This window comes from Aeromonas sp. s3 (assembly GCF_040907805.1).
Taxonomy (GTDB): domain Bacteria; phylum Pseudomonadota; class Gammaproteobacteria; order Enterobacterales; family Aeromonadaceae; genus Aeromonas; species Aeromonas dhakensis.
The window spans coordinates 55,909-112,566 of sequence record NZ_JBFOCQ010000016.1 but is presented as its reverse complement, the minus strand read 5'-3'; the positions used below and the strand labels follow the sequence as shown (position 1 = coordinate 112,566).

The following is a 56,658-nucleotide window of genomic DNA, read 5'->3' as shown; positions in this document are numbered from 1 at the left end:
ATGTTGACACGATATTCACCATTGGCATAGTTAACAGGAATGAATATTTCTGCCATACCATCACTAGTTGTGAAGTAGTAAGGTTGTCCTTCTTTAACTATGTCAGAATCGATGTGACTTTTATTGTTGTAGCTGATGGCTAAGCCATTTAATTTTTTATCATCTTGACCAGAAATCTTTCCAAATATTGTCATTTTATAAGTGACATTTTTTTCTAGTGTTACTTTGTATTTATTATTGTTGCTCAGGTTGTATGAGGATGCGTCAATCGTGAATGTGCTGTTGAGGGGCTCGGAACTATAGCAGAATGAAAGTATACCATGCGCTACATACAACCATTCGATACTCTTAGTATCAGTAGAGCTTCCTAAGCCTACAGTAAATTGATCCTGCTTTAGCAAAGGATTATAGATGCGAGTATCCAAATTTATTTTTTGAAATTGAGTTCCGGGGGGGACCTGTGACGCAGTGACAATATTGTTGTTTTCAGTATTCACATAGACATAATGATTATTTTTCTGCTCTCCAGAGGAGATTCTCAATGTCAGGGAAATGTTGTTGATGTTATATTTTTCACCATTTGGTAGCTTGAAGTTAAGTTTGTGAATGGTGTTCCAGTCGTTTGTTTTCTCCAAACCTTCAACATAACCACTACTGAATCTTTGAGTGTCTTTGAACTCTTTGGTTCCTGGTTCGCATGCTGCAAATGCCATAAATGGAAGCAAGGAAATAACTGCTAAAGATTTCATTATAATCATCCTTTTTACTATGGGTAATCATAACCTAACACAATAGGATTCAATCGGGATAGACCCCATTTGGGGGCTGTGAGTATAAATAACGTCATCTTCATTACAAAATCGATGTGTCATGCGTGAGTGCATTGGAAGGTCTAAGCGAGATATGTGTTCAGGATAATTGATGTGAAGAATGGTGAGTAGTGAAGCTGTCAATAGTGTGATTGTTTATATGAGTGAAATAGGCTGTCTATGAGTATTAAATCTACCCCAGAAGGTTATCTGGTTGATATTCGCCCGCAAGGTCGTGGCGGCAGACGGATTCGCAAGCGCTTCAAGACTAAATAAGAGGTCCAGCAGTTCGAGCGTTGGGTGATCGCCACTGAACACAATAAAGAATGGCTTGAACGACCTGCGGATAACTGCCCATTGTCAGAGCTGATCGAACTTTGGTGGTGCTACCATGGCCAGACTTTGAAATCTGGACAAGGTGCGCGTAAGAAACTCCATAATATTGATGCAGGAATGGGGTATCCATTAGCGAAGCAGGTGACTAAGGCGCTGTTTTCTGAATACAGAGCAATGCGACTACAAGCAGGTCGTTCAGCAAATACAGTGAACCGAGAGCACGATATGCTAGGTGGGGTGTTTTCAGTACTGATTGAACTTGGTCATTACTATCATGAGCATCCTCTCAAAGAGATTAAAAAGATGAAGTTGGTCGAAAGATCAATGGGGTATCTTGTCCAGGAAGAAATTCGCTCAGTATTGAAGAGGCTATCTAAAGATAACCTCAAGGTGGTAAAGCTTTGTCTGGCCACGGGGGCTAGATGGAGCGAAGTAGCAAACCTGCGGCGTGAGGATGTGCTGGCTGGCCGGGTGACTTATATCAATACCAAGAATGGGAGGAATCGCACTGTACCGATCTCTGCTGAGCTATTTGAAGAAGTCACAGAAGGGGTCACGCGTGGTCCGCTCTTTCGTGAATTGGACTACTTGATAGTCCGGGAAGTGATTAAATCGGTGGCTCCAGACCTTCCAGTAGGGCAGGCAGTTCATGTTTTGCGGCACACTTTCGCATCACATTTTATGATGTCTGGTGGAAACATACTTGCTCTTCAAAAAAACCTAGGGCACTACAACATTCAGCAGACCATGACCTATGCCCACTTTGCTCCGGATTACTTGAGTGATGCAGTACGATTTAACCCTCTAGAAAACCCGTTATCACCGGCTTTATAATGTGTCCACATATTGCCCCAATTGTTGTCATTTCGCGTCTTAATGTGTCATAGCTTATGGCATGTAACCATCTGTTTTTAATCTAAATTATTGATTTTAATGGGTTAATAATGGGAGCCGAAGCTCCCTTTTTCAGGTCTATACGTCGGCACGAAAACCGGTACGACGGGCCGCTCAGGCCTCTTCCAGCAGGACGCGGCGGGCTCTTGGTTTGAACTGGGAGAGCATGACCCCGCTCAGGATGAGGCCGCCCCCCAGCAGGTGATAGCCGTGGATGGGCTCCCCCAGGCTGATGACGGCGATGAGGGCCGTGCACAGGGGCATCAGGTTCATGAAGACCGAGGTGCGCTCCGCCCCCAGACTGGCGAGGCCGCGCATCCAGCAGTAGGCGGCGAAGATGGAGGAGGCGAGCCCGGCGAACAGCACCATGCTCCAGCCCTGGGCGGGAATGGCCAGTGAGTCGGCGGAGAGGGCCAGCGGGATAAGCAGCAGCACCGCCAGCAGGATCTGCAGATAGAGGTTGAGCCAGGGGCCGAACGGCAGTTGCCAGCGGCGTATCAAGAGGCCATAGAGGGCATAGCTGGCCGCCCCCAGCAGCATCATGCCATCGCCTGGGTTGATCCCGCTGTGCAGCAGCGCCTGAGGGTTGCCCTGACCGAGCAGCCAGAGTACCCCGAACAGCGAGAGGCTCATGCCGAGCAGCGCCTGCTTGCCCGGCTTCTGGCCAAAGCAGCAGGCCCCGATCAGCAGGGTGAGCAGCGGCAGCAGGGAGCCGATGACCCCCATGTTGGTGGCCGAGGTGCTGTGGGCTGCGTAGTAGGCGAGGCACTGGTAGAGCACCATGCCAAGCAGGGAGAGCACCAGCAGCTTGCCGAGCCAGGGGCGGAGATCGCGCCGGCGGCGCCACAGCTGAGGCAGGCAGAAGGGGGTCAGCGCCAGGGCGGCGATCACCCAGCGGTAGAAGGAGATGGCGGCAGGATCCAGCACGCCGGCGGCGGCCTTGGAGACCACGGTATTGGCGGCCCAGATCAGGATGGCGAGCAGGGGGAAGAGAAAGGGCATAGGCACTCCTTGGTACGATGGGGAGAGTCTAACCTTGTCTTGAACGAGGTAAGTAGCGTAAATAAGACATGTCATAACCGCTTTGGGACAATCTGCATGGGCACCCTCACCCTGGCCGAGCAGGATCGCCTGCTGGCCGCCCCCAACCCCCTCTATTTTCGCTACAGCCAGATCCAGGGGGGCAACGCCTGTGCCGAGCATGCCCACCCCTGGGGCCAGCTCAGCCTCATCAGTCTCGGGGTCATGGTGGTGGAGGTCGGGGGGCAGCGGCTGGTGGCGCCGCCGGACTACCTCATCTGGGTGCCGGCGGATCAGCCCCACACCGCCTTCAACGAGCAGACCCTGGACTACACCTCCATCTACGTGAGCCACGCGCTGGCGCCGCGCCTGCCACGGGAACCCCAGCTGCTGGCGCTCACCCCCTTGCTGCGGGCCCTGCTGGAGGATTTCACCCAGCGCCGGGTCGGCCACATGGAGGACGAGTGGGATGCCCGTCAGGGTGAACTCTTCATCGAGAAGCTGGCTCGCACCCGTTGCCAGCCGAGCTACCTGCCCCAGAGCCGGGATCGCCTGCTCGCCCCCCTGCTGGCGGCGCTGCAGGCGGCGCCGGAGGACAACCGCACCCTGGCCCAGTGGGCCAAGGTGCTGCACACCACGGAGCGCACCCTGGCGCGGCGCTGCCAGAAGGAGCTTGGCATGAGCCTCGGCCAGTGGCGCACCCGGCTGCGGCTGGTGAAGGCGCTGGACTGGCTGCGCGGCGAGATGCCGGTGCAGGAGATCGCTTGGCGGCTCGGTTACACCTCCACCTCGGCCTTTATCGCCATGTTTCAGCGCGAACAGGGTTGTGCCCCCCAGCGATATCGTCAACAGCTGGGGATCGGCGCCGGGCAGGCACAGCTCTGACCGCGACCGCACCAGCAATGAAAAGGGCGCCCGCAGGCGCCCTTGTGGATCACGGGGTGGGCTTAGAAGAAGCCGAGCGGGTTGATGTCGTGGCTCACCAGCAGGTTCTTGGTGTTCTGGTAGTGGTCCAGCATCATCTTGTGGGTCTCGCGACCGATCCCTGACTTCTTGTAGCCACCGAAGGCCGCGTGCGCCGGGTAGGCGTGGTAGCAGTTGACCCAGACCCGGCCGGCCTGGATGCCGCGCCCCATGCGCCAGGCCAGGTTGCTGTCGCGGGTCCACAGGCCCGCCCCCAGCCCGTACTGGGTGTCGTTGGCAATGGCCAGCGCATCCGCCTCGTCCTTGAAGGTGGTGACCCCGAGCGCCGGGCCGAAGATCTCCTCCTGGAACACCCGCATCTTGTTCTGGCCGTGGAAGATGGTGGGCTGGATGTAGAAGCCCCCCTCCAGTCCGCTCACCCTGGCCGGGCCGCCGCCGATCAGCATTTTTGCCCCTTCGCCGCGGCCGATCTCCATGTAGCTCAGGATCTTGTCGAACTGCTCGCGGGACGCCTGGGCGCCGACCTGGGTGGTGGTGTCGAGGGGGTTGCCCTGCACTATGGTGCGAGCGCGGGCCAGCACTCTGTCCATGAAGTCGTCATAGATGCTCTCCTGCACCAGGGCGCGGGAGGGGCAGGTGCACACCTCGCCCTGGTTGAAGAAGGTCATCAGCATCCCTTCCACCGCCTTGTCGATGTAGCTGCTCTCGTGCTGCATCACGTCGGCGAAGTAGATGTTGGGGGACTTACCGCCCAGCTCGACTGTGGAGGGAATGAGCTTGTCGGCGGCGCAGCGCAGGATGTGGGCCCCCACCTCGGTGGAGCCGGTAAACGCGAGCTTCTGGATCCGGTCGCTGGTGGCGAGCGCCTGGCCCGCCTCGGCGCCGAAGCCGTTGACCACGTTGACCACGCCGGGAGGCAGTATGTCCTTGATGAGATCCATCATCAGCATGATGGTGACCGGGGTCTGCTCGGCGGGCTTGAGCACGCTGCAGCAGCCGGCCGCCAGCACCGGGGCCAGCTTCCAGGCGGCCATCAGCAGGGGGAAGTTCCACGGGATGATCTGGCCGACCACGCCGATGGGCTCCTTGAAGTGGTAGCTGACGGTGTTCTGATCCAGCTCGGCGGCGGAGCCCTCCTGGGCGCGGATGCAGCCGGCGAAGTAGCGGAAGTGATCCACCACCAGGGGCAGATCGGCGGCCAGGGTCTCGCGCACCGCCTTGCCGTTCTCCCAGGTCTCGGCGATGGCGAGCACCTCGATGTTCTGTTCGATGCGATCGGCGATGCGCAGCAGCAGGTTGCTGCGCTCGGTGACGCTGGTCTTGCTCCAGGCCGGGAAGGCCTTGTGGGCGGCGTCGAGCGCCAGCTCGATGTCGGCGGCGTCGGAGCGGGCCACCTCGCAGAACACGCGGCCATCCACCGGCGAGATGTTCTCGAAGTAGCGACCGGCGCGCGGCGCGACCCAGTCGCCACCGATGAAGTTGTCGTAACGGGACTTGAAGCTGACCAGGGCACCTGCCTGACCGGGAGCGGTATAAATCATCTCATCATCCTTATGTGTGTGGTCCTGACCGGCCGGAGAGGCCGGCTGCACTCCTGCTTTCGCAAGGGGCGTGCCAGAGGGTCTGACCAGCATCACAAAAGTTACAAAAACGTTATCAAACGGGGTGCGGCGGCGTATCTTGATTAACCAGTGACCCCGGCGACGACCACAGGAGTGTACCGTTTCTGGACAGGGGTCGTGACACTGTGCCCTTTGTGAACAGGAGGTGTGATGAGCGAGTTCCCTCAATCTGGTGCCAGCCCAATCCAGCGCTCCTGGCAGCGCTGCCTGCACCAGGGGTTGAGCCGTCAGCAGAGCGCCGAGCTGGACTTGCTGCCCCAGGGAGAGCTGTCGGCCCGCCAGGAGCAGCACAGGGGGCTGATCGCCAGCTTCCGGCGCTTCGTGCTGCCGCTGTTTGACCAGCTGCTGGCGGGGCGCCCCTGTCGGTTGCTGCTGTGCGATGGCGAGGGTGCCATCCTGGCCGCCAGCGGTGACGATGGCTTCGCCCGCCACGCCGAGCGGGTCTTTTTGCGCAGCGGCGCCCGCTGGGGGGAGGCGAGCAAGGGCACCAATGCCATCGGCACCGCGCTCGCCGAGCAGAGCGAGGTACAGGTACTCGGCAATCAGCACTTCTTCGCCCAGCACAGCTTTCTCAGCTGCAGCGCCTGCCCGCTGCTCGGGCCGGACGGGCAAGTGATCGGGGTGCTCGACATCTCCACCGATGCGGCCCACCACGGCGGCGACATGCTGGGCACGGTGCGGCTGCTGGCCATGACGCTGGAAAATGCGCTGCTGGCGTGCCAGCCGGGCTGGCTGGTGGATCTCGAGCCCCAGAGTCTCTGGTCCGCCCGCCTGCTGCTGGGGGAGGAGGGCGAACTGCTGGGGGCCAACCGGGCCGGCCGGCTCTGGCTCGGCCAGCACCCCTTCGACGGCAAGCAGCTGCTGCGGGATCGGCGCGGGCTGCGGCTGGTGCCGGAGGTTCATCCCGTTGCGGCCCAGCCCGGCCTGCCGGCCGATGCCGGCGGCTCACACGGCCAGCAGGTGCCGCTCAAGATGCTGGAGCGCGGCATCTCGCTGCTTATCGAGGGGGAGACCGGCAGCGGCAAGGAGCATCTGGTGCGCGACCTCCATCGCCAGTCGAGCCGCCACGAGAAGCCCCTGGTGTGCGTCAACTGCGGCGCCCTGCCGGCGGAGCTGGTGGAGGCCGAGTTGTTCGGCTATGTCGGCGGGGCCTTCAGCGGTGCTCGCAGCCAGGGCAGTCAGGGGTATCTGCGCGCCGCCCACGGCGGCATCCTGATGCTGGACGAGATCGGCGAGCTGCCGCTCTCGGCCCAGACCCGGTTGCTGCGGGTGTTGCAGGAGCGCGCCGTCACCCCGGTCGGCAGCCACAAGCCTGAGGTGGTGGATTTCTGGCTGGTCAGCGCCAGCCACCGGGATCTGGCGGCCATGGTGGCGGCCGGCACCTTTCGCGAGGATCTCTACTACCGTATCTGCGGCTGGCACCAGCAACTGGCGCCGCTGCGCGACTGGCCGGCCTCCGAGCGGCAGGCGCTGGTCCGGCGGCTGCTGGCCGAGATGGATCCTGCCCTGCACCTGACCGATGAGGCCGAGCGCCACTTGCTGGCCCACCCGCTGCCCGGCAACGTGCGCCAGCTCAAGCAGGCGCTGGAGGTAGCCTGCGTATTGGCGGAAGGGCAGGGCTGGATTGAGCCTGCCCACCTGCATCTGCCGACCGTGGCCATGGCGCCGGTCGCCCCCCCGGCGCTGGCGGGCAGCACATTGCGCGAGCAGAACCGGCAACGGGTGCAGCAGACCCTGACAGAGTGCGGCGGCAACGTGAGCGAGGCGGCGCGCCGGCTCGGCATCAGCCGCACCACCCTCTATCGGGCGCTGCGGGAGGCAAGCTGAGGCGTTTGTGACCTAAGTTTTTCGTGGTTAAGATGGGTCCACAAGAGACCCTTTGATGATTCTTTTGCATGGCATGGAGTGCCTTATGACGCGTACCCGATTTGATTGGCAAGACCCCTTCTTTCTCGATAGCCAGCTCGGCGAAGAGGAGCGGCTCATCCGCGACGCCGCCCGCGACTACTGCCAGGCGCGGCTGATGCCCCGGGTGCTGGAGGCCAACCGCCGCGAGCAGTTTGACCGCACCATCATGAACGAGCTGGGGGAGCTGGGGCTGCTCGGCGCCACCCTGCCGGAGCAGTACGGCTGCGCCGGAGTCAATCACGTGGCCTACGGCCTCATCGCCCGGGAGGTGGAGCGGGTCGACAGCGGCTACCGCTCGGCCATGAGCGTGCAGTCGTCCCTGGTGATGCACCCGATCCACGCTTATGGCGACGAAGCCCAGCGCCAGCGCTGGCTGCCGGGGTTGGCCCGGGGCGAGCTGGTGGGCTGCTTCGGCCTCACCGAGCCGGATGCGGGTTCCGACCCTGGCTCCATGAAGAGCCGCGCCGAGCGGGTTGACGGCGGCTATCTGCTCACCGGCAACAAGATGTGGATCACCAACTCCCCCATCGCCGATCTGTTCGTGGTGTGGGCCAAGCTGGATGGCGAGATCACCGGCTTCGTGCTGGAGCAGGGGATGGCCGGGCTCTCTGCCCCCAAGATCGAGGGCAAGTTCTCCCTGCGCGCCTCCATCACCGGCGAGATCGTGATGGAGCGAGTCTTCGTGCCGGAGGCCAACCGGCTGGCCGGGGTGAGCGGCCTCAAGGGGCCGTTCGGCTGCCTCAACAAGGCGCGCTACGGCATTGCCTGGGGGGCGCTCGGCGCCGCCGAGTTCTGCTGGCATGCCGCCCGCCAGTACGGACTGGATCGTCAGCAGTTCGGCCGCCCGCTCGCCGCCACCCAGCTGTTTCAGCTCAAGCTGGCCAACATGCAGACCGAGATTGCCTTAGGCCTGCAGGGCTGTCTGCAGGCCGGGCGCCTGATGGACGAGGGGCGCTGCCCGGTGGAGCTGGTGTCGCTCATCAAGCGCAACAGTTGTGGCAAGGCGCTGGAGATCGCCCGCGTCGCCCGCGACATGCACGGCGGCAACGGCATCAGCGACGAGTTTCACGTCATTCGCCACGTGATGAACCTGGAGGCGGTCAACACCTACGAGGGAACCCACGACATCCATGCCCTGATCCTGGGGCGGGCCCAGACCGACCTGCAGGCGTTTGAGTAATGGGGCCCCTTGCCGGTGTGCGCGTGCTGGATCTCAGCCGTGTGCTGGCCGGCCCCTGGGCCAGCCAGCTGCTTGCCGATCTCGGCGCCGACGTGGTCAAGGTGGAGGCCCCCGGGCGCGGTGACGACACCCGCCACTGGGGCCCGCCCGAGCTGGTGGCGGGGGAGGCGGCCTACTTTCACGCGGCCAACCGGGGCAAACGCTCCATCGCCCTGGATCTAGCTCGCGACAGAGACACCCTGCTGGCCTTGGTGGACTGTGCCGACGTGGTGATCGAGAACTTCAAGGTGGGGGGACTGGCGCGCTTTGGCCTCGATTACCCCAGCCTCAAGGCCCGCCACCCAGGGCTCATCTACTGCTCCATCACCGGCTTTGGCCAGGACGGGCCCTGGGCCCAGCGACCCGGTTACGATCTGCTTATTCAGGGGCTGGGCGGGTTGATGAGCATCACGGGTCAGCCCGACGGGGTGCCCGGCGGCGGGCCGGTCAAGGTGGGGGTGGCGCTCGTCGACATCCTCACCGGCCTCTACGCCACCATCGGTATCCAGGCGGCCCTGCGCCATCGGGAGCGAACCGGTGAGGGGCAGCAGATCGATCTCGCCCTGCTCGATGTGTCGGTGGCTGTGCTGGCCAACCAGGCGATGAATTATCTCGCCACCGGTCAGGCGCCCGGACGCCTTGGCAACGGCCACCCCAATATCGTCCCCTACGACGTCTATCCCACCCTGGATGGCCACCTCATCCTGGCGGTGGGCAATGACGGCCAGTTTGCCGCGCTGGCGGCCCTGCTGGGGGAACCCGGGTGGGCGACGGACCCCGACTTTGCCACCAACGCCGCCCGGGTGCGCCAGCGTCACCGGCTCAACGCCCTGATTGCCGAGCGGCTGCTGGCGCGCAGCAGCGCCGAGTGGAGTGCCATGCTGGAGGCGGCCGGGGTGCCGGGCGGACCCATTCTCACCCTGGATGCGCTGTTTGCCCTCGAGCAGGGGGCGGTGCGGGGCTGGGTGCAGCAGGTGCAGCGCGGCGAACAATCCTTGCCCACCCTGGCCAACCCGCTCCATCTGTCGGCCACCCCGGTATGCTACGGGCGTGCCTCGCCAGCGCTGGACGGGGACCGGGATAGCGTGCTGCGCGACTGGCTCGGACAGGAGTGAGCCGGTTGCTTTAAGCGGGGGAGATCGCGCCTGCCCGGCGCCATGCTTCCCTCTTCCATCCTCTGCCATCTCATCTGCCCCGGTGCTGGAGCACGGGGCCGTCCCCCGTTATGATGCGCCCCGTCCATTCATCTGTTGAGGAACTTCCCATGGCACAACACATTGGCGCCCTGGCCCTGCTGGTGGCCGATTACGACCAGGCCATCACCTTCTTTACCCAGGGACTGGGGTTCGAACTGCTGGAAGACACCCCCCTCGACGAGCCGGGCAAACCGGGCAAGCGCTGGGTGCGGGTTGCCCCCAAGGGAGCCCCCGGTTCCGCCCTGTTGCTGGCGCGGGCTGCCACCCCGGAGCAGCGGGCCGCCATCGGCCAGCAGGGGGGCGGCCGGGTCTTCCTGTTCCTCGAGACTGACGACTTCTGGGGCGACTACCAGCGCATGCAGGCGTACGGTGTCCATTTTTGTGAACAGCCGCGCACCGAGCCTTACGGCACCGTGGTGGTATTCGAGGACATCAGTGGCAATCGCTGGGATCTGCTGCAACTCACTGCTGCCAACTGAATCTGAAAACGTTTATCATCCCGCCTGTCATAAAGTCATAAAAGTGTCACAGAAAGTTCTAATAATTGGCGCACCCATCTTCACAGAGGAGAGAGAAGGGATATGGCTAAGCGAATTCTGGTGGTCGAGGACGAAGCACCGATCCGCGAAATGCTCTGCTTCGTGCTCGAGCAGAAGGGATATGAAACAGTAGAAGCTGAAGATTTTGCCGACGGATTGGCGAAGGTGCGCGAACCCTACCCCGAACTCATCGTGCTGGACTGGATGATGCCAGGCGGCAGCGGCATCCAGTTCATCAAGCAGCTCAAGCAGGATGAGGTGACCCGCCAGATCCCGGTGGTGATGCTGACCGCCCGCGGCGAGGAAGAGGACAAGGTGCGCGGGCTGGAAGCGGGGGCCGATGACTACATCACCAAGCCGTTCTCCCCCAAGGAGCTGACTGCCCGCCTGCATGCGGTGATGCGCCGCGTCTCTCCCACCTCGGTGGACGAGGTGATCGAGGTGCAGGGGCTCAAGCTGGACCCTGTCTCCCACCGGGTCAGCGCCGAGGAGAAGGCCCTCGACATGGGGCCGACCGAATTCAAGCTGCTGCACTTCTTCATGACCCACCCGGAGCGGGTCTACAGCCGCGAGCAGCTGCTCAACAACGTCTGGGGTACCAATGTGTACGTCGAGGACAGAACCGTGGATGTGCACATCCGTCGCCTGCGCAAGGCCATTGAAGAGACGGGGCATGATCGCTTGATCCAGACGGTGCGCGGCGCGGGCTATCGCTTCTCAACCCGTCTCTAAGAGGCACTTATGTTGCAACCATACGCCTGGCGGCGCCAGTTGTGGCGAATGGCATTCTTCTATGCGCCCTTCGTCTTGGTCGGCTGGCTGACGGAGAGTCTGGCCCTGTGTCTGTTGCTGGCTACCGTCATGCACCTGGGCTGGCACTACCGTTTCCAGAAGCGGCTGTCGGACTGGCTGTGGCACGATCGCAGCCTGGTGCCTCCCAACGGCAGCGGCAGCTGGGAGTACATCTTCAACGGCATCTACAAGCTGCAGCAGCGCCACCGGGCCCGCCGCCGCGAGCTGGCGGGTCTCATCCGCCGCTTTCGGGAAGGGGCCGAGGCACTGCCCGATGCGGCCGTGGTATTTCGCACCGACGGCAGCATCCTCTGGTGCAACCGGCTGGCGGAGCAGCTGCTCGGCTTTCGCTGGCCGGAAGACGCCGGTCAGCACATCGGCAACCTGATTCGCAATCCCGCCTTCGGCGCCTACCTCGGCAAGGGGGAGTATGACGAACCGTTCGAGATGACCTCGCCCATCAACGAGGAGAAGTTTCTCGAGTTTCGCATCATGCCCTACGCCGAGGATCAGGCCATGCTGGTGGTGCGGGACGTGACCCGGCTGCGCAGCCTGGAGAAGACCCGCAAGCATTTCGTCTCCAACGTCTCCCACGAGCTGCGCACCCCGCTCACCGTGCTCAAGGGCTATCTGGAGATGACCGAGGAGCCGCCGCCGCCCGCCATGTGGGCCAAGGCGCACAGGGTGATGATGGAGCAGACCATCCGCATGGACAACCTGGTCAACCAGCTGCTTACCCTGTCGCGCATCGAGGCGGCGCCGACCGTGGATCTCTCCCATCTGGTGGACATGCCAGCCATGCTGGGGCTGCTGGAGCAGGAGGCGCGGGCGCTCTCCGGCGAGCGGGCCCACCAGTTCGAGTTCATGGTGCAGCCCAATCTGTTTGTGCGCGGCGATCAGGATCAACTGCGCAGTGCCGTCTCCAACCTGGTCTACAACGCCATTCATTACACCCCGGCGGGGCGCAAGATCACGGTGGAGTGGCGCAAGCAGGGGGCGATGGCGCTGTTTGCGGTGCAGGACGAGGGGGAGGGAATATCGCCCGAGCACCTGGCGCGGCTCACCGAGCGGTTCTACCGGGTCGACAAGGCCCGTTCGCGCCATACCGGTGGCTCCGGGCTCGGCCTTGCCATCGTCAAGCATGCCCTGAGTCACCACGACTGCCAGCTCGACATCGAGAGCCGGGTCGGCCTTGGCAGCCGCTTCAGCTTCCTCATCCCCGCTCGCATGGTGGTGTTGAAATAAGCTTTTCAAGCAATGGGTTAGCGATGAAAAGAGGGCGGCAATGGCGGCCCTCTTTTCATTTGGTCAAAAGCCTCGCCATGTCATTAAAGTGTCACATTAAATCCATAAATTTGTCACTGCCAGGTCAGATACTGGCGCCGTCTTGAGAACGGACCTGTGCCAGTGCGGCGCAGGGAGAGAATGAAACGCGACCGGCCGATCGCCCCACTCGGGATGCCACCACGTTTCGGCCTCAGATTGATGACTGCCTTCCACCGCCCCTGAGTCGGGCCAAAGAGGGCAGGGAATGACACTCAGCGCCCCGGTCGGATGACCGGCACTGAGCCAAGTTAACCCGTGTTTTGATGGACTGCGTTCTGCAACCTTGGAGAGATTGGATGAAACTCAACAAACTGGCTGGTGTAATCGGATTCACCGCAGCAACCCTGTTTTCCGTCAGCGCCCTGGCTGCCGGTGTGGATAAAAATCTGCCGGATTACACTCCGACCAGCGGCATCTCGGGCAACCTGTCCTCTGTCGGCTCGGATACCCTGGCCAACATGATGACCCTGTGGGCCGAAGAATTTAAGCGCATGTACCCCAACGTCAACGTGCAGATCCAGGCCGCCGGTTCTTCTACCGCGCCGACCGCGCTGACCGAAGGCGTCGCCCAGTTTGGCCCCATGAGCCGCGCCATGAAGTCCGGCGAGGAAGAGGCGTTCGAGAAGCGCTACGGTTACAAGCCGACCGCCATCCGCGTTGCGGTCGATGCCCTGGCGGTGTTCGTCAACAAGGACAACCCCATCAAGGGCCTGTCCATGCAGCAACTGGATGCCATCTTCTCCAGCACCCTCAAGTGCGGTGAAGCCAAGGCGGCCACCAAGTGGGCCGACCTGGGTCTGGACGGCTCCTGGTCCGGCAAGGATCTGCAACTGTTCGGTCGCAACTCCGTCTCCGGCACCTACGGCTACTTCAAAGAGCACGCTCTGTGCAACGGCGACTTCAAGAGCGGCGTGAACGAGCAGCCGGGCTCTGCCTCCGTGGTGCAGTCGGTCTCCTCCTCCCTGAACGGTATCGGCTACTCCGGCATCGGTTACGTCACCTCCGGCGTGCGCGCCGTGCCGCTCTCCAAGGATGGCAAGACCTTCATCGAAGCGACCTCCGACAACGCCATCACCGGCAAGTATCCGCTGTCGCGCTTCCTGTACGTCTACGTGAACAAGCACCCGAACAAGCCGCTCTCCCCGATGGAGCAAGAGTTCCTGAAGATGGTGCTCTCCAAGGCGGGCCAGAACATCGTCGCCAAAGATGGCTACGTACCGGTACCGGCCAAGGTGGTCGAAGCCGACCTGAAGAAACTGGGCATCATGTAAGCCGGTTTCCTCTGCCAGACGGGCCCCGCGGGGCCCGTTTTCTTTTTGGGCCGGCTGTGACCGCTTTCGCCGGACCGGGTGATTTGTCGACTTGCACCGGACGCCCGCATTTCCGAAAATAGGGCATCTTTATGGTGAAGGACACCTCCATGACATCTCCCTTGTTCAAGCTTGGCCTGGCGGCACTCTGTACGACCCTGCTCGCCAGCTGTGCCCAGTCTCCCACCGGTCGCAGCCAGATGCTGCTGTTCTCGCCCCAGCAGATGAGCAAGCTGGGGGCCGACTCCTTCGAGCAGATGAAGAAGCAGGAGAAGGTGAGCAAGGATGCCAGAGTGAACGCCTATGTCTCCTGCGTCGCCAAGGCGGTGACCGCCCAGGTGCCCGCCAGCTACGGCATCACCAACTGGGAAGTGGTGGTGTTTGACTCCAAGCAGGTGAACGCCTTCGCCCTGCCCGGCGGCAAGATCGGGGTCTACACCGGCCTGCTCAAGGTGGCCAAGAATCAGGATCAGCTCGCCACCGTCATCGGCCACGAGCTGACCCACGTGCTGGCCCAGCACTCCAACGAGCGACTCTCCCGCAGCCAGCTGACCGGCCTTGGGCTGGCGGCGGCCGACATCGCCATGGGCAGCAGCGAATACCGCGGCGCCACCATGGCGGCGCTGGGGCTCGGGGTGGAGGTCGGTGTCATGCTGCCCTATGGCCGCGAGCAGGAGAGCGAGGCGGACAGGCTGGGTCTGGATCTGATGGCCCGCGCCGGTTTCAATCCGGCCGAAGCCATTCCGCTCTGGCAGAACATGAGCGCGGCCGCGGGCGGCAATGCGCCGCCCCAGCTGCTCTCCACCCACCCCAGTAACGAGAGCCGGATCGCCGAGCTGCAGGCCCAGCAGGCTGAGGCCGTGCCGCTCTATCAGCAGGCCCGCGCCTCCGGACTGGTGCCCCAATGCAAGGCATAAGCCTGCGCATGGCGCGGCCCGATGACGCCGCGGCCATGACGGTGATGCAGCGGGCCAGCTGGCTCGCCGCATATGGCGGCGTGCTCGGTACCGACATGCTGGCCCAGCTGGCGGTCACCGAGCACCTGCAGATCTGGCAGCGCCGGCTGGCAGAAGCGGGCCCAAGGCCCATGCTGCTGTGTCAGGACGAGGTGGTCATCGGTCTGCTCTACTGGCAGCCGGAGCTGGCGGGGGAGTACCCCACCGCCTGGATCCGCGCCTTTTACCTGCATCCCGACCACTGGCGCCAGGGCCACGGCAAGCGGCTGTGGCAGGCGGTGGCGATGCAGATGCGGCGCGCAGGCTGTGAGGGCGTCAGATTGTGGCTGCTCGATGGCAACCACATAGGTGAGGGGTTTTATCTGCGCCGCGGCTTCGTCTTCGATGGTCAGGAGCGCACCCTGATGAGCCTCGGCCAGCCCTGCCTGCAGCGACAAATGTTTCGTTTGCTTTGATCTCTCTCCCGTTTTTCGCCCTCGGTCACTTTATTTTTTTTGCGAATTAATACAATGTCCCCCTTTGGACAGGCTGAGGTGAGGCGGCTCACCGACAAGGGAGTGTGGCATGTATTACGGCTTTGATATTGGTGGCACCAAGATAGCGTTTGCCGTCTATGACGGCGCCTTGAATCTCTGCCACGAGGAGCGCATGAGCACTCCCGGCAATGACTATCAGGGGCTGCAGCAGCTCATTCGCGAGCGGGTCGAGCAGGCGGATGCCCGTTTTGGCGCGCGCGGTGCGGTGGGCATCGGCTTTCCCGGCATTCTCAACCGGCACGACCACAGCATAGTGGCGGCCAATCTGCCTTCCATCAATGGTCGCCACCTGGGCGCCGATCTGGCCGAACTGCTGGGCAGACCGGTCAAGGTGGACAACGATGCCAACTGCTTCCTCTGGTCCGAGGTACATCAGGGGGCGGCGGCGGGGGCCGACAGCGCCCTCGGCGTCACCATAGGTACCGGCATCGGCGGCGCCGTCTATCTGGCGGGCAAGCTGATCCAGGGCCGCAACTGGCTGGCGGGGGAGATAGGCCACTACCCGCTGCCGGCCACCATGCTGATGAAGTACCCCGACCTGCCTCGTCCCCGTTGCGGCTGCGGCCGTCTGGTCTGTTTTGAAACTTATGCGTCCGGCACCGGGCTGGAGCGGCTCTACCATCACTTTCACGGCCAGCGTGCCAGCGGCCACCAGATAGTGGGGCGCTTCGAGGCGCACGAGCCCCATGCGGTGGCCACGGTCGACTGCTGGCTCGAAATCATGGCCGCCGGGCTTGCCACCGCCATCTCGGTGGTCGACCCCGACGTGGTGGTGCTGGGGGGCGGCCTGAGCGGCCTGCCCGCGCTCTATGAGCAGTTGCCGCTGCGCCTGCCCGGTCACCTGCTGCCCGGGGTCGCCCTGCCCGAGATCCGCGAGGCCCGCTTCGGCGGCGCCGGCGGGGTGCGCGGGGCCGCCTTGCTCAATTTATGAGATCAGAGCCGGGGTCTGATCTCCCCAATAAAGGAGTCCATCATGACCTCTCTTGAAATCTGTATCGACAACCTGGAATCTCTGTTTACCGCCCAGGCGGCCGGCGCCGATCGCATCGAGCTCTGCTCTGCGCTGGGGCTGGGCGGCCTGACCCCCTCCTATGGCTTCATGCAGCTGGCGGCGCGCCATGCCACCATTCCCGTCTACGCCATGATCCGGCCCCGGGCCGGCGATTTCTGCTTTGGCGAAGGGGAGTTCGAGATGATGCTGCAGGATATCGCGGCGGCCCGTGCCGCTGGCCTGCAAGGGGTGGTGGTCGGTCTGCTGGACGAGGAGGGACGGGTGCCCGCCGCCAGACTCGGCCAGCTGGTCGAGGCGGCGGGGCCCCTTGGCGTCACCTTCCACCGCGCCATCGACCTCTCCTCTGACTGGCGCCTCGACTTGGAGACCATAGTCGCCGCCGGCTGCGAGCGCATTCTGAGCTCGGGCCATGCACCGACTGCGCTGGCGGGGCTCGAGACCCTGCAGGCGATGCAGCAGGCGCTGGCGGGGCGCGCCAGTCTGATGCCGGGTGCCGGGGTCAATGCCGACAACGTGCGTACCATCATCGAGTTTACCGGGGTGAACGAAGTGCACATGTCCGGCATGGGCTGGCGCGGCGGCATGGTGCCTCATGGAGTGAACATGGGCACCTCGGACGACGGTCGGGTCAATATCACCGACGGCGCCAAAGTTGCAGCGGTACGGGCTCTGCTGGACAGGGGCTGATACGAGCCGCACGGCGGCATGGTGTCTCGTCATGGGCGTCAGCATGGACACCTCGGACGACGGTCGGGTCAATATCACCGACGGCGCCAAGGTCGCGGCGGTACGGGCCCTGCTGGACAGGGTCTGATACGGCTTGAATGTGAGCAGGGGTGATGGTGCTCTGTTTTGCTCCCTTCTCCCTTGGCGGAAGAAGGGGCGGGGATGAGGGGGCTGATGTGAGGCACCTCCCAGCTGGGGGCAAAACCGGGGACAGGCCGGCAGCACCCGGCGCAAAAGTCTGATATTATCCCGTCTCTTTTACCCTCAGGACCCGGAGCAACTTCTCAATGTCCCAATACGACTCTATCGAACAGAAGGCCAGCTATGGCATCGGCCGCAACATGGGTGATCAACTGGCGCAGCAAGCCTTCGCCGGTCTGGATATCCCGGCCCTGCAGCAAGGTCTGGCAGATGCCCTGAATGGTCTGGAGTTCGCGGTCAGCCGTGACGATATCAACGATGCCTTCCAGGTCATCACTGCCCGCATGCAGGAAGAGCAGGAAGCCGTTGCCAAGGCTGCCGCCGCCGAAGGCGAAGCCTTCCTGGCCGACAACGCCAAGCGCGCCGAAGTGAAGACCACCGAGTCCGGTCTGCAGTACGAAGTGCTGGTGGAAGGCAACGGTGCCGTACCCGTAGCCGGTCAGTCCGTGCGCGTGCACTACCATGGTACCTTCACCCACGGTGGCGTGTTCGACAGCTCCGTCGCCCGCGGCCAGCCGGCCGAATTCCCGGTGACTGGCGTGATCGCCGGCTGGGTAGAAGCGCTGCAACTGATGCCGGTTGGCTCCAAGTGGAAGCTCTACATTCCGCAGGATCTGGCCTACGGCGCACGCGGTGCCGGTTCCATCCCGCCGTACTCCGCCCTGGTATTCGAAGTGGAGCTGCTGGACATCCTGTGATCCGGCTGGCTTGATTGATACAGACGGCGACCCTCGGGTCGCCGTCTGTTTTTTTGCGCCGCGCGCGGCGGGGCATGGGCAGCGCCTGTGCTTTTGGATATAGTCATGGCTCCTGCTGGGAGAGCGCCCATGGCTGCCATCATCGAAGTCGTCGATCTCGTCAAGCACTTCCCCGGCGTCAAGGCGGTGGACGGGCTCAGCTTTGCCATTCCCGCCGGCAGCTGTTTCGGCCTGCTCGGCCCGAACGGGGCCGGCAAGACCACCACCATCGAGCTGCTGGAGGGGATCCTCACCCCGGACAGCGGCCAGATCCTGTTTCACGGTGCCCCGCGCGGCCCCGACTACCGCTCCCGCATCGGCATCCAGTTCCAGCACACTGCGCTGCAGGATTTCCTGACGGTGCGCGATACCCTGCGCCTGTTCGCCAGCCTCTACCCGGCCCCCTTGCCCCAGGCCCAGCTCATCGAGCTGTGTGCGCTGGGAGAATTCATCGATCGGGACAGCCGCAAGCTCTCCGGCGGTCAACGGCAACGGCTGCTGCTGGCCTTGGCCCTGCTCGGCGACCCCGAACTGCTGTTTCTGGACGAGCCCACCACGGGGCTCGATCCCCAGGCCCGCCACCACTTCTGGCAGCGCATCGAGGCGATCAAGGCGCAGGGCAAGACGGTGGTGCTCACCACCCACTACATGGACGAGGCCCAGCAGCTGTGCGATCAGATTGCCATCGTCGATCACGGCCATCTGCTCAGCCTGGATACCCCGGTCGCCCTGCTGGCCCAGCATTTTGACGGCGTGCTGGTGCGCCTTGCGGCTCACCCGGCCCTCGCCAGTCTCGGCTATCCCCTGCGCCCGCTGGGCGAGCAGGTGGAGCTGAGCTGCCCCGACGTGGCGAACTTGCTACCACGGCTGCTGAGCCTGGGCGTGCCGCTGACCGGCATGCAGGTGCGCTCCCCCAATCTGGAGGATCTCTTCCTCCATCTGACCGGCCACAGCCTGCGGAGCGGCGCATGAACGCGGCCCCGTGGCATCCCGCAGCGGCGCCTGCCGGCATGCCGTCCCAGCCTGCCAGCCCAAGGAGCACCAGATGACGGGATCCCTCAAGCGCATCGGGGCGCTCTTCTATGCCCGCAACCTGGAGTTCGTGCGGGATCGGGCCGCGCTGATCTGGAATCTGGCCTTTCCGCTGCTGCTGGTGCTGGGGTTCACCCTCATCTTCTCCGGCCCGCCCAAGCCGCTGGTGCAGATGGGCGTGGTGGGGGAACTACCCGCAGCCTATGCCCCGCTGCACGCCGTGCCGCTGCTCAAGATCATTCCCTATGACGAGGAGGAGAAGGGACGGCTCAAGGTGCGCCACCACCAGCTGGATCTGCTGCTCTCGCCCGGCACGAGCCGTTACTGGATCAACCCGGATGCTCCCCAGGGCGCCATGGCCGAGTACCTGCTGCGCCAGGCCGTGCCGGTGCAACTGGTGCGGGAAACCCTGAGCGGGCGCGCCATTCGCTATGGCGACTGGCTGCTGCCCGGGGTGATCGGCATGAACCTGATGTTCTCCGGCCTGTTCGGGGTGGGCTTCGTCATCGTCCGTTACCGCAAGAACGGGGTGCTCAAGCGGCTTGGGGCCACCCCGCTCTCGGCCGCCGAGTTTCTCTGCGCCCAGCTGCTGTCGCGCATCCTGATCACCCTGGTGGTGAGCCTGCTGGTGTTTCTGGTTGCCTACTTTCTGCTCGGGGTGCCGCTGCTGGGTTCGGGCTGGCTGCTGCTGTTGATCGCCCTGCTGGGCGGGGCGGCCATGGCGTCTCTCGGCCTGCTGGTGGCGGCACGCATCCAGAACGAGGAGCTGGCGAGCGGGCTGCTCAACGTCATCAGCATGCCGATGATGTTCCTCTCCGGCGTCTGGTTCTCGCTGGAAGGGGCTCCCGCCTGGCTGCAGCAGCTGGCGGCCTGGCTGCCGCTCAGCCAGATCATCGCGGCGGCCCGCGCCGTCATGCTGGAAGGGGCAGGCTGGGCCGAGGTGGCGGCGCCACTGGGCTGGGTCCTGCTGTTTACGCTCTGCTGCATCACCCTGGGCAGCGCCCTGTTCAAATGGAGTCACAGATGAAGCTATCGATGAAGTCACTGCCGCTGGTTGGTGGAACCTTGCTGGCCCTGTTGCTTAGTCTGCCGGCCAGTGCCGGCGCCATGCGCTGCAAGAATGCGCTGATCACCGAAGGGGACAGCACCGCCGAGATGCTGATCAAGTGCGGCGAGCCCATGTTGCGCGAGGAGCTGACCCGCAACGAGGAGAACCAGTTCGGCAACCTGGTGCAGGTGAAGTATGGGGAGCGCTGGACCTACAACTTCGGCAAGAACGAGTTCATGCGTTTCGTCACCGTGCGCAACGGGGTGGTCACCGACATCGAGAACGGCCCGCGCGGCAATTGATCCTGCCGACCGGATGCTGCGCGCCGAGTGCGGTGGTGTGGCTCCGGTCTCTTTCCGGCGTTTACGCCCCCGTTCCCACCTTTCATCCCTCTCTTCCGGTTGCCCGGAATTGGTTCATTCCCCCCACTAACGGGCCCTGTTGTTGGCAAAATGCGCCCGATAAATGCGTTGTCAGCGCGTTTTTCTGCCCCAATCCGGTGCGTCCGATTTTTTGCGAAAAATAATCCTCACATTATCGGGGGCTTGGAACCGTAGGCCATTTTGCGAATAAGGGTCTATTTTTAATTCTAAGAGTGCATATCGGCCCGTTGACCTATTTTGTGCTGCTGCACCAAGGTTGGGCCGGCTTGCACCGATTGACAGGTTTTTGAACCGCTCGATAAGCTGTGAAAAAGCAGGGAAACGAAGGCATCTTGCCAGGTTCTGGTGCCTATTTGAATCAAACCACAGGGAAGAGTGAGATGAAGCAGATACACAAGGCAGGTATGGTGATGGTGCTGTCGCTGGTGGCAGCCAATGCATGGGCCGACGGCACCCTGGATGCCGTCAAGAAGAAGGGATTCGTGCAGTGCGGGGTGGGTGATGGCCTGCCGGGCTTCTCCAACCCGGACGCCAAGGGCACCTGGACCGGTCTGGACGTGGACGTGTGCCGCGCCGTGGCCGCGGCCGTGCTAGGGGATGCCGGCAAGGTGAAGTATGTCTCCCTCACCGCCAAGGAGCGTTTCACCGCCCTGCAGTCCGGCGAGGTGGATCTGCTGTCGCGCAATACCACCTGGACCCTGACCCGGGACGGGTCGCTGGGCCTGACCTTTGCCGGGGTGAACTACTACGATGGCCAAGGCTTTCTGATCAAGCAGTCCCTCGGGGTGAAGAGCGCCAAGGAGCTCGACGGTGCCGCCGTCTGCATCCAGTCTGGCACCACCACAGAGCTCAACCTGGCGGACTATTTCCGCGCCAATGGCGGCATGAAATATACCCCTGTGGTGTTCGATACCTCGGATCAGACCGTCAAGGGGTTCGAGGCGGGCCGCTGCGATGTGCTGACCTCGGATCAGTCCCAGCTCTATGCCCTCAAGATCAAGCTCAGCAAGCCGGCGGAGGCCATGGTGCTGCCTGAGGTGATCTCCAAGGAGCCGTTGGGACCTGCCGTGCGTCAGGGTGACGATCAGTGGTTCAAGGTGGTGCGCTGGAGCCTGAACGCCATGCTCAACGCCGAGGAGGCCGGGGTCACCAGTGCCAACGTGGACGAGATGCTCAAGTCCACCAACCCGGATATCCGTCGTCTGCTGGGGCTGGAAGAGCCCAAGGGGTCGGTGCTCGGGCTGGATGACAAGTGGGCCTACAACATCGTCAAGCAGGTCGGCAACTATGGCGAATCCTTCGACCGCAACGTCGGTGCCGGCTCCCCCCTCAAGATCGAGCGCGGCATCAATGCGCTCTGGAACAAGGGTGGCCTGATGTACGCGCCGCCCATCCGCTGAGTCGACAACCATCGGGGGGCCGAGGCCCCCCATTTCCCCTGGCTTTGTCGGAGTCATCCTCATGGCGTTACACGCATCAAACCATAGGAAAGAACAGGGCCGCTGGTGGTATGACGCCAAGGTGCGGGCATTGATCTTCCAGTGTCTGGCCATCGCGGTCGTGGTCGGGTTCCTGTTCTACATCATCCACAATGCCCTGACCAATCTGGCCACCCGTGGCATCACCACAGGCTTCGATTTTCTGGGCAACACGGCGGGCTTTGGCATCCTGCAGAGCCTGATCCCCTATGACGAGACCTATACCTTCGGTCGTACCTTTCTGGTGGGGCTGCTCAATACCCTGCTGGTCTCCGTGCTCGGCATCCTGTTTGCCACCCTGCTCGGTTTCATGCTCGGGGTGGCGCGCCTGTCGCGCAACTGGCTGGTGGCCAAATTAGCGACCGTCTACATAGAGACGTTTCGCAACATCCCGCTGCTGCTGCAGATCTTCTTCTGGTACTTCTCGGTGCTGCGCACCCTGCCATCTCCGCGCCAGAGCGTGGATCTGGGGGGGCTCGCCTTCCTCAACGTGCGGGGCTTCTATCTGCCCAAGCCCCTGTTCGAAGAGGGATTCGGCTATGTGCTCTGGGCATTGCTGATCGCCGTGGTGCTGAGTTGGGGGCTGAGCCGCTGGGCCCGGCGCCGTCAGGCCCTGACCGGCAGGATATTCCCGTTTTGGCGCAGCGTGGCCGCTTTGGTCATTCTGTTGCCGGCCGCCGCTTTCTTGCTGGCGGGCAGCCCGCTCAGCTGGAGCGTGCCGGCCCTGCAGGGGTTCAACTTCCGGGGCGGGCTGACGGTCTTGCCCGAGCTCGCAGCCCTCTTGCTGGCGCTGACCATCTACACGGCGGCCTTCATCGCGGAGATAGTGCGCTCCGGCATCCTGGCCATCAGCAAGGGGCAGACGGAGGCCGCCTCCGCCCTCGGGCTCTCACCCGCCAAGACGCTGCGGCTGGTGATCATTCCCCAGGCGATGCGGGTCATCATCCCTCCCTTGACCAGCCAGTATCTGAACCTCACCAAGAACTCCTCGCTGGCCACGGCCATCGGCTATCCGGATCTGGTGTCAGTGTTCATGGGGACGACTCTCAACCAGACCGGGCAGGCCATCGAGGTCATCGCCATGACCATGGGGGTCTATCTCGTCATCAGTATCACCACCTCGCTGCTGATGAACATCTACAACCGCAGAATGACGCTGGTTGAGCGCTAGGGAGCAGTCATGTTTGTGAACGAATTGCAGGAGGCGCTGCCGCCTCCCAACCACCGTCGGGGGCCGCTCGCCTGGCTCAGGCAGAACCTGTTTCCCAACTGGTGGAACGGCCTGCTGACCCTGGTGCTGGCCTATCTGTTGCTGCCACTCATCTGGTCTGCCCTGGACTGGGCGCTGTTCTCGGCCACCTGGCAGGGGAGCAGCCGCGAGGCCTGCGGCCAGGGCGGCGCCTGCTGGATCTTCATCGAGAGCCGGCTGGGGCAGTACCTCTATGGCTTCTACCCGGCCGATCAGTACTGGCGCATCAACCTTACCTTCGCCGGCCTGGCGGCGCTGCTGGCCCTGCTCATCTGGCCCAAGACCCCGCGCAAGGGGTTGCTGGCGCTGTTCACCCTGCTGGTGTTCCCTGTCATCGCCTTCTTCCTCATCCATGGCGGGGCTGGGCTGGAGGTGGTGGAGACGAACCGCTGGGGCGGGCTGATGCTGACCCTGGTGCTGGCGGTGGTGGGCATAGTGGTTGCGCTGCCGTTCGGCATCCTGCTGGCGCTGGGGCGTCGCTCCCACATGCCGGTCATCTCCAGCCTCTGCACCGTCTACATCGAGTTCTGGCGGGCGGTGCCGCTCATCACAGTGCTCTTCATGGCGTCAGTCATGCTGCCGCTGTTCATGAGTACCGAAGTGGAGCTCGACAAGCTGCTGCGGGCGCTCATCGGCATCATCCTGTTCCAGGCGGCCTATGTGGCCGAGGTGGTGAGAGGCGGGCTGCAGGCGATCCCCAAGGGGCAGTACGAGGCGGGGGAGGCCCTGGGGCTCTCCTATTGGAAGGTGATGGGGCTCATCATCATGCCGCAGGCCCTCAAGATCACCATTCCCTCGCTGGTGAACACCTTTATCTCCCTGTTCAAGGACACCAGCCTGGTGCTGATCATCGGGCTGTTCGATCTGCTGGCCATCTCCAAGGTGGCGCTGGCGGATCCGGCCTGGCTGGGGTATTCCACCGAGGCGTATGTCTTTATCGCCATGATCTTCTGGATGTTCTGTTTTGGCATGTCCCGCTACTCCATCTATCTGGAGCGCAAACTCAACACGGGCCACAAGCATTAGGAGTAGTTTCGAGATGAAAACGGACGCTGTCGTCGAACTGAAAGCAGTCAACAAGTGGTACGGTGAATTTCACGTGCTGCGCAACATCAACCTGCAGGTGGGCAGAGGGGAGAAGATCGTCATCTGCGGACCATCGGGCTCTGGCAAGTCCACCATGATCCGCTGCATCAACCGGCTGGAGGAGCACCAGAGCGGGGACATCCTGGTCAAGGGCACGGCCCTGACCTCGGATCTCAAGAACATCGAGGCGGTGCGCCGGGAGGTGGGCATGGTGTTCCAGCACTTCAACCTCTTCCCCCACCTGACCGTGTTGGAGAACTGCTGCCTGGCGCCCATCTGGGTCAAGCAGCTGCCGCGCAAGGAGGCCGAAGAGATCGCCATGAACTTCCTGCGTCGGGTGCGGATCCCGGAGCAGGCCCTGAAGTATCCGGGTCAGCTCTCCGGCGGTCAGCAGCAGCGAGTCGCCATCGCCCGCAGTCTCTGCATGAACCCCCAGGTGATGCTGTTTGACGAACCCACCTCGGCGCTGGATCCCGAGATGGTGCGTGAGGTGCTGGACGTCATGGTGGAGCTGGCACACGAGGGGATGACCATGCTCTGCGTCACCCATGAGATGGGGTTTGCCAAGCAGGTGGCGGATCGGGTGATCTTCATGGACCGGGGACAGATCATCGAGGAGAACGTGCCGGATCAGTTCTTCGACAACCCTCAGTCGGATCGGACCAAGCTGTTCCTCTCCCAGATCCTGCAACATTGAGCCGCATGGGGGGATGTCGTCCATAAAAAAGCCCGCACTCTGGTGAGCGGCGGGCAAGTAGTAAAAGCATGGACGCAGACTACAAAACAGAAAGGACTATGGAAGTTACCCCAACAGCAGGGTGGTGTGGCGCAGGCCGCGAACCTCCAGATTGATCTGCCGGGCCAGACTCAGGGTCTGACGGCAGGTCAGGCTCTCCAGATTGATCTCTCCGCCGCTGAACTCGAACCGCCCGTGGGTCTCCACCATGAAACTGCCGTGATGGAAGCTCTTGATGTAGCGGGCAATCTGGCGGGGAGACAAGTTCTTGAACACCTTCATCACAAAACACCTGTTGCGTGGACAGGGCACACTATGGCCTCGCCAGGTGACACGGATGTGACAATTCATAGAGGTTTGTATGAATCCCGCTTGTCATCGGCGGCCGGCCGGGAGGGAATTGAAAAAAGGCTGCCATGACAAGCCGTTACCCCGATATACTGCGGTCACTTGGATGAATCAGAAGGGTCTGCGTGTGGAGTGGGTGGATGTGGTGGATGGAGAGAACCGGGTGATCGGTGTGGCCGAGCGCGCCAAGGTGCGGCGAGAGAACCTCTGCCACCGCGCCAGCTATATCCTGGTGCTCGACGAGGCTGACCGGATCCTGGTGCAGCGGCGTACCCTCAGCAAGGATTTCTGCCCCGGCATGCTGGACGCCTGCGCCGGCGGCGTGGTCACCACGGGCGAGCAGATGGAACCCTCCGCCCGCCGCGAACTGGCCGAGGAGCTGGGCATCGAAGGGGTGCCGCTACAGGGTTTTGGCACCTTCTATGCCGAAGGGGAAGGTTACCGGGTCTGGGGCGGCCTCTACAGCTGCCACTATCAGGGGCCGCTGCGGCTGCAGGCCGAAGAGGTGAGCGAGGTGTGCTGGATGAGCCAGGCGGAGATAGCCGCGCGGGCTGCCGAATTCACCCCCGACTCTTTGCTCGCCATCGCCACCTGGCAGGCGCGGCGCTGAGCAGCGTTGCATGCAGAACGGGCAGCCAGTGGCTGCCCGTTCTGTTTCTGGACGGATGGAACCTCATACCAGCCTGAGCCGCCGGTTGGTGCGTCCGCAGGGGCTGGCACCGGCGAGCCAGTGGCCCTGCCACTCGGTCACCAGGCGCAGCAGCGGGTATTCCAGATCGAGCCGGGTCACCACCAGCTGGCCGACGGTGTCGCCGATGACCGGCTCGCCGCTGGCCAGATCGATGATTTCGACCAGACAGTTCTCGTTGACGATGAACCCCTGGCCGGGCTGGCTCTCGTAGGCGATCACCCCGGCATCCTGCAGCAGCAGGCAGTTGAGCGCGCGGATGCCGTGCACCGCCTGCAGCGGCCGGGTGTCGGGGTGGGACGATTCGCATAGCAGGGCGCAGCGCAGGCTGTCGCTCGGCACCTCGGCCCGCTCTGCCGCCTCCAGCAGGTCCAGCAGCACCGCCAGCGGTCCGACGAAGCCGGTCGGCTCAAAGCGCTGCAACGCCTCCAGCTGGCGGCGGGTATCGTGGGGGCCGCAGGGTACCACCGGGCTCCCCAGCTGGCGGGCACCGTTGTCGAAGATGAAGGCGGTGGGGCTGATGTGATAGTCGTGACCGTTGAGCAGCACCTCCCCGGCCTTGAAACCGGCGGCGAACAGGGCCCGCGCCGCCCCCCACCAGTCGGCCCCGGCATATTCGGGAATGGCCAGCTGGCCGGGGCAGGCAAACACCCGCAGCGCCTGGCTGGCGGGGCGACCGGTGAGGCCGGCAAAGGGCGGGTGGGCCTGCTGGGCGGCGAACAGTTCGCCGGCATTGAGCAGGGGCAGGCTGGCCAACTCCCCCAGATCCTGCAGGCGGCGCTGGCGGTAGGCGCTGGAGTAACCGGTACAATACTGGCCGACATGGGCAAGCAGGTGGTTGAGCTGATCCAGCTGCTGCTGCTCGCGCAGGGGGGAGGGGCGAATTTCCAGTCCATCGTAATAGTGCTGCATGAAGCCTCCTTGGTCGGCTGATCCTGCTCAAGGTTAGTTCAAATGATCCCGCTAAAGGGGGGCCTGTGTCACAGCTCGGCCGTGGGGTAGACTGGGGCTCCTTCCCTCTACTTAAGGATGAGCACAATGATTGCGACGGGTCAGACCCTGCCTGCGGGCGAATTCACCTTCATCACCCCAGAGGGGAAACAGCAGCGGGATACCCACAGCCTGTTTGCCGGCAAGCGGGTGGTGCTGTTTGCGGTGCCCGGCGCCTTTACCCCCACCTGTTCCAACGCCCATCTGCCGGGATACGTGGTGCTGGCCGACCGGTTCAAGGCCAAAGGGGTGGATGCCATCTGCTGCCTGTCGGTCAACGACGCCTTCGTGATGAAGGCGTGGCAGGATGCCCAGAACGCCGCTGCCATCACCATGTTGGCTGACGGTGACGGCAGCTGGACCCGGGCCTTGGGGCTGGCCAAGGAGACCGGCGCCTTTGGCGGCGTGCGCGCCCAGCGCTTTGCCCTCATCGCCAATGACTGCGTGGTGGAGCGGCTCTTCGTGGAGGCGCCGGGCAAGTTCGAGGTGTCGGATGCCGAGAGTCTGCTGGCGGCGCTGTGAAAGATTAATCGCCGTTTGATTTCATCTTGAAATAGCAAGGCGGCCCGTTACACTGTTGCCGCGTTTGGATGGAGCCAGGCAAGTTGCCTGGCTCTCGTGTTTGCCGTGGATGAGATAGAAAAATATGACCCTGGCTTTTGTTGCCCTGATTGCCGGACTGGCGTTGCTGGTCTGGAGTGCCGACAAGTTCGTGGACGGTGCCGCCGCCACTGCCCGTTATGCCGGTATGCCGCCGCTGCTGATCGGCATGGTGATCATCGGTTTTGGTACCTCGGCCCCTGAAATGGTGGTCTCCGCGCTGGCGGCTTCCCAGGGCAACCCCGGGCTCGCGCTCGGCAATGCCTATGGCTCCAACATCACCAATATCGCCCTTATTCTCGGCTTGACAGCCCTGATCAGCCCCATCGCCGTAGCCTCCCAGGTGGTGCGCAAGGAGATCCCCATCCTGCTCGGCATCACCCTGCTCTCCGGCGCCCTGTTGCTGGATGGTCGCCTGGATCGCACGGATGCCGCCATCCTCGGCGTGGTGTTCCTGGCGCTAATGGGTTGGTCCATCTGGGCCGGCATGCGCGGCAAGGGGGATGCGCTGGATGCGGAGACCGAGGAGAGCATCGACAGCGAGGGCATGTCCCTCAAGCTGGCCCTGTTCTGGCTGGTGGTCGGGCTGGTGCTGCTCATCGGTGCCTCCCGCCTGTTGGTATGGGGCGCAGTGACCATAGCCCAGGGCTTTGGCATCAGCGATCTGGTGATTGGCCTCACCATAGTCGCCATCGGCACCTCGCTGCCGGAGCTGGCCTCTTCGCTTATCGCCATTCGCAAGAACGAGCATGATCTGGCCCTTGGCAACGTGCTCGGCTCCAACCTGTTCAACACCCTGGCGGTGGTGGGGATCGCGGCCGGCATCCACCCGCTGGACGTGGCGCCGGAGGTGCTCTCCCGCGACTGGAGCCTGATGATGGGGTTGACCCTGTTGCTGCTGGTGATGTGCTTGGGCCGCAAGGGACAGGGGCGCATCAACCGGCTGGAGGGGGGCGTGCTGCTCGCCTGCTTCGTCGCCTACACCGGCTGGCTGCTGACCAGTCAGTTTATCTGACGATTCGCCAGACCATAGCAAGAAGGGGGAAGCATCGGCTTCCCCCTTCTGTTTTTGGCGCAGGCCTGTCAGGCCACGGCAACCATCTTCTGCCCTTTCTGGCTGCTGTCCAGAATGAGGATGTTCGCCTTGGGGAAGAAGTTGAAGGTGGAGGCCGATGCCCAGGTGTAGGCCCCCATCACCCGGCCCACCACCAGCTCGCCGATGGCCAGATCAGGCAGCATGATGCCGTCGCGGATCACGTCCACGCTGTCGCAGGTCGGGCCTGAGAGCACAGAGTTGTGCTGCTCGCCACGAGCCAGCGGGGTGCTCACCGGGTAGGTGACGTGATCGTAGAGCTGGCCGTTGTAGCTGCCGTAGAGACCGTCATCCAGGTAGTACCAGATCTTGTCGCCGCGATGGGCCTTGCCCATCACGCTGGATACCGAGGTCATGGCCGGCGCGCTGATGAAGCGGCCCGGCTCGGCAATCTTCTGTACCGTGGCCGGCAGCTTGGCCAGTGCCTCGCGGATCGGCGCGCAGAAGCCGTCGATGTCGAACTCGCCGCCCTCATAATCTACCGGGAAGCCGCCGCCGATATCCAGTACCCAGGGCTTGAGGCCGAGCTCCCAGGCCTGCTCCATGATCTCGCGGCAGGCGTCGATGGCCTGCACGTGGCGACGGGCGTGGGGCACCTGGGAGCCGACGTGGAACGACAGCCCCATCACCTTGATCCCCTTGGCGTGGGCCAGCTGCAGCAGCGGCAGCGCCTGCTCCGGAGTGCAGCCGAACTTCTTGGAGAGGTCGACCTTGGTCTCGGGATTGGGGAAGCTGACCCGCAGCAGCAGTTTCACCTCGTCCTTGTAGGGGAGGAACTTCTCCAGCTCCAGCGGGTTGTCGTAGACAAACACGGTGCAGCCGTACTCCAGCGCATAGCGGATGTCGCTGTCGCGCTTGATGGGATGGGTATGAATGCAGCGCCCCGGGCGGACACCCTGACTGCGCACCAGATCCACTTCGCCATTGGTGGCCAGATCGAAACAGGCCCCCTCTTCCTTCAAGACAGAGACCACTGCCTCGTGGGGCAGGGGTTTGAGTGCATAGTGCAATCGTACATCGGGCAGGGCGGCGGCCAGGGCCCGATACTGTTTGCGGACGGCTGCCTTGTCGAGCAGCAGCAGGGGGGAGCCGAATTGTTCAACCAGCTGACGGTAATCTTGTGCAACCAGGGTCTCGTTCATTCTCTTTTGGTCATCCTTAGGGGGCGTGATATGCCCAAGCCATATGCGATTGAACCGGCGACGGCCGGCTCAGGCGAGCGGTCCGGGGGGACCAACCAGGCACACTGCATAACTTCCTTGCGAAGTGCTTAGTTATGCGCGGGATTATCGGCTTATTGCGTTTGTGTGCAACCCTTTTGATTGGATATGTCGGCAAGTTTTTCTGGTCGAGACGAAAGATCATCTTGATATGGCCCATGTTTCGACCAGCGAGCGGCAGGCTGTGCAGGCAACCTTGTCTAACGTATTGATAGTTAACGAACAAATAACATTCGGCCTCAGCCTGGCCGGGATCGAAAAAAATCGGCGACGAGGGGGCGCGAGTGGGAGACAGCTCACACTTTTTGGATTACCATGCCCGCTTCCTAATCCAAACTAGTTCGGATGAAGGTAGCAGGAGAGCGATGGGCAACCATCCACCGAAGAAGTGAATCTTTCAGGTACCGGGCAACCGGTGTGGACTGCTACTGGACGATACTCTGGAGAGACCCGTTGAATCGGGCGCCGAAGGAGCAAGGCACCGTGATTGCATCGCAATCTGGCGCCGGAAACTCTCAGGCAAAAGGACAGAGGGGATGGGATGGTTGTACCTGAGCTTGAAACTGTTCACGGTCTGTAACGAGAGGTCGTCAGCAAGGTAAAGAGCAGCGCAGGAACCGGAGTGTATGTAAATACATGAGGCTTTCGAGCAGCGCATGAGCCTTGATCACGACCTCGCAGTAAGAGTGTGAACAGGTTTTTGGCCCGCATCCGATCGCCTCTGGCCGATCGCGACACCTATGGGAAGATCATCCTTCTCCTCCTTAATTTCTGTTTCTTAAGGAGGATGCATGTCATCAATTCAATCGGCGCTCGCCGCCATCGATAGCTTTATCTGGGGGCCACCCCTGCTGATCCTGCTGGTCGGGACCGGCGTCTACCTCACTCTGCGTCTGGGTCTGCTTCAGATTGTGCGTTTGCCGCTCGCTCTGCGTCTGGTCTTTGGCCGCGATCAGGGTCAGGGCAAGCAGGGGGATGTTTCCAGCTTCGGCGCGCTCTGCACCGCCCTCTCCGCCACCATAGGCACCGGCAACATCGTCGGGGTCGCCACCGCCATCAAGCTGGGCGGCCCGGGCGCCCTGTTCTGGATGTGGATGGCCGCCCTGTTCGGCATGGCCACCAAGTACGCCGAGTGTCTGCTGGCAGTGAAATATCGCCAACAGGACGCCAACGGCCAGATGGCGGGCGGCCCCATGTACTACTTGGAGAAGGGGCTCGGCTCCAAGGTGCTGGCCAAGCTGTTCGCCCTGTTCGGCATCGGCGTCGCCTTCTTCGGCATCGGCACCTTCCCCCAGGTCAACGCCATCAGTGACGCCATGAGCCTCTCCTTCTCGGTGCCCCGTGAAGTGACCGCCGTGCTGCTGACCCTGATCGTGGCACTGGTGACCCTGGGGGGGATCAAGTCCATCTCCAGCGTGTCGAGCAAGGTGGTGCCCTTCATGGCCATCTTCTACATCGTTGCCTGCCTCGGCGTGCTGGTGAGCAACGCCGCCGCCCTGCCGGATGCAGTGGCGCTGGTGCTGCAGAGCGCCTTCACCGGCCATGCGGCCACCGGCGGCTTCGTCGGCGCCGGCATCATGCTGGCAATCCAGTCCGGGGTGGCGCGCGGCGTCTTCTCCAACGAGTCGGGACTGGGCTCGGCCCCCATCGCGGCGGCGGCGGCCAAGACCGATTCCTGCGTGGAGCAGGGGCTGGTCTCCATGACCGGCACCTTCATCGACACCATCATCATCTGCACCATGACCGGGCTGACCCTGGTGGTGACCGGGGTGTGGAGCGGCGATGTGAGCGGCGCTGCCATGACCAGTCTGGCCTTTGCCCAGGGGCTCGATGCCCATGTCGGCCAGTATCTGGTGAGCATTGGCCTCTTGTTCTTCGCTTTCACCACCATCCTTGGCTGGAACTACTACGGCGAGCGCTGCACCGAGTACCTGTTCGGGGTGAAGGCGATCAAGCCCTACCGCCTCATCTACCTGGTGCTGGTGGCGTGCGGCGCCTTCCTGCATCTGGACCTGATTTGGCTCTTGGCCGACATCGTCAACGGCCTGATGGCGGTGCCCAACCTCATCGGCCTTATCGGCCTGCGCCACGTGGTAATTGCCGAGACCCGCGCCTACTTCAGCCGGGACAGCGATACGGAGTCCGAGCCCGAGCCGCAGACAGCCTGATGCCACGGCCATCCATTCAAAACGAAAAGCCACGACCCGAGTCGTGGCTTTTTCTATGGGCGCTTTTATGAGGGGTGCAGGCTGCTGTGCCCGGCAGCAGGGCGCTGGGCTCACTCCTGGGTCAGCAGCGCGGTGAGCCGGGTTCGCACTCTCTCCACCAGTTCGCCATCGCGCCCTTGCCAATCGATGGCTTGCGCCAGGGTGGTGGAGGTGCCCGGGATAAAGCGCAGCTCGCCGCCCGCCAGCTCGTAGAAGCGGCTCGCCATCCGGGTGCCTTCGTCCACGTCGCCCGCCACCAGCAGCATGGCCTGAGCCAGCACGGCACCTTGGTGATCCTGGCCCGGTGCCAGCCAGCGCTGGGCGGTGCCGGTCACCTTGCGACCCCCGATCACCAGATTGTACTGGCCATCGCAAAACGAGCCGGGCACGAAGTCATAGCTGCCTGCGAGACCGTACTCCCCCAGCAGGGCGAGCAGCGGCGCCCCCAGCAGCTGGTAGTAGTGAGCCAGATCCGTGGTGGTGCGAGGCAGCATGATCGACAGATTGAGGATGCCGGCGCCGTGGGGCACGGCGGTGCCGCCGCTGTCGCGCACATGCACGGGCCAGCCCTCGGCGGCAAGTTGCTCGCAGGCGGCCTGGTAGCAGGGCAAGCGGGTGTCCTTGCGGGTGACGATGAGGCATTGAGGAGCCTGCCAGAGGTGGGCGCGGGGCTGGCGGTCATGGGCACACTCTCGCAGCCAGTGCTGCTCCTCGGCCAGAATCTGGTCCGGGGTGTGGCTGCTGGGCCGAGGGGGAAGCAGGGTATAGGGCATGGCAGGCATCCTGAGCAGAGGCTGCCCTGCACACTACCCGTGGCAGCGAAGGAGGTAAAGCCCCGCATGGCGGGGCTTTGGTGCAAGGATGGCGGAGTGTCAGGCCTGTGCGGCGGCGCGCTTGGGCAGCAGCAGATTCATGATGATGGCGGTGAGGCCGCCGGTGGCGACACCGTAGGAGAGCACGCTCTTGGCCAGATCCGGCAGGTGCTGCAGCACTTCCGGCACCTGTGCCACCCCGAGGCCCATCGCCAGCGATACCGCCAGGATCATCAGGGCGCGGCGGTCGAGCTCCTCGCGGGAGATGATGCGCACCCCGGCGGCGGCGATGGTGCCGAACATGACGATGGTGGCGCCGCCCAGCACGGGCTCGGGGATCTGCTGCACCAGGCTCGCCACCGCCGGGAACAGGCCGAGCAGGGCCAGCATGGCGGCGATAAAGAGGCCGACGTGGCGGCTGGCCACCCCGGTCAGCTGGATGACGCCATTGTTCTGGGCGAAGGTGGACATGGGGAAGGTGGAGAATACCGCCGCCAGCATGGAGTTGGCGCCATCGGCCAGCACGCCACCCTTGATCCGTTCCATGTAGATGGGCCCTTCCAGTGGCTCGCCGGAGATGTCGGAGGTGGCGGTCATGTCGCCGATGGCCTCGAGCGCCGTCACCACGAAGATGATGGCGAGCGGCACGAACAGCTGCCAGTCAAAGCCGAGCCCGTAGTGCAACGGAACAGGCACCATCAGCAGCGGGCCATCGAAGGTGGGGGCGTTGACCTTGCCCAGCAGCAGCGCCACCGCATAGCCCACCAGCATGGCGATCATGATGGCGGAGAGGCGCAGCCAGGGGTTGCGGCTGCGCTGCAGCAGCACGATGAGGCCGAGCACCAGCAGGGAGAGGAAGAGGTTGGTGTGGCTGGCGAAGCTGCCGTCCGACAGGGCGCCATAGCCGCCTCCCATGCTGATGAGGCCCACCTTGATGAGGGTCAGGCCGATGAGCAGCACCACGATGCCGGTCACCAGCGGGGTGATGATCCGTTTGACCAGGTGCAGGAAGCGGCTCATCACCACGATAGTGAGGGCGGCCGCCAGCATGGTGCCGAACAGGGTGCCCAGCAGATCCTCGGTGGGCATGGCCGCCTGTTTGAGGGCGAGGCCGGAGGCGATGATGGGGCCGAGGAAGTTGAAGCTGGTGCCCTGTACCGAGAGCAGGCCGGAACCGAGGGGGCCGAAGCGGCGGGTCTGGATGAAGGAGGCGATGCCGGACATGACCAGCGACATGGAGACGATATAACGGGTGTCGGCGGCAGGGAGGCCGAGGGCGTTGGCGATGATGAGAGGAGGAGTGATGATGGCGACAAACATGGCGAGCATATGCTGCAGGGCGGCGAACAGGGTCTGGGGCAGGGGCGGGACATCCTCTATGCCGTAGACCAGTTCGCTGTGGGCTCGTCTGGGTGGATGGGCCTCTCGGGTTGCGCGTACGGCGGCAGCCTGTTCCATAAATACCTCGAATGTGTGGGGGAGGGGGGAGAAAATTGGGCGCTATTTTAGTGATTGAGAACGGCTGACCAGCGCTAATTCGGCTGGAAACGGGTTTATTTTTCCATGGGTTGAAACGTTTGCGTGCGGCGATTATGATCCGCCGGTTCGTGTGACGGCGCTCGCCCGTAAATGGCCCGGGTTGCATAGGATTTTGCCGCCGCACGGCGTAGAATGAGGCCTCTGTTGCGATTTGGAGGCTCTGGATGCTGAAGCTGTCGGAGTTCTGGAGTGCCCGTGCCCACTCCGAAGATTTTACCCTGACCCGCATGGGCTTTATGACGGTGCGTCTTCGGCTGCTCACCTGTCTGCTGATGGTGGGCCTGCCCGCCTGGGCGGTGGTGGACTGGCTGACCTTGCCCGCCGCCCAGTTCGATGAACTGTTTCAGGCCCGGATCTTCTGCCTGCTCGCCCTCTCCCCGCTCATCCCCTTCTCCTACCTCATCCATTTCAAACGCGAACGCATGAAGCTGGCGCTTGGCTACCTGATGGCGGTGATGATGCTCTTTTCCCTCATCTGCCTGCACAGCTTCGGCGCGGATCAGGAGCTTCAGGCGGGCTACATGGCCTTCCCCTACCTGCTCATCAGTCTGTTCGCCATCTTCCCCATTCCGCTCTCCCTCGGCCTGCAGCTGGCGGGGGGCATTCTGGTCACCATGCTGGCCGGCAACTGGCTGCTGGTGGGGCAGCCGCTCTGGAGTGTGCAGACCCTCAACCAGATCTGGCTGCTGGGGCTGTTTGCCCTGGCCAGCAGCTGGGTGCAGTGCGGCCAGCTCAACATGCTGCTGCAGCTCTATCGGGAGTCCACCACCGACGAGTTGACCGGCATGATGAACCGCCGCCTGCTGATGAAGCAGCTGGAGAAGGCGAGGATGAACATGGTACGCAAGCAGGTGCCGTTTGCGGTGCTGCTGCTGGATCTGGATCGCTTCAAGCGCATCAACGACACCTTCGGCCATCTGGCGGGGGATGCGGTGCTCAAGGAGGTGGCGGCGACCCTGGCGGAGCAGCTGGAGCCCGGCATGGTGCTGGGCCGCTACGGCGGCGAGGAGTTTGCCATCCTGCTGCCCGACTGCGCCGAGCTGGCCCAGGCCAAGCGGGTGGCCGAACGGCTGCGGGTGGCGGTGGAGGCGCGGCTGGTGAAGAGCCCCACCTCCGATGAGCTGCTGGAGGTGACGGTGAGTATCGGCCTGACCCTGGCCCTGCTCGGCGAAGGGGTGGAGGATCTGCTCAATCGGGCCGACGAGTGCCTCTACATGGCCAAGATGGCCGGGCGCAACTGCGTGGTGGGGGAGCCGGGTGGCAAGCCGGCACAGCCTGCCGCCATACAGACAGATGCCGCCTGAGGGCGGCATCTTGCTTGAGCGGGGTTGGGGGGGCTCAGCCCAGCTGGTACTTGCCGGAGAGCTGCTGGGCCAGCAGCTTGAACATGTTGAACACCGCCATGGTCTTGCCGGTCGGGGTACCATCTTCGGCCAGGAAGAACTCCCCCTTGAACACCAGGATCTCCCCCTTCTGCTCCACCGAATCGGCACGCATGCCGTGGATGAAGTCTTCGTGTTCCTTGATGATCTTGTTGGCCATCTCCAGCAGGGCAGTCTCGGTGATCAGCTCTTTTTGTGGTTGCATGCTCGTCTCCTTAAACGACTACTGGGCAGGGGGCATAAGGGTCGGCCCTGCCTCTGATTGAAGAGGGGGCCAGCATACTGCAAAGCGGGATTTTCTGTCATTGATATGACCCCGCATTTTCCCGCTTTGCTCTCTTCCCTTATCCCAGCACCAGATTGCGCAGCCAGCGGCGCTGGCGGATGCGGCGCTGCACCAGCAGCATCTTGCTGAGCTCCTCCAGCAGGATCACCGCCACCACCCAGGAGAGGGACCAGCCGAGCAGGTTGACCGCCCCCCAGGCGAGCGGCAGGCCGATGCACCACATGCCGACGATGTCGATGAAGATGCTGTAGTTGACGTCCCCGCCTGAGCGCAGCACCCCGACGATGCCCACCATGTTGAACACCTTGAGCAGCATCCCCAGACACAGGATGGCGAGCACCTGGCCGGCCTCTGTCATCAGCTCGCCCGGCAGGTTGCCGACCCACTGCAGCAGGTGGGTCTGCAGCAGCCAGACCGCGATCCCTACCAGCAGGGCACCGATGGGGGCAAGCAGCAGGAAGAGCTGGGAGTGCTGCCAGGCGACCTCGTACTCCTCCGCCCCGAGCCGGTGGCCGAGCAGGGTGGAGCAGGCCACCGCCAACCCGAAGAAGAGGGAGATGAGGATGCTCTCCAGCGTGCCGAGGGTAGTCATGATGGCCAGCGAGTCGGTGCCAAGGTGGGCGTAAAGAAAGCCGTAGAGCAGCATGCCGAAGGCCCAGAGCCCGTCGTGAAACAGGAGCGGCAGGGCGATCAGGGTGAAGCGCACCACCTCCTTGCGCTTGAAGGCGGCCAGCCAGTCTTGCTTACGCGGGATCAGGCGGGGTTCGATGCGCCACACATAGCACAGCAGCAGTGCAGTCTGCAGCAGCCGCGAAATCGTGGTACCCCATGCCGAGCCGGCCACCCCCATCGCCTCGAAGCCGAAATGACCGAAGATGAGGGCGTAGTTGAGGATGACGTTGGCGATGATGGCGATGATGCCGATGCGGGTGGGGGCGGCGGCATTGCCGACCGAGCGCAGCGCCGACTCCAGCGGCACCACCACGGCGGTGCAGAGGATGGTGGCGCCGGTGATCATCAAAAACTCGTCCGCCAGCTCGCGCAGCGCGGGCTCCTGGCTGGCAAAGCCGAGCACGCTGCCAGGTGAGAGCAGGTAGACGAGGGCAAATGGCAGGCTCACCGCCAGGGCCCCCACCAGCGCCAGCGCCAGCGAGCGGCGCACCCCGGCCATCTCGCCGCGACCGTAATATTGTGCCGCCAACACCGAGACCCCGCCCGAGAGGCCCGCTATCACCAGCAGATTGAAGAAGAAGACCCGGTTACCCAAGCCGACCGCCGCCACAGCCGTGGTGCCAAGCTGGCTCACCATCATGATGTCGATGAGACCGAGCAGGGAGAACATCATGGATTGCAGCGAGACCGGCAGGGCCAGCCGCCACAATCGGGTCATGAACTCACGATCGGTGGTTTGTTTTAAAATCGCTTGCCAATAATTCATTTATGTTAACCGGGTAGATAAAAAGCAAGGTTTGTCATGGGTATGATAGGGGGAGTAGCGGGTGGCTTCACTGTGAGCCTCTCTCGGCTTTCTTGTGCAAAACTATCCTGTTGAGGTGCTATGCCGTTTGTCAGCGAGTGTCTGGAAATCGCCCCGGCCTGCGAGGAGCGAATGCTGGGGCGCGAAGGGCTGCCACTGCTCGGGGAGGCGGGCATCTTCCTGACCGGGCTGTCGCACATCCGCGATCACTACCTGATCCGCCGCAACCGGCCTGAGTTTCACATCCTGATGGTGAGCCACGACGAGGGGGGGGCCCTGCTCACCGATGACGGCGAGCAGCCCATCCCGGCCGGTTCGCTCATCTTCTTGCCGGCGGCAGTGCCGGGCGGCCTCAAGCTGGTGGGGGCGCAGTGGCGCACCAGCTGGATCCTGCTTGACGACGTGCCGCGCTGGCAGCACCTGCACCGGCTCGGTCACCGCATCTGGCAGGGGGAGGAGGGGGAGCCGCTCTATCATCTGCTCAGCCTGATGCAGGGGGAGGGGGTGCGTTCACCGCTGCAGCCCCAGTTGCTGAGCCTGCTGCTGGCGCTCTTGGAGCGTACCCTGCAGGGGGAGGTGCGCGGCACCCCCGAGATCCGGTTGCAGGCGTTGTTTCGGCGGGTGGAGGCACGCCTCGACGAGCCCTGGAGTGTGGCCTTGCTGGCCGATCAGATGGCCTGCTCGGTGCCCCACCTGCACCGGCTCTGTCGGCAGGTGTTCGGCATGAGCCCCATGGCCTGGCTCACCGAGCTTCGTATGAACAAGGCGCGCCAGCTGCTGCTCTATACCAACTGGCCGCTGGGTGAGCTGGCCGGCCGGGTCGGTTACAGCGACGGCGCCAACTTTGCCAACCGCTTTCGCCGGCTCACTGGTCTGACCCCTGGCGCCTTTCGTCGCCTGGGTCGCAAACCTTTTGCAACGGATGTGCAAACTCTTTGAAATTAACGGCGCAAGCCCATAGGATCGGCGGACTCCTTCGTCCAGGTCATCGTTTAGGTACCCGATCCATGTTTGAAGATAATAACCAGAAACGTCCCCTCTACATTCCCTATGCCGGTCCGGCCCTGCTGGAGACCCCGCTGCTCAACAAGGGCAGCGCTTTCACCAGCGAAGAGCGCAGCAACTTCAACCTCGAAGGCCTGCTGCCCCAGAATATCGAGACCATCGAAGAGCAGGCCGAACGGGCCTACCGTCAGTTCATGGCGTTCGGCAACGACATGGACAAGCACATCTACCTGCGCAACATCCAGGACACCAACGAGACGCTCTTCTACCGGCTGCTGACCAACCACCTGACCGAGATGCTGCCGGTCATCTACACCCCGACCGTCGGCAAGGCGTGCGAGGAGTTCTCCAACATCTATCGCCGCGCCCGCGGCCTGTTCATCTCCTATCCGGACAAGGACAGGATCGATGACATGCTGCAAAACGCCACCAAGCAGAACGTCAAGGTGATCGTGGTCACCGACGGTGAGCGGATCCTGGGCCTCGGCGATCAGGGCATCGGCGGCATGGGCATTCCCATCGGCAAGCTGTCGCTCTACACCGCCTGCGGTGGCATCTCGCCAGCTTATTGCCTGCCGGTGGTGCTGGACGTGGGCACCAACAACCAGCAGTTGCTGAATGACCCCTTCTACATGGGCTGGCGCAATCCGCGCATCTCGGGCGAAGAGTATGCCGAGTTCGTCGACGCCTTCATTCAGGCGGTCAAGCGCCGCTGGCCCGACATCCTGCTGCAGTTCGAGGATTTCGCTCAGAACAACGCCATGCCGCTGCTCAATCGCTACAAGAACGAGCTCTGCTGCTTCAACGACGACATTCAAGGCACCGCCGCCGTGACCCTCGGCAGCCTCATCGCCGCCTGCAAGGCCTCCGGCGCCAAGCTCTCCGAGAAGCGGGTTGCCTTCCTCGGCGCGGGCAGCGCTGGTTGCGGCATCGCCGAACAGATAGTGGCGCAGATGAAGGCCGAGGGGCTGACCGATGCCCAGGCGCGCGGCCGGGTCTTCATGGTGGACCGCTTCGGTCTCATCACCGACAAGATCCCCAACCAGCTCGACTTCCAGCGTCGTCTCTCCCAGCCGGTGGAACGCATCGCCGATTGGCCGGTGGGGGACAACATTTCCCTGCTGGAGGTGATGGAGCACGGTCGCCCGGACATCCTGATCGGGGTCTCCGGCCAGCCGGGGCTGTTCACCGAAGAGGTGGTCAAGACCATGCACAAGCACTGTGCCCGCCCCATCATCTTCCCGCTCTCCAACCCCACCTCCCGGGTGGAAGCCACCCCGGCCGACCTCATCCGCTGGACTGACGGTCAGGCGCTGGTGGCCACCGGCAGCCCGTTTGCACCGGTGGAGTACAAGGGCAAGCGCTACGTCATCGCCCAGTGCAACAACTCCTTCATCTTCCCGGGGATTGGCCTTGGTGTGATAGCCGCAGGCGCCACCCGGGTGACCGACGCCATGCTGATGTCGGCCAGCCGCGCGCTGGCGGAGTGCTCACCGCTGGTGAAGGGGGAGGAGGGCTCCCTGCTGCCAGATCTGGCGGACATTCATGAGGTTTCCCGCTACATCGCCAAGATGGTGGCCAAGACCGCCATGCTGCAGGGCAAGGCGGTGCAGACCCCGGACGAGGTGATCGATCAGGCCATCGAGGCGAACTTCTGGCGCCCCGAGTACCGCCGCTATCGCCGTACCTCCTTCTGATCCTGCGCAAAGGCGCAAAGCAAAAGGGATGCCTCGGCATCCCTTTTTTGTGCATGGCGTGGCGGGCTTGCTGGCCGGCTCGCAGTCATCTGCACCTGGTCACACGTCCGGCCCTCTGCTCGGCCGGGTTCACTGCTCTGCTGGCATCTCAGGTGCGGTGGGCGCGGCGCTCCCCTGGGTACCGGTGACCCGCACTTCCACCCGGCGATCCGGAGCCAGGCAGTCGATGAGGGCGGCTTTGGCCTTGATGGCATCGCACTGGCTGCCGGTGACCGGGTTGCTCTCGCCATTGCCCTGGATGCTCACCTTGTCGGCGGGCAGCCCCTTGCCGATCAGGAAGTTGGCGACCGTGCTGGCGCGGGCCTCCGACAGCCTCTGGTTGTTGGCATCCGACCCGATGCGGTCGGTGTAACCCATCACCACGGCACTGCCATCCTTGGGCTGGACGTCGACGATCTGCTGGTAGAGCGAGTCGAGTGCCTGCATCCCTTCCGGCTTGAGATCCGCCTTGCCGAACGCAAACAGCACGTCCGAGCTCAGGTTGAAGGTCTGGTCCACCGGCTCGGGGGCGGGCGGTGGCGGGGGAACGACCATGGGGGCGGGGGCCGGTTCGACCGGTTTGCTGCGATTGGGGTGGATCACCAGCTCAAGGGTGGCGGTGCTGATGTCGCTGACCCAGCGCTGGGTACCGCTGCCCACCTTGTCGTTGTCAGGATCGTCGCCGACCCGGACCAGATAGCGGTAGCGGGCCTGGATGTCGACCCAGTCGTGCAGCTTGGCGGTGAGGCCGAGACCGGCCAGCGGAGCCAGGTTGTTGTCACCGCCGTTGACGGACTTGACGTGGTAGAGGTAACCGCCCCCCTCGGCGAACACCGAGAAGATATCCCCCAGCGGCAGCCGCCCAATCACCGACAGGGTGGCGCCCTGGCTGCTGAAGTCATTGCCCTGCACATCCCAGTTGCCGGTCGACAGGTAACCCAGCTCACCCCCCAGGTTCTCGGTGAAGTTGTAGCCGCCGAACAGGGAGAGCGCGGTGGCGTCCTTGCTCGCATCCTTGCCAAAGTCACCCAGATCGTGAGCGATGGCCCAGCCGCCACCCACCCCGGCGTACCAGTCGTTGTCCGGCGCCGCCTGGGCACCCGTGGCCGCCAATGCCAATGCAATCCAAACCGGTTTTACTTTTATGTTCATCGCGTATCCTCGTCGATGCTGGTGTAGTAGGGCGCAAGCCCTGTTGAGTACAACCACCACTATTTATAGGTGATGCAGAGCGTTTAACCAGCTGACGGGGCAGGTTGGCAGGAAATGTGCACAGAAATGCGCACAAAAGCGGACTAGGATGGCGGGCCTGGCGAGGGGAATAAAAAGGAGGCCTGATGGCCTCCTTCATGGTCAGCGGGCTGACGACTTACTGTTGAACTTGCTGTACACCGGTGACGCGCACTTCAACGCGACGATCCGGCGCCAGGCAGGAGATCAGCTGAGCCTTGGCCTTGATGCCGTTGCACTGGGTACCGGTGACCGGGTTGGCCTTGCCTTGACCCTCGATGGAGACCTTGCCAGCCGGCAGACCCTTGCCGACCAGGAAGTCGGCCACGGTGCGGGCACGGGCTTCGGACAGCTTCAGGTTGTAGGCTTCGGAGCCGATGCGGTCGGTGTAACCGACGACCACGGCGCTGCCATCTTTGGGTTGTACGTCGACGATCTGCTGATACAGGGTGTTCAGGGCGGCCACACCTTCCGGCTTCAGAGTGGATTTGCCGAAGGCAAACAGCACGTCCGAGCTCAGAGAGAAGTTCTTGTCGACCATCACCGGCTCAGGAACGGGCTCGGGTGCCGGGGCGGGCACAGGGGCCACATAGGTGGTGCGGTTCGGGTGCATCACCAGCTCCAGGGTGGCCACGCTCATGTCGGTTTCCCAGGTCTTCTGCTCGTCACCCAGGTTCCACATGTAGCGGTAGCGGGCTTGCAGATCGAGCAGGTCGGAGAGCTTGGCGGTCACGCCCAGACCGGCCAGCGGGGCTGTGCCGTTGTCGCTGCTGCCGTTGCCGTTGACGTGGTTGAAGTAGGCACCGCCTTCTGCAAACACGGAGAAGATGTCGCCGAGCGGCAGACGGGCCAGACCGGACAGGGTCGCGCCCTGGGTCTTGAAGTCAACGCCGTCAACGCCGCCTTTGCCGGCATAGAGGTAACCCAGCTCGGCGCCGAAGTTCTCGTTGAAGTTGTAGCCGCCGAACAGGGAGAGCGCGGTGGCGTCCTTGTCTGCGTCTTTGCCGAAGTCGTCCAGATCGTGACCATAAGCCCAACCTGCGCCCATACCTGTGTACCAGTCGTTGGAGGCTTGAGCTGTGGTGGTGCCCATGGCTGCGATGGCCAGAGCAATCAGGGTGGGTGCCATTTTCATTTTCATCGTTTTATCCTCGTTGAGTTTGCCGTGCTAGGGCGTACTGCGCACTCTTTCAGTTATACCGGCCGCAGATGACAGTCTCACTGCGACCTCCATGGTGAACCACGGTTGGTCTGAATGAAAAAAGAGATGGTTCCTGGATACTCACGAAGCCTTGGCTTCATGGACAACTAACCGGGCCGAATGCACTTTTAATAGTTCATCCAATACCTTACAAGCGGGTTTACTGTATTCTTTTGACTCGCACGGATCAAGTTTCTGTACAGATATCCAGCACTGGCGCGGCGCTGCGGTGATTATGGAGAAGGAAGCCGGGGGAAACGATTTGACAGGAAGTGACGCTGGTTGCTGTGTTTTTTCTCAAAAACAGGCGGCGGGCAAACAAAAGGGGATGCCGTGGCATCCCCTTTTCGCATTATCTGAACTAAGTCAGATTACTTCTGAACTTCTTGTACGCCAGATACGCGAACTTCTACGCGACGGTCCGGAGCCAGGCAGGAGATCAGCTGAGCTTTGGCTTTCACGCCGTTGCACTTGGTGCCGGTAACCGGGTTGGCTTCGCCGCGGCCTTCGATGGCAACCTTGCTGGCAGCCATACCCTTGCTGACCAGGAAGTTGGCAACGGTGCGGGCACGGGCTTCAGACAGCTTCTGGTTGTAGGCGTCGGAACCGATACGGTCGGTGTAACCAACGACAACAGCGTTGCCATCTTTCGGCTGGAACTCAACGATCTGCTGGTACAGAGCGTTCAGGGCAGCAACGCCTTCCGGCTTCAGGCTGTCTTTGCCGAAGGCGAACAGCACGTCGGAGTTCAGGGCGAAGTTCTTCTCAACTACCTGCGGAGCCGGGGCCGGGGCTTCTTCAACAACCGGAGCCGGAGCCGGAGCTACGTAGGAAGTACGGAACGGGTGGTATACGGCTTCCAGGGTCGCAACGCTCTGGTTGGACTTGTAGCGTACGTCGTCCGGGGCGTCGCCTGCGTGCAGGTCGGCCACGTCCCACATGTAGCGGTAGCGAGCTTGCAGATCCAGCGCGTCGTTGACCTTGTAGGTCACGCCCAGGCCAGCCAGCGGGGATACTTTGGTGTCGCTGGTGCCCAGACCGTCGGTGTGAGCCCAGTAGGCGCCGCCTTCAGCGAAAGCAGAGAAGTCGCCGCCCAGCGGCAGACGAGCGATACCGGACAGGGTGGCACCCTGGTTCTCGTAACGCAGACCGTCGGTGTTGCCGCGGCCAGCGTACTGGTAGCCGAATTCGGTACCGAAGTTTTCGGTGAAGTTGTAACCGACGAAGGCGTTGGCAGCAGCAGCGTCTTCAGTACCAGCGTAACCGCCACCACCGATCTTGTTCAGACCGTTGAAGTGGGCAGCACCGGCACCGGCACCGAAGTAGATGTCGTCAGCGGCGTGAGCGGCAGTTGCACCCATGGCAGCCATGGCGATGGCGATCAGGGAAGGAGCCATTTTCATCATAAAAAAATCCTCGTTGAGATGGCACGTTGTTCACGTGCTTCGCACTTTTTAATTTATGTAAGCTGCAGGCTCTGCCGAACAACAGCGTTGAGTCTGGCAGGGATCCCGGTTCCTTCCGGGAGGCACGCATTCCTGGTGCACTAGCGAGCGGGGGACATTGCAAAAACAATGGTTCACCCCTTCACGAACAGCCGGTGTCATTCCGATGACGTGGCGCACTCTATGCCTAATTCAAAACATGATCAAGCTCACACATAATCCATATGGCAGATTGTGTCGTGTGGGTAACTGGCTGTTTATCCAGATTAATTAGTGATCCAAATAGGATCTGTGCAGTCTCTTTTCGAGTTTCATATAGGCCTGAACCCAGTCAGATTGCGCCATGGCGGGAGATTCCCTCGCCTGGAACACCGCCAGATAATCGGCCTCGGTTGCTTCGCACAGTAAGGGTGTAAAACTGACCAAAAAATGCCGGGCCAGGTAGGGATCCAGGGGCCAGATATTGAGGATGGCCCGGGCCACAGGCTGTACTGCAGCTGAACAGCAAAAGTGGCGGTGGCCCGCCTCGAGCCAGTCGGCCATCTCGGCAAGCGCGCTGGTGGGGACCAGACCGCCATCCCCTCTTGTGCTGGCCAGTGTCAGCTGCTGGCCATTGCCAAGCAACAGGGTTCCCGCTTCCTGCATGACACCATCGTGGCTGCGCAGGGAAAGTCCGGCAACGGGCTGGTCGAGAAACAGGCTGCTCTTGTCATCCAGCGCAGCCAAAACTGCTGCCGCCTGATCGTGCAGGGCGGCGGGCAACCAGAAGGCTTCGGCGCGTGTCTGCTGGCCCTGCTGCAATTGGCGACTGAGTTCTGCGGGGGAGGATACCGGGTGTAAACAGGAGATTATGCCGGGAAGTGCCATGGGTTCTTACTCTTAAGGGATAGCCCGCGGATTATACGAGTAATTCCTGTGGCAACAATAAAGGTTTCTTTTCGAGACTGTTTACCTGAGGCGGTTGAGCGATTACCATCCCCGATGTTTGCAAGGGTTGTCGTCGAAAGACGCTGATTAAAGATAGAGACTCGACCATAACGAGTCCGTTCAAAACTGATACACTTGACTACGAGTCGTCGCGAAAAATAAAGGTGGAGTCAATCCGCCGTACGGAGTATGGAACAATATGAATTCAAATATCGTAACTGTTGGTAAGAAGATCCGTCAGATCCGTGAAGCAGTCGGCCTGAGCCGTCCCAAGTTTGCTGATCTGCTGGGCGTTCCCCCGACCACCCTGAAGAACTATGAGCTGGGTTATCGTGAAGTTGGTGGCGCCTTCCTGGTGGCCCTGGCTCACCACCCGGAACTGCACAAGTTCACCCTCTGGCTGCTGGCTGACAAGAAAGTCGCCGAGATCGGCCAGATCGGCCCGGACGATATTGCCAAGGCTTGAGCTGATTGAGCCCTGACAAAAATGCCGCCCTCGAGGCGGCATTTTTTATCCATCAAATATCTAATTAATTTAATTAAATTTGGCTAATTGTGCTCTCACCAAGGCTTTTCACGAAAATACCTTGGCAAGCCGAATCAATCCTCAGAAAATTCCGACCGCTAAAATTAGCAGTACCCCTCGCATGATGCGCACAGTGAGACAAGCATGAGTCAAATCACCCCCAAGGCCAGAGATGGCTTTACCAGCAAATTCGGCGTTCTTGCCGCCACCCTGGGCTCAGCCGTCGGGCTGGGAAATATCTGGAAGTTTCCCTACCTGACGGGCGAAAACGGCGGCGCCGGTTTCCTGCTGGTCTATGTGATCGCGACGCTGCTGGTCGGCCTGCCGGTGATGATCTCGGAGATCATGCTGGGCCGCAAAGGCAAGTCCGACGCCGTTACCACCCTCGGCAAGCTGGCTCCCAAGGGGCAGCCCTGGTGGTTGATCGCGGTCATGGGCGTGCTGGCAGCCTTCCTTATCATGTCCTTCTACTCCGAAGTGGCGGCCTGGGTCTTTGCCTACATCTTCAAGGCCGTTGACGGCTCCATCCTGTCGACCGATCCCAAGGTGACCGGGGCGGCCTTCGGGGCGCTGATAAGCGACCCGCTGCAGAGCCTGCTCTGGCAGTGGCTGGTGCTTATCCTGATGGGCGGCATCCTGCTGATGGGGGTCTCCAAGGGGATCGAGGCGGTCACCAAGAAGCTGATGCCGGTGCTCTTCATCCTGCTGCTGGTCATTGGCATCCGCAGCCTGACCCTGCCCGGTGCCAGCCAGGGGCTGCACTTTCTGTTCTCGCCGGATTTCTCCAAGATCACCGCCGGGGTGGTGCTGACCGCCATGGGGCTCGCCTTCTTCAAACTCTCCATCGGCATGGGCTGCATGATGACCTATGGCAGCTACTTTCGGGATGATCAGAATATCCCGCTGACCACCTTCCGGGTGATGTGCGCCGATCTGTTTGTCTCCATGCTGGCCGGCATCGCCATCTTCCCGGCGGTATTCGCCTTCGGCTTTGAGCCCACTGCCGGCCCCTCCCTGCTCTTCATCACCATACCGGCGGTGTTTGCCAGCATTCCGTTTGGCCACCTGTTCATGGTGCTGTTCTTCGTGCTCTCCGCCATCGCCGCCACCGGTGCCATGCTCTCCATCCTGGAAGTGCCGGTCTCGGTGGTTTCCGAGCGATTCCACATGAGCCGCCCCAAGGCGACCCTGCTCAACCTGCTGGTGCTGGGGGCGGTGGGGTCGACCTGCGCGCTCTCCAACAGCTCGCTGGCGGACGTTCATATCGCCGGCAAGACCTTCTTCGACCTGTTCGATTTCGTCTCCTCCAACGTATTGATGCCCCTTGGTGGCATCTTCCTCTGCCTGTTCGTGGGCTGGGTGTGGGGTTTCGAGCGGATGAAGGAGGCGCTGACCAACGGTGGCGAGCTGGAGCTGGCCATCCTCAAGCCGCTCTTCTTCATCATCCGTTACGTGTCGCCGCTGTTGATCCTGATCGTGATGCTCAAGGGGTTGGGGCTGTTCTAGACCAGCCGTTTCCACAGTAAAAGAGCGCCGCAAGGCGCTCTTTTTGTTGGTGATGCGGATCCGGTGAACCGCGCTAGATGAGGCCGAGGCGAGACAACTCTTCCTTGAGCTGATCGGCGTTGCGCTCGACGCAGGCTTCGCCTTCGTTGATGGCATCGCTGGCGCGGTGGAAATCCATGATGGAGAAGCTGCCAAGGCGCGGGCAGAGCTGGATCTCGGGCGGGTCGCCGGCCATCCGGGCGCGGGTGATACGCTCCTGCATGATGTTGATGGAGCCGGTCATCACGCTCCACATGCCGGGTGTGTTGGGGCTGTCGCCCCGGTTGAACCACTGGCTGAAGCGGTTGCCGCCACTCGGCTCGTCCGGCTCGTCGGTCCAGGGTTGGTGCATGTCGGCGTTGAGGTTGACCGCGATCACCACCTCGGCCCCCATGGCGCGAGCCAGCGAGATGGGCACCGGGTTGACCACGGCGCCGTCCACCAGCCAGCGATCGTCGACCCGGGTCGGGGTCAGGATGCCGGGCATGCCGCAGGAGGCGCGCACGCACTGGCGCAGCGGCCCCTGCTGAAGCCAGATCTCGCGGCCGGTGTCGAGCTCGGTGGCGACGCAGGCGAAGGGGAGCGGCAGGCTCTCGATGGCGGGATCCCCTAAGTGGTTGGCGGCGATGCCGAACACCTTTTCGCCGCGAAACAGGCCGCCGGAGAGGGCCGGATCGAGCAGGCTGACCACCTGCAAGCGGCTGAAGCCGCGCACCCAGCTCTCCAGCTTGTCCAGTTCACCGGCGGCATAGGCGGCGCCGACAAAGCTGCCGATGGAGCAGCCGGCCACCAGATCCGGTTTGACACCGAGCCGCTCCAGCGCCCGTATGATGCCGATGTGTGCCCATCCACGGGCTGCGCCGCTGCCAAGAGCCAGTCCCACACGGGGTTTTCGTGCCACTTTGTCTCTCCGAACATGAGTGAGGGGATCAGCTTACCCGCAGTTGCCGGCGCCGTCATCCTGCCAAGGTTCACTGCGGTTGCGCCCGTTGGCCTTGGCCTGGTAGAGCGCCACGTCGGCCCGCCGAATGACCTCCTGCAGCGGCGTCTCGGCGCTGCTGTGGTGATAGCCGAGGCTGATGGTGACAGCCAGCGCTGGCGCCAGCGCCTGCCAGGGGTGACTGGCGATGTGCTGGCGCAACCGCTCGGCCAGCTGGTCGAGTGGTTCGCCCCCTTTGGCCGCCAGCAGCAGAAACTCCTCGCCGCCCCAGCGGATCAGGGCATCTTCCCGCCGCAGGTGCTGCTGGCACAGGCGCACCAGCTGGATCAGTACCTGGTCGCCCACCTCGTGGCCAAAGCGGTCGTTGACCTGCTTGAAGTGATCGCAGTCGAACATGATCACCCCGACGCTGCCCCCGCGCTGTTGATGGCGGCGCTCGAACTCGTCGAAGTAGTGGCGGTTGAAGGCGCCGGTCAGGGCATCGTGACTGGAGAGGTAATCCAGCTGCCGGTTCAGACGGCGAGACTTGAGGTTGGCGAGCACGGCCCAGGCCATGAAGAAGAGGGCGATCAGGGTTGGTGCGGACTGACTGAGCAGGGCCCACAGCAGGGAAGGCAAAGGGACGCGATGGAGCAGGGTGAGCCCGGTGTCAGGAATGGCGTACTGGAACTGAAACGCCCCCTGGAGCCAGCGATAGCCATCCCACGCCTCTACCGGCTTGGGGGCCCGGCTATGCTCCCGCGCGCTGCTGGCCAGAATATGGTGATCTTGATTGACCAGAAACAGGGTTCCAATTCGTGGTGCGTGTTCCCTCATCATCTCATCGAGCCGTGAGAGTAAAATATCCATGCTGATGACTCCCACCAGCATCTGCTCCCGCACTATGGGCTTGGACAGCGTGATCATCATTCCCTTACCTGCAGTATCTGCGTAGGGACGCGATATGATGACGCGCTGGCTGGGGTTTTGCTTTTGCAGGGCATCCAGCCAGTAGGATTGTTGATAGAGTTTTCGTTGAAAATGAAAGCGGCTTGAGGGCACCCACGGATAGACATAGATAAAATCATCTGCCCCGGTGAAATAAACCCAGGTGACCTTGTCTTTCAGCAACTTGGTGGCGGTGGACAATAAAGGCGAGAGGCTTAATGCCAGGTGGATCCTGGCTTCGCGCTCGCTGCCCGGGTCAGGCAATGGTCCTAGCCCGGTCAGATTGCCAACGAGCCCGACGGGCAGGTCGGGGGGGATCTGATCCAGTGAGAATCTTCGCGTCGGGTCTACGTGAAGGACCTTATAAAGCTGGCGGGTCAGCGTCGACTGCGGATTGCTGCGCAGCCGTTCCTCTGCCTGGCCTCGCATGGCTTCGAGGAAGGCTGTCATCTGCTTAAACTGAGACTGCAAGTGAGTCGCACTATGGAGAGAATCTTGTTTGTTGAATTCGACGAGCTGTTCCAGCGTCTGATGGAGGGTGAGGGCGAGCAACAGCATGACGACAATACCAGGCAGCCAATGCTGTCGGTGTAGAGCATTGTGAAAGCGTGTTATTGGCATATTGACGGTCGTACCTGATTTTCACTGATTCAATTGTCAGTCTAGGTAGTAACCATGGAGAACATCTCTTCTGGATGCTATTTCGGTGATCTCACCCCACTCTTGTTACGTTTTGTCACATTTATACATAGTCACGGCATAGTCAGGGGGTAACATGGTGACCATCATTGATGAAGTGCCCTCTTTTCTCTTAATTTCATGGATTGCTTGATGAAAATGCGTACTTGGCTGGTGCTTGCCTGCCTCTCTCTGCTGATTTCCGCCGGCTGGTATTACCGCCACTTTGCCCCTGCCGGCAAACCCCAGCCACGTCAGGTCAACATCCGGGCGCAGACGGTCAGCCAGAGCTTGGCCGAACCCTCCATCAAGCTGGTGAGCAAGCTGGCCGCCAACCGTTCCGTGGTGATAAGCCCCGAGGTGACCGGCCGCATCGTCAAGATAGCGGTGCGCTCCGGCCAGCAGGTCAAGCAGGGGGACGTATTGATCGCCCTCGACGCCGGCAAGCAGCAGGCGGAGCTGGCCGAGCAGAGCGCCAGCGTGCGCGACGAGAGCCGCAAGCTGCGGGACATGCGTAGGCTGGTGGCGCGCGGCGCCATCACCACCTCCGAGCTGGAAGGGCAGGAGGCCACGGTCGCCCAGGCTCAGGCCCGCGCCGATGCCGCCAAGTACGAGCTCTCCCTGCGCACCCTGCTGGCGCCGTTCGACGGCTCGGTCAGCCTCATCGATCTGAGCGAAGGGGCCCTGGTCAACAGCGGCGATACCCTGCTCCACCTGGACGAACTGGCCAAGCTGCGGCTCGATCTGGCGGTGCCTGAGCGCTACCTCTCGCTGCTGCGCCCCGGCATGGCGGTGACGGCGACCAGTTCGGCCTGGCCGGACCAATCTTTCCGCGGTGTGCTGGAGACCCTGGACAGCCGCGTTTCCAACGATACCCAGAACATCAAGGCGCGGGTGATCATTCCCAATCCTGACGGTCAGCTGCGCCCCGGCATGCTGCTCAATGTCGAACTCTCCCTGCCACCACAGAAGATGACCCTGATCCCGGCCCAGTCGGTGGAGTATGCCGGCGAGCAGCGCTTCGTCTATCGTCTCGAACCCAACGGCAAGGTCAAGCGGGTGCCGGTGGTGCTGGGGGATACCCATGGCGAAGAGGTGTGGGTGACCGAAGGGCTCAAGGTGGGCGATCGCATCGTGGTCGAGGGGCTGGTCAACCTGCGTGACGGCGTCAGCGTGCACGATCTGGCGGAGGTCAAAGGCTGATGTGGCTCTCCGATATTTCCGTGCGCCGCCCGCTGGTGGCGGTGGTGCTGAGCGCGCTGCTCACCGTGTTCGGTCTGGTTGCGTTTTCCAAGCTGACGGTGCGGGAGATGCCGGACGTGCAGACCCCGTCCGTCTCCATCACCACCATGTACGAGGGGGCCGCCCCCGCCGTCATGGAGAGCCAGGTCACCAAGCCCATCGAGGATCAGCTCTCCGGCATCAGCGGCATCAAGAACATCAACTCGGTGACCCGCAAGGGACGCTCTGTCATCACGGTGGAGTTCAAGCTCGGCTGGAACATGGTGGAGGGGATCTCCGATGTGCGCGACGCCATCTCCCGCGCCCGTCCCAAGCTGCCGGACGAAGTGGATGAACCCCTGGTCACCAAGGACAACGGCAACGGCGACGTGGCGGTCTGGCTCAACTTCAGCAGCACCCAGATGGACCGCACCGCCATGACCGATTATGCCAACCGGGTATTGGTGGATCCCCTGAGTTTGGTGGACGGGGTGAGCGAGGTGTCCCTCTCCGGCGATCTGACCCAGGTGATGTACGTGCGGCTGCGCCCGGCCGACATGGCGGCGCGCGGCGTCACGGTGGCGGACGTGCAGGATGCCCTCAAGCGCGAGAACATCGAGCTGCCGGGGGGGGAGATCCGCAACAACAGTATGACCATGGCGGTACAGATTGCCCGGCTCTATCACACCGCCGCCGATTTCCAGGCGCTGCAGGTGCGCACCGCCGCCAACGGCCAGAGCATCTATCTGGCTGACATCGCCGATGTGGAGGTGGGTGCCAAGAACGAAGACAGCGCCTACCAGCGCAACGGCCGCGAGAGCTTGGGGATAGGCATCGTAGCCCAGTCCACCGCCAACCCGCTGGCGGTGGCGCAGGGGGTCGAGAAGAAGATGGCCGAGATGCAGCGATTCCTGCCGGAGGGGGCAACGCTGGAGGTCGACTACGACTCCACCATCTTCATCAAGCAGGCCATCGACGAGGTGTACGAGACCCTGGCCATCTGCGCCGTGCTGGTAGTGGCCGTGCTCTACCTGTTCCTGGGGCAGGGGCGTACCACCCTCATTCCGGCCATCACGGTGCCGGTCTCCCTCATCTCCGCCTTTATCGGCGCCTGGTATCTGGGCTTTTCCATCAACCTCATCACCTTGCTCGCCCTTATTCTTGCCATCGGTCTAGTAGTGGATGATGCCATCGTGGTGGTGGAGAACATTCACCACCATCTGCAGCGCGGCGAACCGCCCCTGCTGGCGGCCTGGCACGGCACCCGCGAGGTGGGCTTTGCGGTGATCGCCACCACCGCCGTGCTGGTGATGGTGTTCGTGCCCATCGCTTTCATGGATGGCATGGTGGGTCGGCTCTTTACCGAATTCGCCATCCTGCTGTCGCTGGCGGTGCTCTTCTCGTCGCTGATCGCGCTCACCCTGACCCCGGCCATGGGCTCCTGGCTGATGCGCTCGGTGGATCGGCCCAACCGGCTGACGGCGGCGCTCGATCGTGGCCTCGGCTGGGTGGAGACCCACTACCGCCGGCTGCTCGGCTGGGTGCTGCACCACTCGCGCTGGACCCCGCTGGTGCTGGTGCTCTGCCTGGGCGGCATCGGTGCCCTGTTTGCCCAGTTGCCCACCAGCCTGACCCCGACCGAGGATCGGGGCGTGCTCTACGTGTTCGTCAAGGGGGCCGAGGGCACCAGCATCGAGCGGATGAAGCGCAACATGCAGCAGGTGGAGGCGGCCATCATGCCGCTGCTTGGCAAGGGGGTGGTGCAGGCCATGAGCTTCAGCACCCCGGCCTTCGGCCGCGGCGGCGATCAGACCGGCATGGCCATCATCCAGCTCACCGACTGGGCCGAGCGGGATGAAACCGCCACCGAGTTCGCCAAGTCCCTGAGCGGGCGGCTGGCCGGCATTCCGGATGTGATGATCCGCACCTTCCAGCCGGGCTTTCGCGGTGGCTCCACCGCGGCGGTGCAGTTCGTGCTGCAGGGCTCCGATTACGCCGAGCTCTATCAGCAAGGGCTGGCCCTGAAAGAGGCGGCAGCCCAGAGCGGTCTGATGGAGACGCCGGATCTCGACTATGCCGAGAAGACCCCGGAGCTGCAGGTGACCATAGAGCGGGATCGGGCCAACCAGCTCGGCATCCCGGTCTCCACCGTCGCGAGCTCCCTGCAGGCCCTGCTCGGCGGCATCAGCCAGACAACCTATGTAGACAGAGGGGAGGAGTATGACGTCTATCTGCGCGCCAACCAGCGCGACTTCAACGGCGTCTCCGACTTGAGCCGCATCTACCTCAAGGCGGCCAACGGCGAGATGGTGACCCTCTCGACCCTGGCCACCGTCAAGCAGGTGGCGAGCCCGCAGCGCCTCAACCACTACCAGCGCCAGAAGGCGGTGACCCTGACTGCAGATCTGGCGCCGGGCCACACCCTGGGCGAGGCGCTGGATTACCTGGACGGCTGGGCCAATGCCAACCTGCCAAACGGCATGACGGTGGATTATGCCGGCGAGTCCAAGGACTATCGCGACAACCAGGGCGAGATGGTGATGGTGTTCGCTCTGGCCCTGCTGGTGGTCTATCTGGTGCTGGTGGCCCAGTTCGAGAGCATGCTGACCCCGGCGGTGGTGATGGTGACGGTGCCGCTCGGCATCTTCGGTGGCCTGCTCGGCCTCTGGCTGACGGGGCAGGAGATGAGCATCTACAGCCAGATCGGCATGATCATGCTGATCGGCATGGTGACCAAGAACGGCATCCTGATCGTCGAGTTCATCAACCAGCTGCGCCAGCGCGGCGAGGGGTTTGACGAGGCGATCGTCGCAGGCTCGGTGCGCCGCTTGCGCCCGATCCTGATGACCTCGCTCACCGCCATCATAGGGGCCGTGCCGCTGATGCTCTCCATGGGGGCCGGCTACGAGAGCCGGATGTCGGTGGGGACAGTGGTCTTCTTCGGTCTCTCTCTGGCGACCCTGGTGACCCTGCTGCTGGTGCCCGCCATCTACCATCTGCTGGCCAGACGGGCCGGCATGACCGGCGCGCGGGATCAACAGGTGGACGAGGCGCTGGCCGCCAGCGAGGCCACCTCGCAGCAGGACAAACCGGCCGCCTGATGCGGCCCCCCATATAGGGGCAGAGGCTGGCAAGCAAATGGCTGCGGGTTAATATGTAGCCAGTTTGATACTCGAGGTGAGTCATGTTGCCATCAGCCATTTATGAGCCGCTGCCCTTTGCCTACATGGGCTGCGGTTTGCTTTTGTTGGGGATTGCCGATCAGCCGGGGCTGTTGCTGGCCGGGTTGGCACTCTATCTGGCCGGTTCGCTGGCCTGGTTTCGGCGCGGCGCCTATCGCCGCCCAGACAAGCACCGGCTGATGCGAAAGCAGGGCTGGCCGCTGTGGCTCTACGAGAGCCGGCCGTTCGCGTTGATCCTGCTGGGCCTGCTGATGCTGCGCCTGGCCACCCACCCGGTGTTCCTGGCGCCCGCCCTGGTCTGGTGCCTGCTGGGTGGCTATCAGCTGCTGCAGCGTCACTACAACCGTATCGTGCTGGCCCGCGCCCTGGCCTGAGCCGAACATTGACCTGCACTTTTGAGGCGAGCCCCGCTGGCTCGCCTTTTCCGCATCTATCGTAGGGGCAAAAAGCCGTCGCCCCCGCCTTGCTCTGCCGGTATAATGCGCGACCCGAATTGTTCCAGGTGGTCAAAATGCAGCCGGTTACCAACCTCTTCTCCTATCCCCGTTACTGGGCCGAGTGCTACGGCACGGCGCCCTTCCTGCCCATGTCCCGTGCGGAGATGGACAAGCTCGGCTGGGACAGCTGCGACATCGTGCTGGTGACAGGCGACGCCTACGTGGATCACCCGAGCTTCGGCATGGCGGTGATCGGCCGCATGCTCGAATCCCAAGGCTTTCGGGTCGGCATCATCGCCCAGCCGGACTGGTCATCGAAAGATGACTTTATGCGCCTGGGCAAGCCCAACCTCTTCTACGGTGTGACCGCGGGCAACATGGACTCCATGATCAACCGCTATACCGCCGACAAGAAGCTGCGCCACGACGACGCCTACACCCCGGGGGATGTGGGCGGCAAGCGGCCGGACCGCGCCACCCTGGTCTATACCCAGCGCTGCAAAGAGGCTTATAAAGAGGTGCCGGTGGTCATCGGTGGCATCGAGGCGTCGCTGCGCCGCATCGCCCACTACGACTACTGGTCCGAGACCATCCGCCGCTCGATCCTCATCGACGCCAAGGCCGACATCCTCATCTACGGCAACGCAGAGCGGCCGCTGATCGAGGTGGCGCACCGCATCGCAGGCGGCGAGACCATCGACACCATGCAGGACATTCGCGGCACCGCTGTGATCCGCAAGGAGCCGCTGCCGGGCTGGCGCGGGGTGGATTCGAGCAAGCTCGATCAGATTGGCCGCATCGACCCCATTCCCAACCCCTATATGGAAGGGGCCCCCTGCGCGGACGACGAAGGCACCGCGCCGGTGGCGCAGGAGGCCAAGCCCATTCTGGTGCAGCCGCCCAAGCAAAAACCCTGGGAGCTGACCTACGTCAAGCTGCCGGCGTTCGAGCGGGTGAAGGAAGACAAGGTGCTCTACGCCCATGCGTCGCGCATCCTGCACCACGAGACCAACCCGGGCTGCGCCCGCGCGCTCTCCCAGGCCCACGGCGATCGCATCATCTGGGTCAACCCGCCCGCCTTCCCGCTCGAAACCGACGAGATGGACGGGGTGTTCGGCCTGCCTTACCAGCGGGTGCCGCATCCGGCCTATGGCAACGAGAAGATCCCGGCCTACGACATGATCAAGACCTCGGTCAACATCATGCGCGGCTGCTTCGGCGGCTGCTCCTTCTGCTCCATCACCGAGCACGAGGGGCGCATCATCCAGAGCCGCTCGGAAGAGTCGATCTTGAAAGAAATCGAAGAGATCCGCGACAAGGTGCCGGGCTTTACCGGCGTCATCTCGGATTTGGGCGGCCCCACCGCCAACATGTACAAATTGCGCTGCAAGAGCTCCAAGGCCGAGCAGACTTGTCGGCGCGCCTCCTGCGTCTGGCCGACCATCTGCCCGCACATGGACACCGACCACAGCCCGACCATCAACCTCTATCGCAAGGCGCGCGACCTCAAGGGCATCAAGAAGATCCTGATCGCCTCCGGCGTGCGCTACGACATCGCGGTGGAAGATCCGCGCTACATCAAGGAGTTGGCCAAGTACCACGTCGGCGGCTACCTCAAGATCGCGCCGGAACACACCGAGGAGGGCCCGCTCTCCAAGATGATGAAGCCGGGCATGGGCAGCTACTACAGCTTCAAGGAGCTGTTCGACAAGTATTCCAAAGAGGCGGGCAAGCAGCAGTACCTGATCCCCTACTTCATCTCCGCCCACCCGGGCACCACGGATGAAGACATGGTGAACATGGCGCTCTGGATCAAGTCCAACCGCTTCAAGCTCGATCAGGTGCAGAACTTCTACCCGTCGCCGCTGGCCAACGCCACCACCATGTATTACACCGAGAAAAACCCGCTCAACAAGGTGAGCCGCCAGGGCGGGGACGTGT

Annotated in this window: 50 protein-coding genes, 1 pseudogene and 1 riboswitch (2 of these 52 cut by a window edge); of the genes and pseudogenes, 35 read left to right on the top strand and 16 right to left on the bottom strand. The window is 62.7% G+C overall.

Features of this window, described 5'->3' with window-relative positions; translation table 11 throughout:
* Window positions 1–749, bottom strand: the 5' portion of a protein-coding gene (locus AB5Y98_RS08790; RefSeq protein WP_157835376.1) for a hypothetical protein. The gene continues 22 nt to the left of window position 1, outside the view; only the first 749 of its 771 coding nucleotides appear in the window; it begins with the start codon at window positions 747–749; the stop codon falls past the left edge of the window.
* Window positions 750–1,109: 360 nt separating this feature from the next.
* On the opposite strand from AB5Y98_RS08790, the gene AB5Y98_RS08785 reads away from it, so the two are divergent.
* Entirely contained in the window at window positions 1,110–1,979 is an 870-nt protein-coding gene (locus AB5Y98_RS08785) for a tyrosine-type recombinase/integrase (protein WP_240183857.1), read from the top strand.
* Window positions 1,980–2,153: 174 nt separating this feature from the next.
* Here the strand turns inward: AB5Y98_RS08785 and AB5Y98_RS08780 are convergent, their stop codons facing one another.
* A complete protein-coding gene (locus AB5Y98_RS08780) occupies window positions 2,154–3,041 on the bottom strand; it encodes a DMT family transporter (RefSeq protein WP_017788552.1) in 888 nt (295 codons plus the stop codon).
* 96 nt (window positions 3,042–3,137) lie between these two features.
* Between AB5Y98_RS08780 and AB5Y98_RS08775 the strand changes: the two genes are divergently transcribed.
* Window positions 3,138–3,944, top strand: coding sequence for a helix-turn-helix transcriptional regulator (locus AB5Y98_RS08775; RefSeq protein WP_005298514.1), 807 nt, complete (start codon window positions 3,138–3,140; stop codon window positions 3,942–3,944).
* Between the two features lie 62 nt (window positions 3,945–4,006).
* Here AB5Y98_RS08775 and AB5Y98_RS08770 read toward each other — a convergent pair whose 3' ends face one another.
* Window positions 4,007–5,524: an aldehyde dehydrogenase family protein gene (locus AB5Y98_RS08770; RefSeq protein WP_368231753.1), complete on the bottom strand. Its 1,518-nt coding sequence runs from the start codon at window positions 5,522–5,524 to the stop codon at window positions 4,007–4,009.
* 231 nt (window positions 5,525–5,755) lie between these two features.
* On the opposite strand from AB5Y98_RS08770, the gene AB5Y98_RS08765 reads away from it, so the two are divergent.
* From AB5Y98_RS08765 to AB5Y98_RS08670, 20 genes and pseudogenes are all read left to right on the top strand, one after another.
* Entirely contained in the window at window positions 5,756–7,432 is a 1,677-nt protein-coding gene (locus AB5Y98_RS08765; RefSeq protein ID WP_368231752.1) for a sigma-54-dependent Fis family transcriptional regulator, read from the top strand.
* Window positions 7,433–7,517: 85 nt separating this feature from the next.
* Window positions 7,518–8,693 (top strand): acyl-CoA dehydrogenase, encoded by a 1,176-nt coding sequence (locus AB5Y98_RS08760; protein ID WP_043170772.1) that lies wholly within the window; start codon window positions 7,518–7,520, stop codon window positions 8,691–8,693.
* Window positions 8,693–9,847 carry a CaiB/BaiF CoA transferase family protein gene (locus tag AB5Y98_RS08755; RefSeq protein WP_368231751.1) on the top strand — a complete coding sequence of 385 codons (1,155 nt, stop codon included), beginning with the start codon at window positions 8,693–8,695 and terminating at the stop codon, window positions 9,845–9,847. Before AB5Y98_RS08760 ends, AB5Y98_RS08755 begins: the two co-directional genes overlap by 1 nt.
* 149 nt (window positions 9,848–9,996) lie before the next feature.
* Complete coding sequence (locus AB5Y98_RS08750; protein WP_010634726.1) at window positions 9,997–10,407, top strand: VOC family protein; 411 nt, start codon at window positions 9,997–9,999, stop codon at window positions 10,405–10,407.
* Window positions 10,408–10,509: 102 nt separating this feature from the next.
* Window positions 10,510–11,199 (top strand): phosphate regulon transcriptional regulator PhoB, encoded by a 690-nt coding sequence (gene phoB / locus AB5Y98_RS08745; protein ID WP_005298527.1) that lies wholly within the window; start codon window positions 10,510–10,512, stop codon window positions 11,197–11,199.
* A 9-nt stretch (window positions 11,200–11,208) separates the two neighbouring features.
* Window positions 11,209–12,504, top strand: coding sequence for a phosphate regulon sensor histidine kinase PhoR (gene phoR, locus AB5Y98_RS08740; RefSeq protein ID WP_094697748.1), 1,296 nt, complete (start codon window positions 11,209–11,211; stop codon window positions 12,502–12,504).
* Between the two features lie 377 nt (window positions 12,505–12,881).
* Window positions 12,882–13,856 carry a PstS family phosphate ABC transporter substrate-binding protein gene (locus tag AB5Y98_RS08735; RefSeq protein WP_005298532.1) on the top strand — a complete coding sequence of 325 codons (975 nt, stop codon included), beginning with the start codon at window positions 12,882–12,884 and terminating at the stop codon, window positions 13,854–13,856.
* 149 nt (window positions 13,857–14,005) lie between these two features.
* Window positions 14,006–14,812 carry a M48 family metallopeptidase gene (locus tag AB5Y98_RS08730; protein WP_017780627.1) on the top strand — a complete coding sequence of 269 codons (807 nt, stop codon included), beginning with the start codon at window positions 14,006–14,008 and terminating at the stop codon, window positions 14,810–14,812.
* Entirely contained in the window at window positions 14,800–15,306 is a 507-nt protein-coding gene (locus tag AB5Y98_RS08725) for a GNAT family N-acetyltransferase (RefSeq protein WP_017765749.1), read from the top strand. The genes AB5Y98_RS08730 and AB5Y98_RS08725 overlap by 13 nt, the downstream gene beginning before the upstream one ends.
* Before the next feature lie 109 nt (window positions 15,307–15,415).
* Window positions 15,416–16,318, top strand: coding sequence for an ROK family protein (locus AB5Y98_RS08720; protein ID WP_010634724.1), 903 nt, complete (start codon window positions 15,416–15,418; stop codon window positions 16,316–16,318).
* Between the two features lie 42 nt (window positions 16,319–16,360).
* The gene (locus tag AB5Y98_RS08715; protein WP_010634723.1) at window positions 16,361–17,086 is read left to right on the top strand and encodes a copper homeostasis protein CutC; all 726 of its coding nucleotides are present in this window, start codon (window positions 16,361–16,363) and stop codon (window positions 17,084–17,086) included.
* Window positions 17,087–17,120: 34 nt separating this feature from the next.
* A pseudogene (locus AB5Y98_RS08710) lies at window positions 17,121–17,213 on the top strand (copper homeostasis protein CutC); the annotation flags it as partial.
* A 199-nt stretch (window positions 17,214–17,412) separates the two neighbouring features.
* On the top strand, window positions 17,413–18,024 hold the full coding sequence (locus tag AB5Y98_RS08705; RefSeq protein WP_005298548.1) for an FKBP-type peptidyl-prolyl cis-trans isomerase: 612 nt from the start codon (window positions 17,413–17,415) through the stop codon (window positions 18,022–18,024).
* A gap of 129 nt (window positions 18,025–18,153) precedes the next feature.
* Complete coding sequence (locus AB5Y98_RS08700; RefSeq protein ID WP_042006548.1) at window positions 18,154–19,035, top strand: ABC transporter ATP-binding protein; 882 nt, start codon at window positions 18,154–18,156, stop codon at window positions 19,033–19,035.
* Between the two features lie 73 nt (window positions 19,036–19,108).
* Window positions 19,109–20,122, top strand: a complete 1,014-nt coding sequence (locus AB5Y98_RS08695) for an ABC transporter permease (RefSeq protein ID WP_368231750.1) — start codon at window positions 19,109–19,111, stop codon at window positions 20,120–20,122.
* Complete coding sequence (locus tag AB5Y98_RS08690; protein WP_005298553.1) at window positions 20,119–20,445, top strand: DUF2845 domain-containing protein; 327 nt, start codon at window positions 20,119–20,121, stop codon at window positions 20,443–20,445. The genes AB5Y98_RS08695 and AB5Y98_RS08690 overlap by 4 nt, the downstream gene beginning before the upstream one ends.
* A 461-nt stretch (window positions 20,446–20,906) precedes the next feature.
* On the top strand, window positions 20,907–21,926 hold the full coding sequence (locus AB5Y98_RS08685) for an amino acid ABC transporter substrate-binding protein (protein WP_005298555.1): 1,020 nt from the start codon (window positions 20,907–20,909) through the stop codon (window positions 21,924–21,926).
* Window positions 21,927–21,987: 61 nt separating this feature from the next.
* The gene (locus AB5Y98_RS08680) at window positions 21,988–23,175 is read left to right on the top strand and encodes an amino acid ABC transporter permease (RefSeq protein ID WP_268026919.1); all 1,188 of its coding nucleotides are present in this window, start codon (window positions 21,988–21,990) and stop codon (window positions 23,173–23,175) included.
* Between the two features lie 9 nt (window positions 23,176–23,184).
* Window positions 23,185–24,279, top strand: a complete 1,095-nt coding sequence (locus AB5Y98_RS08675; protein ID WP_368231749.1) for an amino acid ABC transporter permease — start codon at window positions 23,185–23,187, stop codon at window positions 24,277–24,279.
* 13 nt (window positions 24,280–24,292) lie between these two features.
* Complete coding sequence (locus AB5Y98_RS08670) at window positions 24,293–25,036, top strand: amino acid ABC transporter ATP-binding protein (RefSeq protein WP_017765755.1); 744 nt, start codon at window positions 24,293–24,295, stop codon at window positions 25,034–25,036.
* A gap of 105 nt (window positions 25,037–25,141) precedes the next feature.
* Here AB5Y98_RS08670 and AB5Y98_RS08665 read toward each other — a convergent pair whose 3' ends face one another.
* A complete protein-coding gene (locus AB5Y98_RS08665) occupies window positions 25,142–25,357 on the bottom strand; it encodes a DUF1107 domain-containing protein (RefSeq protein ID WP_005298562.1) in 216 nt (71 codons plus the stop codon).
* Window positions 25,358–25,529: 172 nt separating this feature from the next.
* Between AB5Y98_RS08665 and yfcD the strand changes: the two genes are divergently transcribed.
* Window positions 25,530–26,033, top strand: coding sequence for an NUDIX hydrolase YfcD (gene yfcD, locus AB5Y98_RS08660; RefSeq protein ID WP_017783488.1), 504 nt, complete (start codon window positions 25,530–25,532; stop codon window positions 26,031–26,033).
* Between the two features lie 63 nt (window positions 26,034–26,096).
* Here the strand turns inward: yfcD and AB5Y98_RS08655 are convergent, their stop codons facing one another.
* Window positions 26,097–27,023, bottom strand: coding sequence for a phenylacetate--CoA ligase family protein (locus AB5Y98_RS08655; RefSeq protein ID WP_005298566.1), 927 nt, complete (start codon window positions 27,021–27,023; stop codon window positions 26,097–26,099).
* A 126-nt stretch (window positions 27,024–27,149) separates the two neighbouring features.
* On the opposite strand from AB5Y98_RS08655, the gene AB5Y98_RS08650 reads away from it, so the two are divergent.
* Together AB5Y98_RS08650 and AB5Y98_RS08645 are read left to right on the top strand one after the other, a co-directional pair.
* Entirely contained in the window at window positions 27,150–27,623 is a 474-nt protein-coding gene (locus AB5Y98_RS08650; protein ID WP_368231748.1) for a peroxiredoxin, read from the top strand.
* A gap of 124 nt (window positions 27,624–27,747) precedes the next feature.
* Complete coding sequence (locus AB5Y98_RS08645; protein ID WP_005298570.1) at window positions 27,748–28,716, top strand: calcium/sodium antiporter; 969 nt, start codon at window positions 27,748–27,750, stop codon at window positions 28,714–28,716.
* Window positions 28,717–28,784: 68 nt separating this feature from the next.
* On the opposite strand, the gene AB5Y98_RS08640 is transcribed toward AB5Y98_RS08645, so the two are convergent.
* The gene (locus AB5Y98_RS08640) at window positions 28,785–29,936 is read right to left on the bottom strand and encodes a type III PLP-dependent enzyme (RefSeq protein WP_368231747.1); all 1,152 of its coding nucleotides are present in this window, start codon (window positions 29,934–29,936) and stop codon (window positions 28,785–28,787) included.
* Between the two features lie 508 nt (window positions 29,937–30,444).
* A riboswitch (glycine riboswitch) is annotated at window positions 30,445–30,555 on the top strand.
* Between the two features lie 250 nt (window positions 30,556–30,805).
* Between AB5Y98_RS08640 and AB5Y98_RS08635 the strand changes: the two genes are divergently transcribed.
* Window positions 30,806–32,182 carry an alanine/glycine:cation symporter family protein gene (locus AB5Y98_RS08635; protein WP_368231746.1) on the top strand — a complete coding sequence of 459 codons (1,377 nt, stop codon included), beginning with the start codon at window positions 30,806–30,808 and terminating at the stop codon, window positions 32,180–32,182.
* Window positions 32,183–32,292: 110 nt separating this feature from the next.
* Here AB5Y98_RS08635 and AB5Y98_RS08630 read toward each other — a convergent pair whose 3' ends face one another.
* Both AB5Y98_RS08630 and AB5Y98_RS08625 read right to left on the bottom strand, forming a co-directional pair.
* Complete coding sequence (locus AB5Y98_RS08630; RefSeq protein ID WP_368231744.1) at window positions 32,293–32,994, bottom strand: protein ligase; 702 nt, start codon at window positions 32,992–32,994, stop codon at window positions 32,293–32,295.
* Window positions 32,995–33,093: 99 nt separating this feature from the next.
* Window positions 33,094–34,491 (bottom strand): nucleobase:cation symporter-2 family protein, encoded by a 1,398-nt coding sequence (locus AB5Y98_RS08625; protein ID WP_017785975.1) that lies wholly within the window; start codon window positions 34,489–34,491, stop codon window positions 33,094–33,096.
* Between the two features lie 245 nt (window positions 34,492–34,736).
* On the opposite strand from AB5Y98_RS08625, the gene AB5Y98_RS08620 reads away from it, so the two are divergent.
* The gene (locus AB5Y98_RS08620) at window positions 34,737–35,876 is read left to right on the top strand and encodes a diguanylate cyclase (protein WP_201880457.1); all 1,140 of its coding nucleotides are present in this window, start codon (window positions 34,737–34,739) and stop codon (window positions 35,874–35,876) included.
* Between the two features lie 34 nt (window positions 35,877–35,910).
* Here AB5Y98_RS08620 and AB5Y98_RS08615 read toward each other — a convergent pair whose 3' ends face one another.
* The gene (locus AB5Y98_RS08615) at window positions 35,911–36,159 is read right to left on the bottom strand and encodes a YciN family protein (protein WP_005298586.1); all 249 of its coding nucleotides are present in this window, start codon (window positions 36,157–36,159) and stop codon (window positions 35,911–35,913) included.
* A 139-nt stretch (window positions 36,160–36,298) separates the two neighbouring features.
* Window positions 36,299–37,678 (bottom strand): MATE family efflux transporter, encoded by a 1,380-nt coding sequence (locus AB5Y98_RS08610; protein ID WP_054545327.1) that lies wholly within the window; start codon window positions 37,676–37,678, stop codon window positions 36,299–36,301.
* Window positions 37,679–37,798: 120 nt separating this feature from the next.
* On the opposite strand from AB5Y98_RS08610, the gene AB5Y98_RS08605 reads away from it, so the two are divergent.
* Together AB5Y98_RS08605 and AB5Y98_RS08600 are read left to right on the top strand one after the other, a co-directional pair.
* On the top strand, window positions 37,799–38,656 hold the full coding sequence (locus AB5Y98_RS08605) for an AraC family transcriptional regulator (protein ID WP_065018206.1): 858 nt from the start codon (window positions 37,799–37,801) through the stop codon (window positions 38,654–38,656).
* A gap of 68 nt (window positions 38,657–38,724) precedes the next feature.
* Entirely contained in the window at window positions 38,725–40,419 is a 1,695-nt protein-coding gene (locus AB5Y98_RS08600; protein WP_005298591.1) for an NAD-dependent malic enzyme, read from the top strand.
* Between the two features lie 129 nt (window positions 40,420–40,548).
* Here AB5Y98_RS08600 and AB5Y98_RS08595 read toward each other — a convergent pair whose 3' ends face one another.
* From AB5Y98_RS08595 to AB5Y98_RS08580, 4 genes are all read right to left on the bottom strand, one after another.
* Window positions 40,549–41,610, bottom strand: coding sequence for an OmpA family protein (locus tag AB5Y98_RS08595; RefSeq protein ID WP_274182305.1), 1,062 nt, complete (start codon window positions 41,608–41,610; stop codon window positions 40,549–40,551).
* Window positions 41,611–41,827: 217 nt separating this feature from the next.
* Entirely contained in the window at window positions 41,828–42,829 is a 1,002-nt protein-coding gene (gene ompA, locus AB5Y98_RS08590; RefSeq protein ID WP_005298595.1) for a porin OmpA, read from the bottom strand.
* Window positions 42,830–43,260: 431 nt separating this feature from the next.
* On the bottom strand, window positions 43,261–44,295 hold the full coding sequence (locus AB5Y98_RS08585; protein WP_017766527.1) for an OmpA family protein: 1,035 nt from the start codon (window positions 44,293–44,295) through the stop codon (window positions 43,261–43,263).
* A 309-nt stretch (window positions 44,296–44,604) separates the two neighbouring features.
* The gene (locus tag AB5Y98_RS08580) at window positions 44,605–45,201 is read right to left on the bottom strand and encodes a hypothetical protein (protein WP_201880463.1); all 597 of its coding nucleotides are present in this window, start codon (window positions 45,199–45,201) and stop codon (window positions 44,605–44,607) included.
* A gap of 259 nt (window positions 45,202–45,460) precedes the next feature.
* Here AB5Y98_RS08580 and AB5Y98_RS08575 point away from each other — a divergent pair, with 259 nt between their 5' ends.
* Both AB5Y98_RS08575 and AB5Y98_RS08570 read left to right on the top strand, forming a co-directional pair.
* The gene (locus AB5Y98_RS08575) at window positions 45,461–45,727 is read left to right on the top strand and encodes a DNA-binding transcriptional regulator (protein WP_005298604.1); all 267 of its coding nucleotides are present in this window, start codon (window positions 45,461–45,463) and stop codon (window positions 45,725–45,727) included.
* A 204-nt stretch (window positions 45,728–45,931) separates the two neighbouring features.
* Window positions 45,932–47,293, top strand: a complete 1,362-nt coding sequence (locus AB5Y98_RS08570; RefSeq protein WP_368231742.1) for a sodium-dependent transporter — start codon at window positions 45,932–45,934, stop codon at window positions 47,291–47,293.
* Window positions 47,294–47,366: 73 nt separating this feature from the next.
* Here the strand turns inward: AB5Y98_RS08570 and AB5Y98_RS08565 are convergent, their stop codons facing one another.
* Window positions 47,367–48,233, bottom strand: a complete 867-nt coding sequence (locus tag AB5Y98_RS08565; protein WP_005298608.1) for a patatin-like phospholipase family protein — start codon at window positions 48,231–48,233, stop codon at window positions 47,367–47,369.
* A gap of 33 nt (window positions 48,234–48,266) precedes the next feature.
* Window positions 48,267–49,724, bottom strand: a complete 1,458-nt coding sequence (locus AB5Y98_RS08560; protein ID WP_368231755.1) for a diguanylate cyclase — start codon at window positions 49,722–49,724, stop codon at window positions 48,267–48,269.
* 306 nt (window positions 49,725–50,030) lie between these two features.
* Here AB5Y98_RS08560 and AB5Y98_RS08555 point away from each other — a divergent pair, with 306 nt between their 5' ends.
* The 4 genes from AB5Y98_RS08555 to AB5Y98_RS08540 form a co-directional block, all read left to right on the top strand.
* Window positions 50,031–51,080, top strand: a complete 1,050-nt coding sequence (locus AB5Y98_RS08555) for an efflux RND transporter periplasmic adaptor subunit (protein ID WP_242526965.1) — start codon at window positions 50,031–50,033, stop codon at window positions 51,078–51,080.
* Complete coding sequence (locus AB5Y98_RS08550) at window positions 51,080–54,199, top strand: efflux RND transporter permease subunit (RefSeq protein ID WP_368231741.1); 3,120 nt, start codon at window positions 51,080–51,082, stop codon at window positions 54,197–54,199. The genes AB5Y98_RS08555 and AB5Y98_RS08550 overlap by 1 nt, the downstream gene beginning before the upstream one ends.
* A gap of 83 nt (window positions 54,200–54,282) precedes the next feature.
* On the top strand, window positions 54,283–54,654 hold the full coding sequence (locus AB5Y98_RS08545; protein ID WP_208201455.1) for a hypothetical protein: 372 nt from the start codon (window positions 54,283–54,285) through the stop codon (window positions 54,652–54,654).
* A gap of 137 nt (window positions 54,655–54,791) precedes the next feature.
* Window positions 54,792–56,658, top strand: the 5' portion of a protein-coding gene (locus tag AB5Y98_RS08540; protein ID WP_368231739.1) for a YgiQ family radical SAM protein. 539 nt of this gene lie beyond the right edge of the window; the window shows 1,867 of its 2,406 coding nt (coding positions 1–1,867); its start codon is at window positions 54,792–54,794; its stop codon lies off the right edge, out of view.

Bases quoted from the DNA above. Each gene is read 5' to 3' on its own strand.
- AB5Y98_RS08545 (WP_208201455.1), top strand. From the start codon at position 54,283: ATGTTGCCATCAGCCATTTATGAGCCGCTGCCCTTTGCCTACATGGGC.
- AB5Y98_RS08580 (WP_201880463.1), bottom strand. From the start codon at position 45,201: ATGGCACTTCCCGGCATAATCTCCTGTTTACACCCGGTATCCTCCCCC.
- AB5Y98_RS08675 (WP_368231749.1), top strand. From the start codon at position 23,185: ATGTTTGTGAACGAATTGCAGGAGGCGCTGCCGCCTCCCAACCACCGT.
- AB5Y98_RS08615 (WP_005298586.1), bottom strand. From the start codon at position 36,159: ATGCAACCACAAAAAGAGCTGATCACCGAGACTGCCCTGCTGGAGATG.
- AB5Y98_RS08705 (WP_005298548.1), top strand. From the start codon at position 17,413: ATGTCCCAATACGACTCTATCGAACAGAAGGCCAGCTATGGCATCGGC.
- AB5Y98_RS08575 (WP_005298604.1), top strand. From the start codon at position 45,461: ATGAATTCAAATATCGTAACTGTTGGTAAGAAGATCCGTCAGATCCGT.
- AB5Y98_RS08750 (WP_010634726.1), top strand. From the start codon at position 9,997: ATGGCACAACACATTGGCGCCCTGGCCCTGCTGGTGGCCGATTACGAC.
- AB5Y98_RS08665 (WP_005298562.1), bottom strand. From the start codon at position 25,357: ATGAAGGTGTTCAAGAACTTGTCTCCCCGCCAGATTGCCCGCTACATC.
- AB5Y98_RS08690 (WP_005298553.1), top strand. From the start codon at position 20,119: ATGAAGCTATCGATGAAGTCACTGCCGCTGGTTGGTGGAACCTTGCTG.
- AB5Y98_RS08550 (WP_368231741.1), top strand. From the start codon at position 51,080: ATGTGGCTCTCCGATATTTCCGTGCGCCGCCCGCTGGTGGCGGTGGTG.
- AB5Y98_RS08670 (WP_017765755.1), top strand. From the start codon at position 24,293: ATGAAAACGGACGCTGTCGTCGAACTGAAAGCAGTCAACAAGTGGTAC.
- AB5Y98_RS08780 (WP_017788552.1), bottom strand. From the start codon at position 3,041: ATGCCCTTTCTCTTCCCCCTGCTCGCCATCCTGATCTGGGCCGCCAAT.
- AB5Y98_RS08770 (WP_368231753.1), bottom strand. From the start codon at position 5,524: ATGATTTATACCGCTCCCGGTCAGGCAGGTGCCCTGGTCAGCTTCAAG.
- AB5Y98_RS08775 (WP_005298514.1), top strand. From the start codon at position 3,138: ATGGGCACCCTCACCCTGGCCGAGCAGGATCGCCTGCTGGCCGCCCCC.
- AB5Y98_RS08600 (WP_005298591.1), top strand. From the start codon at position 38,725: ATGTTTGAAGATAATAACCAGAAACGTCCCCTCTACATTCCCTATGCC.
- AB5Y98_RS08630 (WP_368231744.1), bottom strand. From the start codon at position 32,994: ATGCCCTATACCCTGCTTCCCCCTCGGCCCAGCAGCCACACCCCGGAC.
- AB5Y98_RS08680 (WP_268026919.1), top strand. From the start codon at position 21,988: ATGGCGTTACACGCATCAAACCATAGGAAAGAACAGGGCCGCTGGTGG.
- AB5Y98_RS08650 (WP_368231748.1), top strand. From the start codon at position 27,150: ATGATTGCGACGGGTCAGACCCTGCCTGCGGGCGAATTCACCTTCATC.
- yfcD (WP_017783488.1), top strand. From the start codon at position 25,530: ATGAATCAGAAGGGTCTGCGTGTGGAGTGGGTGGATGTGGTGGATGGA.
- AB5Y98_RS08620 (WP_201880457.1), top strand. From the start codon at position 34,737: ATGCTGAAGCTGTCGGAGTTCTGGAGTGCCCGTGCCCACTCCGAAGAT.
- AB5Y98_RS08625 (WP_017785975.1), bottom strand. From the start codon at position 34,491: ATGGAACAGGCTGCCGCCGTACGCGCAACCCGAGAGGCCCATCCACCC.
- AB5Y98_RS08700 (WP_042006548.1), top strand. From the start codon at position 18,154: ATGGCTGCCATCATCGAAGTCGTCGATCTCGTCAAGCACTTCCCCGGC.
- AB5Y98_RS08555 (WP_242526965.1), top strand. From the start codon at position 50,031: ATGAAAATGCGTACTTGGCTGGTGCTTGCCTGCCTCTCTCTGCTGATT.
- AB5Y98_RS08595 (WP_274182305.1), bottom strand. From the start codon at position 41,610: ATGAACATAAAAGTAAAACCGGTTTGGATTGCATTGGCATTGGCGGCC.
- AB5Y98_RS08755 (WP_368231751.1), top strand. From the start codon at position 8,693: ATGGGGCCCCTTGCCGGTGTGCGCGTGCTGGATCTCAGCCGTGTGCTG.
- AB5Y98_RS08655 (WP_005298566.1), bottom strand. From the start codon at position 27,023: ATGCAGCACTATTACGATGGACTGGAAATTCGCCCCTCCCCCCTGCGC.
- AB5Y98_RS08760 (WP_043170772.1), top strand. From the start codon at position 7,518: ATGACGCGTACCCGATTTGATTGGCAAGACCCCTTCTTTCTCGATAGC.
- AB5Y98_RS08570 (WP_368231742.1), top strand. From the start codon at position 45,932: ATGAGTCAAATCACCCCCAAGGCCAGAGATGGCTTTACCAGCAAATTC.
- AB5Y98_RS08695 (WP_368231750.1), top strand. From the start codon at position 19,109: ATGACGGGATCCCTCAAGCGCATCGGGGCGCTCTTCTATGCCCGCAAC.
- phoR (WP_094697748.1), top strand. From the start codon at position 11,209: ATGTTGCAACCATACGCCTGGCGGCGCCAGTTGTGGCGAATGGCATTC.
- AB5Y98_RS08585 (WP_017766527.1), bottom strand. From the start codon at position 44,295: ATGATGAAAATGGCTCCTTCCCTGATCGCCATCGCCATGGCTGCCATG.
- AB5Y98_RS08685 (WP_005298555.1), top strand. From the start codon at position 20,907: ATGAAGCAGATACACAAGGCAGGTATGGTGATGGTGCTGTCGCTGGTG.
- AB5Y98_RS08635 (WP_368231746.1), top strand. From the start codon at position 30,806: ATGTCATCAATTCAATCGGCGCTCGCCGCCATCGATAGCTTTATCTGG.
- phoB (WP_005298527.1), top strand. From the start codon at position 10,510: ATGGCTAAGCGAATTCTGGTGGTCGAGGACGAAGCACCGATCCGCGAA.
- AB5Y98_RS08735 (WP_005298532.1), top strand. From the start codon at position 12,882: ATGAAACTCAACAAACTGGCTGGTGTAATCGGATTCACCGCAGCAACC.
- AB5Y98_RS08605 (WP_065018206.1), top strand. From the start codon at position 37,799: ATGCCGTTTGTCAGCGAGTGTCTGGAAATCGCCCCGGCCTGCGAGGAG.
- AB5Y98_RS08645 (WP_005298570.1), top strand. From the start codon at position 27,748: ATGACCCTGGCTTTTGTTGCCCTGATTGCCGGACTGGCGTTGCTGGTC.
- AB5Y98_RS08765 (WP_368231752.1), top strand. From the start codon at position 5,756: ATGAGCGAGTTCCCTCAATCTGGTGCCAGCCCAATCCAGCGCTCCTGG.
- AB5Y98_RS08730 (WP_017780627.1), top strand. From the start codon at position 14,006: ATGACATCTCCCTTGTTCAAGCTTGGCCTGGCGGCACTCTGTACGACC.
- AB5Y98_RS08725 (WP_017765749.1), top strand. From the start codon at position 14,800: ATGCAAGGCATAAGCCTGCGCATGGCGCGGCCCGATGACGCCGCGGCC.
- AB5Y98_RS08610 (WP_054545327.1), bottom strand. From the start codon at position 37,678: ATGAATTATTGGCAAGCGATTTTAAAACAAACCACCGATCGTGAGTTC.
- AB5Y98_RS08640 (WP_368231747.1), bottom strand. From the start codon at position 29,936: ATGAACGAGACCCTGGTTGCACAAGATTACCGTCAGCTGGTTGAACAA.
- AB5Y98_RS08715 (WP_010634723.1), top strand. From the start codon at position 16,361: ATGACCTCTCTTGAAATCTGTATCGACAACCTGGAATCTCTGTTTACC.
- AB5Y98_RS08720 (WP_010634724.1), top strand. From the start codon at position 15,416: ATGTATTACGGCTTTGATATTGGTGGCACCAAGATAGCGTTTGCCGTC.
- ompA (WP_005298595.1), bottom strand. From the start codon at position 42,829: ATGAAAATGAAAATGGCACCCACCCTGATTGCTCTGGCCATCGCAGCC.